Source organism: Lacibacter sp. H407, from assembly GCF_037892605.1.
Classification (GTDB): domain Bacteria; phylum Bacteroidota; class Bacteroidia; order Chitinophagales; family Chitinophagaceae; genus Lacibacter.
This window is the reverse complement of the sequence record NZ_JBBKTU010000002.1, coordinates 115344-173014: the sequence shown is the minus strand read 5'-3', so window position 1 is coordinate 173014 and position 57671 is coordinate 115344. Positions and strand designations below refer to the sequence as shown.

The 57671-nt window shown below is 40.3% G+C and carries 35 protein-coding genes (1 of these 35 only partly in view); 7 read left to right on the top strand and 28 right to left on the bottom strand.

All coding sequences use genetic code 11. From position 1 onward, the window contains the following. Window positions 1–192: 192 nt before the first annotated feature. Window positions 193–3117 carry an FAD-binding and (Fe-S)-binding domain-containing protein gene (locus tag WG989_RS20010; protein WP_340431875.1) on the top strand — a complete coding sequence of 975 codons (2925 nt, stop codon included), beginning with the start codon at window positions 193–195 and terminating at the stop codon, window positions 3115–3117. A gap of 9 nt (window positions 3118–3126) precedes the next feature. Here the strand turns inward: WG989_RS20010 and WG989_RS20005 are convergent, their stop codons facing one another. The 10 genes from WG989_RS20005 to WG989_RS19960 form a co-directional block, all read right to left on the bottom strand. Further along, complete coding sequence (locus WG989_RS20005; protein WP_340431874.1) at window positions 3127–4527, bottom strand: alpha-L-fucosidase; 1401 nt, start codon at window positions 4525–4527, stop codon at window positions 3127–3129. Further along, the gene (locus WG989_RS20000; protein WP_340431873.1) at window positions 4487–5368 is read right to left on the bottom strand and encodes a pirin family protein; all 882 of its coding nucleotides are present in this window, start codon (window positions 5366–5368) and stop codon (window positions 4487–4489) included. The genes WG989_RS20005 and WG989_RS20000 overlap by 41 nt, the downstream gene beginning before the upstream one ends. Window positions 5369–5466: 98 nt before the next feature. After that, window positions 5467–6123, bottom strand: coding sequence for an HAD family hydrolase (locus tag WG989_RS19995; RefSeq protein WP_340431871.1), 657 nt, complete (start codon window positions 6121–6123; stop codon window positions 5467–5469). Between the two features lie 104 nt (window positions 6124–6227). Then, window positions 6228–7922, bottom strand: a complete 1695-nt coding sequence (locus WG989_RS19990) for a sodium/sugar symporter (protein WP_340431870.1) — start codon at window positions 7920–7922, stop codon at window positions 6228–6230. A 60-nt stretch (window positions 7923–7982) separates the two neighbouring features. After that, window positions 7983–9473 (bottom strand): L-arabinose isomerase, encoded by a 1491-nt coding sequence (gene araA, locus WG989_RS19985; protein WP_340431868.1) that lies wholly within the window; start codon window positions 9471–9473, stop codon window positions 7983–7985. A 38-nt stretch (window positions 9474–9511) separates the two neighbouring features. Beyond that, window positions 9512–10213: an L-ribulose-5-phosphate 4-epimerase gene (locus WG989_RS19980; RefSeq protein WP_340431867.1), complete on the bottom strand. Its 702-nt coding sequence runs from the start codon at window positions 10211–10213 to the stop codon at window positions 9512–9514. Between the two features lie 116 nt (window positions 10214–10329). After that, complete coding sequence (locus tag WG989_RS19975; protein ID WP_340431866.1) at window positions 10330–12030, bottom strand: ribulokinase; 1701 nt, start codon at window positions 12028–12030, stop codon at window positions 10330–10332. An 18-nt stretch (window positions 12031–12048) separates the two neighbouring features. Beyond that, window positions 12049–13176: an aldose epimerase family protein gene (locus WG989_RS19970; RefSeq protein WP_340431865.1), complete on the bottom strand. Its 1128-nt coding sequence runs from the start codon at window positions 13174–13176 to the stop codon at window positions 12049–12051. 43 nt (window positions 13177–13219) lie between these two features. Next, window positions 13220–15199: an alpha-L-arabinofuranosidase family protein gene (locus tag WG989_RS19965; protein ID WP_340431864.1), complete on the bottom strand. Its 1980-nt coding sequence runs from the start codon at window positions 15197–15199 to the stop codon at window positions 13220–13222. 8 nt (window positions 15200–15207) lie between these two features. Further along, window positions 15208–16764, bottom strand: a complete 1557-nt coding sequence (locus WG989_RS19960) for an alpha-N-arabinofuranosidase (RefSeq protein ID WP_340431863.1) — start codon at window positions 16762–16764, stop codon at window positions 15208–15210. Between the two features lie 159 nt (window positions 16765–16923). Between WG989_RS19960 and WG989_RS19955 the strand changes: the two genes are divergently transcribed. After that, window positions 16924–17628 carry an NUDIX hydrolase gene (locus WG989_RS19955; protein WP_340431862.1) on the top strand — a complete coding sequence of 235 codons (705 nt, stop codon included), beginning with the start codon at window positions 16924–16926 and terminating at the stop codon, window positions 17626–17628. An 87-nt stretch (window positions 17629–17715) separates the two neighbouring features. Further along, window positions 17716–17886 carry a hypothetical protein gene (locus WG989_RS19950; protein ID WP_340431861.1) on the top strand — a complete coding sequence of 57 codons (171 nt, stop codon included), beginning with the start codon at window positions 17716–17718 and terminating at the stop codon, window positions 17884–17886. Between the two features lie 14 nt (window positions 17887–17900). Here the strand turns inward: WG989_RS19950 and WG989_RS19945 are convergent, their stop codons facing one another. The 11 genes from WG989_RS19945 to WG989_RS19895 all read right to left on the bottom strand — a co-directional run bounded on the left by WG989_RS19945 (window position 17901) and on the right by WG989_RS19895 (window position 36641). After that, window positions 17901–19304, bottom strand: coding sequence for a TolC family protein (locus WG989_RS19945; protein WP_340431860.1), 1404 nt, complete (start codon window positions 19302–19304; stop codon window positions 17901–17903). A gap of 10 nt (window positions 19305–19314) precedes the next feature. Continuing rightward, window positions 19315–19992 carry an ABC transporter ATP-binding protein gene (locus WG989_RS19940; protein WP_340431858.1) on the bottom strand — a complete coding sequence of 226 codons (678 nt, stop codon included), beginning with the start codon at window positions 19990–19992 and terminating at the stop codon, window positions 19315–19317. 14 nt (window positions 19993–20006) lie between these two features. After that, the gene (locus WG989_RS19935) at window positions 20007–22361 is read right to left on the bottom strand and encodes an ABC transporter permease (RefSeq protein WP_340431857.1); all 2355 of its coding nucleotides are present in this window, start codon (window positions 22359–22361) and stop codon (window positions 20007–20009) included. Between the two features lie 9 nt (window positions 22362–22370). Then, complete coding sequence (locus WG989_RS19930; RefSeq protein WP_340431856.1) at window positions 22371–24749, bottom strand: ABC transporter permease; 2379 nt, start codon at window positions 24747–24749, stop codon at window positions 22371–22373. Between the two features lie 11 nt (window positions 24750–24760). After that, window positions 24761–27187 (bottom strand): ABC transporter permease, encoded by a 2427-nt coding sequence (locus tag WG989_RS19925; protein ID WP_340431855.1) that lies wholly within the window; start codon window positions 27185–27187, stop codon window positions 24761–24763. A gap of 11 nt (window positions 27188–27198) precedes the next feature. After that, window positions 27199–29574, bottom strand: a complete 2376-nt coding sequence (locus WG989_RS19920; RefSeq protein ID WP_340431854.1) for an ABC transporter permease — start codon at window positions 29572–29574, stop codon at window positions 27199–27201. Between the two features lie 11 nt (window positions 29575–29585). Next, window positions 29586–32012, bottom strand: coding sequence for an ABC transporter permease (locus tag WG989_RS19915; protein ID WP_340431852.1), 2427 nt, complete (start codon window positions 32010–32012; stop codon window positions 29586–29588). A 9-nt stretch (window positions 32013–32021) separates the two neighbouring features. Further along, complete coding sequence (locus WG989_RS19910; protein ID WP_340431850.1) at window positions 32022–34451, bottom strand: ABC transporter permease; 2430 nt, start codon at window positions 34449–34451, stop codon at window positions 32022–32024. A gap of 73 nt (window positions 34452–34524) precedes the next feature. Then, window positions 34525–35202: an ABC transporter ATP-binding protein gene (locus WG989_RS19905; RefSeq protein ID WP_340431849.1), complete on the bottom strand. Its 678-nt coding sequence runs from the start codon at window positions 35200–35202 to the stop codon at window positions 34525–34527. 12 nt (window positions 35203–35214) lie between these two features. Further along, window positions 35215–35385, bottom strand: coding sequence for a hypothetical protein (locus WG989_RS19900; protein ID WP_340431848.1), 171 nt, complete (start codon window positions 35383–35385; stop codon window positions 35215–35217). 2 nt (window positions 35386–35387) lie between these two features. Then, window positions 35388–36641, bottom strand: coding sequence for an efflux RND transporter periplasmic adaptor subunit (locus tag WG989_RS19895; protein ID WP_340431846.1), 1254 nt, complete (start codon window positions 36639–36641; stop codon window positions 35388–35390). Between the two features lie 334 nt (window positions 36642–36975). Here WG989_RS19895 and WG989_RS19890 point away from each other — a divergent pair, with 334 nt between their 5' ends. Beyond that, window positions 36976–38334, top strand: coding sequence for a sigma-54-dependent transcriptional regulator (locus WG989_RS19890; protein WP_445298484.1), 1359 nt, complete (start codon window positions 36976–36978; stop codon window positions 38332–38334). Window positions 38335–38380: 46 nt separating this feature from the next. Continuing rightward, window positions 38381–39721: a sensor histidine kinase gene (locus tag WG989_RS19885; RefSeq protein ID WP_340431843.1), complete on the top strand. Its 1341-nt coding sequence runs from the start codon at window positions 38381–38383 to the stop codon at window positions 39719–39721. Between the two features lie 105 nt (window positions 39722–39826). Here the strand turns inward: WG989_RS19885 and galA are convergent, their stop codons facing one another. The 5 genes from galA to WG989_RS19860 form a co-directional block, all read right to left on the bottom strand. After that, the gene (galA, locus tag WG989_RS19880) at window positions 39827–43228 is read right to left on the bottom strand and encodes a beta-galactosidase GalA (RefSeq protein WP_340431842.1); all 3402 of its coding nucleotides are present in this window, start codon (window positions 43226–43228) and stop codon (window positions 39827–39829) included. Between the two features lie 232 nt (window positions 43229–43460). Further along, window positions 43461–44516 (bottom strand): glycoside hydrolase family 53 protein, encoded by a 1056-nt coding sequence (locus tag WG989_RS19875; protein WP_340431841.1) that lies wholly within the window; start codon window positions 44514–44516, stop codon window positions 43461–43463. Between the two features lie 5 nt (window positions 44517–44521). Next, the gene (locus tag WG989_RS19870; protein ID WP_340431840.1) at window positions 44522–45586 is read right to left on the bottom strand and encodes a SusE domain-containing protein; all 1065 of its coding nucleotides are present in this window, start codon (window positions 45584–45586) and stop codon (window positions 44522–44524) included. 26 nt (window positions 45587–45612) lie between these two features. Further along, complete coding sequence (locus WG989_RS19865; RefSeq protein WP_340431839.1) at window positions 45613–47223, bottom strand: RagB/SusD family nutrient uptake outer membrane protein; 1611 nt, start codon at window positions 47221–47223, stop codon at window positions 45613–45615. Between the two features lie 34 nt (window positions 47224–47257). Beyond that, a complete protein-coding gene (locus WG989_RS19860) occupies window positions 47258–50251 on the bottom strand; it encodes a SusC/RagA family TonB-linked outer membrane protein (protein ID WP_340431838.1) in 2994 nt (997 codons plus the stop codon). 193 nt (window positions 50252–50444) lie between these two features. Here WG989_RS19860 and WG989_RS19855 point away from each other — a divergent pair, with 193 nt between their 5' ends. Further along, the gene (locus tag WG989_RS19855) at window positions 50445–54599 is read left to right on the top strand and encodes a two-component regulator propeller domain-containing protein (protein ID WP_340431836.1); all 4155 of its coding nucleotides are present in this window, start codon (window positions 50445–50447) and stop codon (window positions 54597–54599) included. Window positions 54600–54798: 199 nt separating this feature from the next. Beyond that, window positions 54799–55587: a GDSL-type esterase/lipase family protein gene (locus WG989_RS19850; RefSeq protein ID WP_340431835.1), complete on the top strand. Its 789-nt coding sequence runs from the start codon at window positions 54799–54801 to the stop codon at window positions 55585–55587. A gap of 768 nt (window positions 55588–56355) precedes the next feature. On the opposite strand, the gene WG989_RS19845 is transcribed toward WG989_RS19850, so the two are convergent. Further along, entirely contained in the window at window positions 56356–56979 is a 624-nt protein-coding gene (locus WG989_RS19845; protein ID WP_340431834.1) for a response regulator, read from the bottom strand. A gap of 5 nt (window positions 56980–56984) precedes the next feature. Next, a protein-coding gene (locus WG989_RS19840) for a tetratricopeptide repeat-containing sensor histidine kinase (protein WP_340431833.1) crosses the window boundary here: on the bottom strand, window positions 56985–57671 show its 3' portion. The gene runs 1242 nt beyond the window's last position; only the last 687 of its 1929 coding nucleotides appear in the window; the start codon falls outside the window, past its right edge — the gene reads right to left on this strand; the stop codon is at window positions 56985–56987.

Genomic DNA, 57671 nt, shown 5'->3' with positions numbered 1-57671 from the left:
CTTATTCTAAGGCGAATCTCCGGCAAGGGGTATGCCGTTATTAAAGAACGAAATTTGTTCTGATTTAAAATCACGGTGAATATTAATATTCAGTCCGTTAATTCCGCAATCATTCCCACACTCCCCTTCCACAACTAACACCCGCAAGTTTCAAACCACGTAAATTTGGGCCGCCCAACTGCAGCAGCAAACATGAACGAACGATTACAACAACTGGCCCAGCAACTCGAAGGAGAATTTTATTTCGATACCACCATGCGTACCCTCTATGCCACCGATGCGTCGGCATACCGTGAACTACCATTGGCTGTTGCCATTCCCAAAACAAAAGACGATCTTAAAAAGCTCATCACTTTTGCGCATACCAACAAGACATCGCTTATTCCACGTACAGCAGGTACATCACTTGCCGGACAAGTTGTGGGCAACGGTATTATCGTGGATGTATCGAAATACTTCACCAAGATTCTTGAACTGAACAAAGAGGAGCATTGGGTGCGAGTGCAACCCGGTGTTATCCGTGATGAATTGAACATGTTTCTGAAACCGCATGGTTTATTCTTTGGCCCTGAAACATCAACTGCCAACCGTGCAATGATCGGTGGTATGGTAGGTAATAATTCCTGTGGTAGTAATTCTGTGTTATATCGAAGCACGAGAGAGCATTTGCTGGAAGTTGATTGTTTGCTGAGCGATGGAAGCGAAACAACATTTAAAGCATTAAACATCGACGAGTTTCATGCCAAGTGTGAAGGCGAAGGATTGGAAGCAAACATCTATCGTTCTTTGCGCAGCATGTTGAGCAACTACGACAACCAGGTAGAGATACGAAAAGAATTTCCGAAGAAAACGGTGGAACGCAGAAACACCGGTTATGCCATTGATCTGTTGTTAGAAACAGCTCCATTTACTGCAGGTGAAGAAGATTTTAATTTCTGTAAACTGATTGCAGGTTCAGAAGGCACATTGGCATTGATAACCGAGATAAAATTAAATGTTGTACCGATGCCGCCGAAAGAGATCGGTTTGTTATGTGTACATTTTAATTCTGTTGATGAAGCATTACGTGCAAACCTGATCGGTTTAAAATATAATCCCGGCGCAAGTGAATTAATTGATCATTATATTCTCGAATGCACGAAAGAGAACAAGGAGCAAATGAAGAACCGCTTCTTTGTACAGGGCGATCCCGGTGCAATATTAGTGATTGAATTTGCACGTGAAACAAGAGAAGAAATTATTACAACAGCAATACAGGTAGAAGCAGAAATGCGTGCCGCAGATCTTGGTTATCATTTTCCGTTATTGTTTGGCGAAGACAGTAAAAAGATTTGGACACTGCGTAAAGCAGGTCTTGGTTTGCTGAGTAATTTACCCGGCGATGAAAAAGCAGTGCCGGTTATTGAAGACACTGCTGTTGATGTAAATGATCTGCCTGATTTTATTCGTGACTTTAATGTGATCCTGAAACAACATAATCTGTATTCGGTGCATTATGCACATGCAGGTTCAGGTGAAATTCATTTACGACCCATCATTAATTTAAAAACAGAAGAAGGCAACCGTCTCTTCCGTGTAATTGCAGAAGAGATCGCTACACTGGTGAAAAAATACAAAGGTTCTTTGAGTGGTGAACATGGCGATGGACGTTTACGTGGTGAGTTCATCAAGCAAATGGTGGGTGAAAAAAATTACCAGTTGTTGAAAGACGTGAAGAAAACATGGGACCCTGAAAACATTTTCAACCCCAATAAAATTGTTGATACACCGCCGATGGATACTATGCTGCGGTATGTACCCGGTCAGCAAACACCTGCATTTAAAACAGTGTTCCGTTTTCATAACCAGGATATTCTGCAACACGCAGAACAATGTAATGGCAGTGGTGATTGCCGTAAGACACATTTATCAGGCGGAACGATGTGCCCTTCGTTCATGGCAACACGTAACGAAAAAGAAACCACAAGAGCAAGAGCCAATATACTCCGTGAGTTTTTAACCAACTCAACCAAAGCAAACCGTTTCGATCATAAAGAAATTTATGAAGTGATGGATCTCTGTTTGAGTTGCAAGGGCTGTAAGTCTGAATGTCCAAGTAATGTTGATGTTGCAAAACTGAAAGCAGAGTTCATGCAGCATTACTATGATGCGAATGGTGTGCCGTTCCGTTCAAAGTTGATTGCCAACTTTAGCAATTCATCAAAGCTTGGCGCCATTGCACCATCGCTGTACAATTTTGTCATGACCAACAGTGCGATCAGTTCATTGGTTAAAAAAGTATCGGGCTTTGCAACAAAGCGTTCAATGCCGACGATGTATAGCACGACACTGGAAAAGTGGTGGAAGAAACAAGGCACAAGGAACAAGGCACAAGGCACAAGTGGCAAGAAGCGAGTGTATTTATTTTGCGATGAGTTTACGAATTACAACGATACACAGATCGGTATTAAAGCTGTTGAGTTATTAAATAAGCTTGGTTACGAAGTAGTGATACCTGAACATATTGAAAGCGGCCGTTCCTGGTTATCGAAGGGATTAATTCGTAAAGGAAAAGAAATTGCGAATAAGAATATTGAATTGCTACATCCGATCATTTCAGCAGATACGCCATTGATCGGTATTGAACCATCTGCCATTCTTACATTCAGAGATGAATACATTGACTTAGCAACAGATGAGAATTTTGAGAAAGCCAAACAGCTTGCAGCGAATGTTTTGATGATCGATGAATTTATTGCAAGCGAAATTGATAAAGGCAACATCAGCAAAGAGCAATTCACTTCTGCTGAAAAGAAAATTAAACTACATGGTCATTGTCAGCAAAAAGCATTGGCGGGCACAGCAGCAACCGTGAAAATATTATCGTTCCCCGAAAATTATAAAGTAGAAACCATTCCTTCCGGTTGTTGCGGCATGGCGGGTTCATTTGGTTACGAAGAAGAACATTATGAACTCTCGATGAAGATCGGTGAACTGGTACTCTTCCCTGCTGTGCGTAATGCAGCTGATGATACCATCATTGCAGCACCGGGTACGAGTTGTCGCCACCAGGTGAAAGACGGTACCGGTAAAAAAGCATTACACCCGGTGGAAGTATTGTTTGATGCGTTGAACTAATTACGTTTGTTATAACTGTGCTTCCAGTATTGTATCGATCTCATCTAACTTAATTCCATCGAGATAAATAAAGGTTCCTTCCTGCTGTTGCTTAAACCGTATGCTTTTGTTAGAACCAAACAACGTAACTGCTTTCAGCTTTGTCGAAAAATCAGGAATAAAAATATAATTTGGATTTTCTGTTTTGAAGATATGCAAATACAATCGTTTTTCTTTTGCTGTAACTACACCCCATTTTTGTGTGGCAATCGTATTTCCTCTTGTACCGTAAATAGTTTGGCCGTTTTTCTGCAACCAGTCACCCACCGATTTTAATGTATCAACAAATTCAGTTTGAATTTTTCCGTTTGGCATGGGGCCAACATTCAATAACAGGTTTGCGTTCAATGAAGCAGCATTTACCAAATAGTGGATGATCTCTTTGGTTGTTTTATAACGGTCGTCGGTAATATTGTAACCCCAGGAGTTATTAATGGTTTCACAGGTTTCTAATGGCAACTGGTCTGATGGTGCATGGTAGCTGAAGCCTGACTTATTCTGCCCCGGCAAATCTTTTTCAAACATCTGAAAATCTTCTCCGCTAAGCGGATCAAGGTGATGATTGTTACCGATCATACATTGCGGCTGCAGTTTGTGAATGAGCGAATAAATTTCATCGTACTTCCAATCGATTCTTGAACTCCTGTCTTTGCTGCCCTCCACATTGGTTTGATCCCAATGTCCGTCAAACCATATCGACATCACTTCACCGTAATTCGTCAGTAACTCAGTGAGTTGATTTTTCATGAACTGCAGATAAGAAGCATAATTACTTTTTTCAGTGCGACCTGTACCTTTTCCTGTTCTTCCTGTTTCATAAGGATAATCGTTGCGGTACCAATCCAATGTTGAATAATACAACCCGAGTTTCATGCCTTGCTTTTTACATTCATCTGCCAATTGACGTAACGCATCTTTACCATAAGGCGTATTGGTGATCTTCCAATCAGAATATTTCGTATCCCAGTTTGAAAATCCATCATGATGTCTTGTGATAAAAACGATATAATGCATACCTGCATCTTTTGCGGTCTTCACCCACTCGGCTGCGTTGAACTGTTGCGGATTAAAGATGTGCAACAATTGCCGGTAATCTTTGATCTTGATATTCCGGTTGTTCATTACCCACTCGCCTGCACCAAGTACGCTTGATGCGCCCCAATGAATAAACATGCCGAACTTATCGTCCTGAAATTGTTTACGTGCTGCAATGTTTTGCGGCGTCGGTTGATAGGTTTGCGCCTGTAAAGAAACTACAACACATAAAAGGGCAAACAGGAATACATTTTTTTTCTGCATGGCAATTATTTTATCGTTCAATGAAATTGATTTATCGTTTGGGTGAAGGGTACGGAACAAAATCGACTTCATCTCCTTTTATTTTTTCAAACTTTTGTTCGATCCATTTCTGCTTTGCTTCTGCGATCAACTCTTTGCTGGACGAAACAAAATTCCAATCAATAAAGCGTTCCTCCGGAAATGGTTCACCACCAAAAATATAAATAGTGCTGTTTGCTGCTATCGTGAACTCACACAGGCTGGCATCGTTTGCAACCAATAACTGCTTTGGTTCATACACATTCCCGTCGCTTTCAATACTTCCTTCCAGAATATACAAGCCGGATTCACCATACAACTCACTGCCGATCTTAACTGTTTGCTTCGTTGTACTTTTTATTTCCAATAAATAAAGTTTACTATACACTGGTACCGGTGATTTTCGTCCGCAAGCCTCACCTGCTACTAATTTGTATTCCAATCCATCATCGCTCCATGCAGGGATCTGTTCTTTTTCAACATGAAAAAAAGCAGGTTCCATTTGCTCCAGTTCTTTGGGTAAGGCAACCCATATTTGTAACCCATGCATCGCTTTATCAGAATGTCGCAAATATTCAGGTGTGCGTTCCGAATGAACAATTCCTTTTCCCGCCGTCATCCAATTGACTGCACCGGGACTGATCTCCATTTCTGTTCCCAATGTATCACGATGCATGATGTTGCCTTCAAATAAAAAAGTGAGCGTAGAAAGACCGATATGCGGATGCGGCATCACATCAAAATTTTCCCGTTCATTCAATTTCACCGGTCCCATGTGATCAATATAAATAAATGGACCCACCATTCGCTTTTGACGGAACGGTAATAACCGGCCCACCATAAACTTACCGATGTTGACAGCTCTTTCTTCAATGATCAAATTGATGTTTGACATGTTGCTAATTTTTTATGATCAACGATTGAGATTCAAAATTGTGGCACAACTGACAAGAACTTTAAAAGTAAGAAACCTTTGTAATATTTAGCAGCATCTTATTGCAACAGTTCCTTCAGTTTAACATCGGTGAAATCCTGTACACACATCAATACATGATCCATCCCATCGAACTCATGAGCTTCATGTAAGGTGGTAAGCACAACTGCTTTCATACCGGCTCGTTTTGCACTTTCTACCCCTTTTGGTGAATCTTCAAACACAATACAATGTTCCGGTACAACAGCAAGCTGCTCCGCACATTTAAGAAATGTTTCAGGATCAGGTTTACTTACGGCCACATCATCGGCGCTTACGATTGCACTGATATAATGACGCAGATCAAGATTGTCCAACACAAAATCAATATTGAACATGATGGCTGCTGAACCAATGGCCATTTTGATTTCTTGTTGATGTGCTTCTTCTAAAAATGCACCCAACCCAGGAAGTAATTTCAAATGCGGTTTGAATGCCAGTTGATAATGCCGTTCCTTCTCATAACTCATTTCCCGTTTTTCATCGTCACTGAAACGGCCCGGAAACATTCGTTCCAGCAGCTCATCATTTTTACCATAACATTCCTCCTTCATCCGCTCCAACGAAATATTTGCTCCCAAACTATTTAATATTCCATGCCATGCTTTGATATGATACTGCATGTCGTCGATCATGGTTCCGTTGAGGTCAAATAAAAATGCTTTCTTTTCAATCATTCAGTTTGCTTTATTGCTTACATATTAAAAACAAGATCGCCCATGCAAATAAACAAACGTTTTTTACATGGGCGATCAATTCTACCAACAGTTCAACTATTATTTTACCAGAACTTCACATACAGAGCTGCAATGATTACCAGCGTAAGTACGATCAAGACTGTAGTTTGCGGTTTCAATTTAAACATTGACTTATCGAGTTCAAATGCTTTTGGATTCACCTTCGGACCGGCAAGACTGATCAGCACCATCACGATCATCGTAAACATAAATGCTAATCCCATACAGATATGGAACGGAATCACAAATACATCTTTACCATCCCGTATGGTATGATAAGCTGTATATAAAAATGTTTCATTACCAAATAACTGAGGTGCAAATTCATTAAACAACACAGACAAAACGAAGCCGGTTATCAATCCTACAATTGCAGCTGTACCCGTAGTTCGCTTCCAAAACATACCGAGAATAAACATGGCAAAAACACCCGGACTGATATAACCGGTGTATTGCTGAATAAATGTAAATCCACCTTTGCCACCGATACCCAATAAATCGTTCCAGGTAAACAATACTGCCAATACCATCGCTATAACCACGGCTATTCTACCGGTATAAACCTGTGATTTTTCAGTTGATTCTTTCTGAATATACTTTTTATGAATGTCCAATGTATAGATGGTTGAAATACTGTTTACTTTACCAGCTAACGAAGCAACAATAGCTGCTGTTAATGCAGCAACTGATAAGCCTTTCAAACCTGTTGGCAGGAACGTAAGCACAGCAGAGTAAGCACCATCCTTACCACCAACAAGTTGTGGCAAATGACCATCTTTATACAATACAAATGCAGCGATCCCCGGCAGCATCACAATGATCGGCATCAGCAATTTTAAAAATCCGGCAAACAAAATACCTGTACGGGCAGTTTCCAAATCGGCGCCCAATGCACGTTGTGTGATGTATTGGTTACAACCCCAATAGTTCAGGTTAATGATCCAGATACCGGCAAGGTATGAAAGCACCCCCGGGAACGTAATGTACTTATCAATATCATTTTGAGTAGACTCAGCAGTTGGTTTTGGAATAATCATTTTAAAATGTTCAGGCGCTTCATTCATCAATACTTTAAAGCCCGCAATTGCATCCTGACCAACACCAAAATATTCTCCCACCGTTGTAAGAGCGATATAAGTTGTTACCAATCCTCCAATGATCAATACGGCCACCTGAATTACATCGGTATACGCTACAACCTTCATACCACCCAAAGAAATCAACAAGGCAAATACTGCTAACCCTGTCATGATTATGTGGAGATAACCACCGCCTGCAATACCATTAATAGCTACTGCACCGAGATAAAGAATAGAGGTGAGATTTACAAACACATACAGAAATAACCAAAACACCGCCATGATCAACGCTGTTGATTCATTATACCTCGTTTTCAAAAACTGAGGCATGGTGTAGATCTTGTTCTTTAAATAAACAGGAATAAACCAAACAGCGATAATGATCAATGCAACAGCAGCGATCCACTCATACGCTGCAACAGCAATACCTAAAAAGAATCCCTCACCACTCATGCCAATAAATTGCTCGGCTGAGATATTTGAAGCGATCAGGGATGCACCGATGGCCCACCATGTAAGTGTACCCTCTGCAAGGAAATAGGCTTTGGCATCATGCTCATTCTTTTTACGTTTTCGGTAGATACTGTAACCGTAGCCGGCAACTATAACAAAATAAATAATAAAAACCAGGTAATCGGCAAAAGCAAGGTTTTGATTCATGCAGAATTTTTTGTTGGCTGATTATAAAATTTAAATCTATGAATAAAAACAATTCAACAACTACTTATAGAAAACTTGATTCCATCGTAGCTCATTTTTGAATTGATAGAGGTCGGTCTGCTTACCAATGCGGACGTATTCGATACCTGCCATCTCAGCAAAATCTTCCATATGTTCTGAAGTAAGATTCTGACTGTAGCCTGTATGATGCGCTCCACCTGCCAATATCCACGCTGCACAACCATCATTCATGTTTGGATATGGTTTCCACAACACTCTTGCTACAGGTAGTTTTGGAAGATCAGCAACAGGTGCTACTGCTTCCACTTCATTAACTAACATTCGGAAGCGGTTGCCCATATCAACAATTGATGCATTCAATGCAGGTCCTGCTGCAACATTAAACACCAAACGAACAGGATCTTCTTTACCTCCGATTCCTAACGGATGAATTTCACAATTTGCTTTTCCATCAGCAATGCTCTCGCAGATCTCCAACATGTGTGATCCAAGAACCAATGGATTCTTTGGATCGAAGTGATAGGTATAATCTTCCATGAAACTGTTACCGCCTTTCAAACCGGTGCCCATTACTTTCATGGTGCGTACAAGTGCTGCCGTTTTCCAATCGCCTTCACCTGCAAAGCCATAACCTTTACCCATTAAACGTTGTGAAGCAATGCCCGGTAATTGTTTCATGCCATGCAGATCTTCAAACGTATCACTGTATGCTTTGTAGTTTCCATGTTCAAGGAAGTATTGCATGCCCAGCTCAATTCTTGCAGCATCACGCAATGACTGGTATTGTTTACCATCTTTCTTCAACGATGCAACAACATTGTAGGTATCAAAATATTCCTGTGTGAGTTTATCAACATCAGCATCACTAACCTCATTGATCACTTTTACTAAATCTCCAATACCATGTGTGTTCACACTGTAACCGAATTTCATTTCTGCTTCCACTTTGTCCCCATCGGTAACAGCTACATAACGCATGTTATCACCAAAGCGAACAATGCGTGCACCTTGAGAATCGTTCCAGCCGGCTGCGGCTCTTGCCCATGTATTGATACGATCCAACATATTCGGGTCCTGCCAATGACCAACAACTACTTTACGCTTCAACTTCATGCGGCTCATGATGAAACCAAACTCCCTATCGCCATGTGCACTCTGGTTGAGGTTCATGAAATCCATATCAATTTCACTCCATGGAATGTCACGGTTGAATTGTGTGTGCAGGTGCAATAATGGCTTATGTAAAATATTTAAACCTCTGATCCACATTTTTGCAGGTGAAAATGTATGCATCCACGTAATGATGCCGATACAATTCTTTGCTGCATTTGCTTCTGCACAGATAGCATATATTTCTTCTGTTGATTTTACCGTTGGTTTAAACACTACGTTTACCGGTATTACAGAAGCATCGTTAAGTGATCCTGCGATTTCCTGTGAGTGTGCTGCTACTTGTTTCAATGTTTCTTCACCGTACAGGTCCTGGCTGCCTGTAACAAACCATACTTCTGAATTTTTAAACGCTTTCATTGTTGTAATTGAATCTGTGATCGATTGAATATTTGCTTTTATGCTTGTCCGTAATAACTATCGGGCCCGTGTTTACGTTCGTAATGTTTTTGACGGATAGAATCTTTTAATCTTGGTGCATTTGGATTGATCTGTTCTGTAAGCAACGAAGTTTGTGCAATAAACTCCAACACTGCGCTGTTGTGTACTGCTTTCGCTGCATTCTTACCCCATGTGAATGGTGCATGATTACCCACCAAGATCATTTCCACTTCTTCATAACTCAATCCACGATCTTTAAAGCAATTAAGGATTTGAAAACCTGTTTCGTATTCATAATTGCCTTTGATCATGTCATCGCTCATGGGAGCAGCACATGGAATATCAACAGTATTATAATCTGCATGTGTTGTGCCGAAGATGGGAATATCACGTTGCGATTGTGCCCATGCTGTTGCATAGGTTGAATGCGTGTGAACAATGCCGCCGATCTTTTCCCAATGCTTGTATAACACTGCATGTGTTTTTGTATCGGACGAAGGGCGGAATGAACCTTCAACTGTGTTGGCATCAAAATCAACGATCACCATTTTATCGGGACTCAGATCTTCGTATGGAACGCCACTTGGTTTAATGGCGAATACACCCAAACTTCTGTCAACCGCACTTACGTTACCGAATGTAAACAGCACCAACCCTAATTTGGGTAACTGCATGTTTGCTTCGTATGCTTCTTCCTGTATGTGACTATACTTACTCATAACTTATTGTTTGGCCACAAAGCGGCAAAGGTTGTTAGAAACGCAAAGAAGATATCTTCAATTCAGTTCTTTCTTTTGCGCTTTCGTGTCTTTGTGGCGTTCATTTTACTTATTGATCAGTCGAGCACTTCAATTGCCTGTTCTTTTGTTTGTGCTTCCATGAATGCTCCAACCTCTTTATACTTTTCATAACGGAACTGGTACATTGCTACACGATCTGGATTGGGATGATACTCTGCATCAAAGCCCTGTCCCATTGCCTGCATGGCATCTTCCACTTTACTGTACACGCCGCCAACAGTTGCAGCAAACATGGCTGCACCCAATGCACAGGTTTGTTCACTCTTATGAATTTTAATGGGCATGTTCATCACATCGGCCATCATCTGCATAATGAATGGAGATTTTTTTGCCACACCACCAAGACCGATCAAACCTTTCACCGGAATACCTTGCTCAACAAAACGCTCAACAATAGCTTTTGCACCAAAACAGGTTGACTCAACAACTGCTCTGAATATTCTCACTGCATCGCTTCCCAGGTCAAGTCCGGTTATAGAAGCAGTTAGTAATTGATTGGCATCCGGCGTTCTTCTTCCGTTAAACCAATCTACCGCCAATTCACTGTGTTCATCTATTTCTAATTGCTCCGCCAGTTTGCTCAGTTGAGGAATAATTGCATCTTCTGTTTCGCTGATGAGTTTTGCTTTTGTTGCATTATCAACTAAAGAAGATTTTGAAAGTATCTGTTGCAATGGCCATGTGAGTAAACGTTTGTACCATGCATATGCATCACCAAATGCAGATTGACCAGCTTCCAACCCGATCATACCGGGAATGATAGAACCGGGGACTTGTCCGCAAATTCCTTTGATGAGTTTTCCTTCAACATCTTTTACCGGCGCTACCATCATATCGCAGGTAGATGTGCCCATTACTTTACTTAAGTAATAGGGTTCGATCTGTCCGCCAACAGCACCCATGTGTGCATCATAAGCACCAACACCAATCGCTGTTGTTTCAGGTAAACCTAAACGTGCAGCCCATTCTTTGGTAATAGTGCCTACTGACTGATCAGCAGGATATGTGTCTTTGAACAAACGATCTGTAAATCCGTCAAGCAATGGATCTAATGTCGCAAAGAATTCATTGGGAGGAAGTCCGCCCCACTCTTTTGCCCATAATATTTTATGACCTGCAGAACATACACCACGTTTCATTGCATGTACATCTGTTCCGCCAACTAATAAGAACGGGATCCAATCGCAATGTTCCACAAATGAATAAATGCTGTTTCTTACTTTTTCATCGGCACGTAATACACGCAGGAGTTTAGCCCAGAACCATTCGCTTGAATAAATGCCACCAACAAATTGTAAATAGTTGGTATCAAATTTCTCGGCATGTGCATTGATCTCTGCTGCTTCACCAACACCTGTATGATCTTTCCACAACACAAACATGGCGTTGGGATTTTCTTCAAAGCCGGGTGTTAATGCAAGCGGTGTTCCTGTTTTATCAACTGCAACAGGTGTTGAGCCTGTTGTGTCAACAGAAAGTGCCTTTACTTTTGAAGCAACTTCAGCACCAACCTTTGCCACACATTCTTTAATGGTTGCTTCCAGTCCTTCCACATAATCCAACGGATGCTGACGGAACTGGTTTTCGTTCATGTTGCAGTACAACTGCTTTTTCCAACGGGGATAATAAAACACCGATGAAGCAAGTTCTTCACCGTTTGCTGTGTTCACAATAATGGTTCGTACGGAATCTGATCCGTAGTCGACACCGATTACATAAGACGCTTCACTACTCATAAGATCACTTTATAAAAATCAATTAACGGAAATTTTGTACTTGGTTACGGTATGATACTTTTCACCTGGTTTTAATAAGGTAGATGGAAATTCAGGTTTGTTTGGTGAATCAGGAAAGTGCTGTGTTTCCAAACAAAGACCGGTGTGCAGTTTGATCGACTTTCCATCGCTTGTTGTAATTGTACCATCTAAAAAATTACCTGAATAAAATTGCAAGCCGGGTTCTGTTGTAAACACTTCTAGTTTTCTGCCGCTTACTGAATCAGACAGCGTAGCTACTAATTCAAGATCGCTTCCTGTACGGGTTAAAACAAAGTTGTGATCGTAACCACCTTCCACAGCAGCAATACGTTCACCAATTTTATGCGGTTGTAAAAAGTCGAACGGCGTTCCTTTTACATCTTTCAATTCGCCTGTTGGAATTAACCCTGCATCAACGGGTGTATACTTGCCTGCATTCACTTGTAATTGATGATCAAGAATGGTATTGTCTACATCGCCTGTTAAGTTGAAATAACTATGGTTGGTCAAATTCACAACAGTTGCTTTGTCTGTTTCTGCTGTATAGTCGATCAACAATTCATTATCATCTGTGAGTGTATATACAACGGTGATGTTGAGATTACCGGGATAGCCTTCTTCACCATCTTTACTTAAATAAGTAAGCGTTAAAGAAGCAGTGCTGTCAGCAGGTTTTGCATCCCACACTACTTTATCGTATCCTTTATTACCACCATGCAAATGATTTGCACCATTGTTGGTTGCAAGTTGATACGTTGCTGTATCGATCTTAAATGTTCCTTTACCAATACGGTTACCATAACGGCCAATGATTGCACCGAAGTAAGGAGGTTTCGCTAAGTAGCCGCTTAAACTGTCAAAACCCAACACAACATTACTTTTGTTACCAGCCTTATCAGGTGTTATCCATGATGTAACAGTGCCACCATAGTTTGTAATTTTTACCTGCACACCATTTGCATTGGTCAATGTGTACAAATCAACGGGCTTGCCATCGGCTTCACCCCAGCTTTCCTTTGTAATTTTTTGGTTCATTGGTTGGTCGTTTTGTTTACTGCCGGTTTCGCAGGCAGCAAGCACTGCTACGGCTGTTGTACACATTAAAACTACATGTTTAAAACGCATGATGTTGTTGATTTTAGTTTTTTTATAATAGACAAACCGTTCATTATTTCAACATTTTTATCCGGAATACCGTGAAGGAATAAGGAGCTGCTGTATAATCGAACTTTTTAGCTTTAATTGTAATGATCGACTCTTTAGGTGCTACCTGCATGGGTTGATCGAATGAATTCACCGCTGTTAAATTACTGCCCTGCAACACTGTTAAGTTCCCCTGAGCTGCCAACTTCTTCACACCTTCAACAGATAATACAGTTACCTGTTCTTTATTTGATGCATTCACGATCTTGATCACGAGTTCATTTGTTGCGGCATCAATCACTGATGATGCATACAAACTATCCTGTCCGGCAACAACATCATTGTTCAACGTAAGCGGAACAACTTTTGAACCTTTATTTAAGGAGAACAGTTTTTGTACATAGTAAGTAGGTGATCCGTATGAACGGAGATTATCAACCCAGATCATATCAGGTGCCCACTGCCATCCATCAATGTGTGAAAAGAGTGGCGCATACGATGCCATTGTTACTACATCGGCATTTCGTTCCAAACCGGTCATGAATGCCGCTTCACTGATAGCTGCCAACCAGGTGTTGCGTTGTGCACCGTTTGTTTTATCAACATGCGATGCATATTCACCTGCAAATACTTTTGAACCTGTTCTTGGATAATTATCATAACGTCTTACACTGCTGAAGAACCATTCAGGACTGCGGTAATAATGCTCATCGATGAGATCGGTATTCATCTTACGCAATTCAGTATTCAATAATTCAAAACGATCACCATCAGGTCCTGTACCGGAGCTTGCTACTATTTTGATGTTTGGATATTTTTCTTTGATCGCTTTTTGGAAAATCTTTAACCGCTCAATGTATTGCGGACCCCAGTTCTCATTACCAACGCCAAGAAACTTTAAATTAAATGGAGCTGCATGTCCCATCTCTGCACGTTTCTTACCCCAAGTTGTAGTTACATCGCCATTGGCAAATTCAATAAGATCCAATGCATCCTGTACATAAGGATCGAGTTGATCTAAAGGAACAAGCTCAGCAGAATTAAACTGACAAGCCATGCCACAGTTGAGAATAGGTAATGCTTCTGCACCAACATCTTCTGACAATTGAAAATATTCGAAGAAACCTAAACCAAATGTTTGGAAATAATCGGGAGCAGAACGATGCGGGAATTCAATATTCCAACGGTTCATAATAAGCTGACGTTCTTCAATTGGCCCGATCGTTTTTTTCCATTGATAACGATTCGACAAATCAAAGCCTTCCACAATACAACCGCCGGGAAAACGGATAAAGCCGGGCTTCATATCAGCCAGCAACTGTATCATATCTGCACGCATACCACCGGGACGTTTCTTCCACGTGTCTTCAGGAAACAACGAGATCATATCAAGATCAATGGTGCCTGTTCCTTCAAACCAGATTCTGAACTGCCCTTTTTGTGCTGTATCAGTCGATTGAAAACTCTTTGCTAATTTCTTCCATGCATCTCCTGTTGCTGTTGCATCAACAACGCTGTTGCCGATCACCTGGTTCTTTGCATTCAGTAATTCAACATGGAGTTTAATGTTCCCTGATGTACGATATATAACAGAGAAATCGTAACGCAGATCTTTTTTAATACCCATGCCACGGAAACCTTCATTCGTCATGCTGAGATTTCCTTTTGCTGCATTGTTTAGCTGCACACGCAGAAAACGTGGATTGGGAAGATTCGCTCCCTGCCTGTTCTGCACAGTAAGAGCACCTTCAACAAAAGGCTTCTGATCTACTTTCCAACCCATGAGTGGTTTGAAGAACTCGAAGGAACGGTTCTTGATGAGTTCAGCATAAATACCACCATCTGCACCGAAGTTGATATCTTCAAAAAACACACCCCACATGGTAGGCTGTATCTCTGCTGTTGCTTGATTTGCTTTAATGACGAATGTCTTTTTTTGCTGAGCATGCACACTTAAAGAAAACAACAGCACAAGGCTAAGCAAAAAACTTTTCTGATAATTCATGAACAGCTTTATTTTAATGTTAGCACCACTACTGAATAAGGTGGTAATTCAACAGTGAGCGTATTGTTGGAAAGTTTTGCCCCATTAAATACAACAGGTTGAATTTTTGTCGGCTGGTCAAATGAATTATAATCCTGTAATTTTTTTGAAGTAAGAATTCTGCCTGCAACTGTTTTAACAGCTAATCCACGCACATCGATCGATATGGTTTGCGATTTTGATGCATCAATATTAACAAGTGATACATGCGTTGTTCCACTACTGTTTTTTGAAGCGGATACAGAAACTGCAGGCAGCTTCTCATTTCCGAAAACATAATCATTTGTTTTTAATTGCACAGGAAGCATGGTGGCATCTTGATGCACATTATACATTTCCATTACATGGTAAGTGGGTGTAAGCAACATTTTCTCCTGGTTAGTAAGAATTACCGCCTGCAACACATTTACCGTTTGTGCAAGGTTTGCCATACGCACCCTGTCAGCATGATTGTTAAAGATGTTCAATGTAACACCAGCTATCATTGCATCCCGTATTGTATTCTGCTGGAATAAAAATCCCGGATTTGTACCCGGCTCCACATCATACCATCCGCCCCACTCATCAACAACCAACGCCACACGTTTATTCGGATCGTATTTATCCATGATCGTACTGTGGCGGGTAACATATTCCTCCATGCGCAAAGCCGATTTCATAGAAGCAAAATACAGTTCTTCGTTATATTCGGTTGACGGACCTTTTTTGTTCCAATTGATCACTGCATAATGATGCAGTGCAACACCTTCCATCATATTGTGTGGAATGTCACGCATCAATACTTCTGTCCAGTTATAATCATTTCCGTTTGCACCAGAAGCTACCCTGAATTTTTTAGCGTCGTTTTCAAAATCAGCCATGTAAGTAGCGTACTGACGGTAGATATTTGCATAGTACTCCGCCTTCATATTTCCACCACAACCCCAGGCCTCATTTCCAACGCCCCAGATATTTACATTCCATGCTTTCTCACGGCCATTCTTTACACGCCATGTGGTCATGGGGCTTGTATTTGCTTTACCATTTACATATTGTACCCAATCTGAAAGTTCCTGCACGGTTCCGCTTCCCACATTGCCTGCGAGATAAGGCTCTGCACCGATCAACTCGCACATATTCAAAAAGTCGTGTGTGCCAAAACTGTTATCTTCTGTAACACCACCCCACCAACGGTTTACAATTGCCGGACGATTTGCTTTGGGGCCTACACCATCTTTCCAATGATAGGTGTCGGCAAAACAACCACCGGGCCAACGAAGATTGGGCACTTTCAATTTCTTCAACGCATTAATAATGTCGTTTCGCACACCATTTGTATTGGGAATGATCTTATTTGTATCGCCCACATAAAAGCCGCCATAGATACAGGCTCCCAGGTGCTCGGCAAAATGGCCGTAAATATGTTTGTCGATCTTTACTTTACCTTGATCTGCATTCACCACAACACTGTTTTGAGCAACGATGGCAAGTTGGAAAAAGAGAAATGAAAGGAGAAAAAAGACAGGCTTGATGGCAGCGATTCGCATAATAATAAATTTTTAGATGAAGCAATTCAGTACCGAATATAAAGGTTTTTTTAAATAATTGTCAATTTTACATTTAATTTTACAAAAAGAAAGTATTTCAGCTTTTTTTTGGCCGCCCGTCAACTGTTTCTATATCTTTAATTCTTCTTGCCTGTATATATGACAAAGTATCAACGACAAACACGATTCATCAATGCAGTTGACTGCATCATTTTCGGTTTTGATGGTCAACACCTGAAGATCCTATTAGTAAAAAGATGGTTAGAGCCTAAAAAAGACCACTGGAGTTTGATGGGGGGATTTGTACAACCTGCCGAAAGCACCGATGAGGCGGCTACCCGTGTATTGAAACAATTGACAGGGCTGGATGGCGTTTACCTGGAACAGCTTCATGTATTTTCTGCACCCGACCGGGATCCGCTTGAACGGACGATCTCAACTGCCTATTTTGCCTTGATAGATATTCACAAATACGAACGGCAGATCAGCGAAGAATATCATGCTGAGTGGTTTTTTCTGAATGAAATTCCGGAACTGATCTTTGATCACCCCGCAATGGTTGCAATGGCCAAAGAACGTTTGAAATACAAAGCTGCCGCCCACCCGATTTTATTTGAATTATTGCCTGAAAAATTTACACTTCCGTTATTACAGAATATGTTTGAAGAAGTGTATGAGCACAAATTTGATAAGGGGAATTTTAGCCGCAAGGTAATGTCGACCGGTTTGTTGGTAAAACAAAAAGACAAAGACAAACTAAATTCAAAAAAAGGTGCCTTTTATTACAAGCTGGATAAAAAACATTATAAGAAAAACTTTCACAAGGTGCTGAACATTATTCCCAACCTGAACGATTTGCTGTAACAATTCCCAACATACAATTAACGATTTGTTCATACAGCCCGTTTGAAAAATTTCAAATTTGTGGTATCTTCTGTAAAAATTCAGGATATGAACTGGCCCGTTCTCATTGTAACCGGAATTGCTCTCGTAGCCTTAGTTGTATTTCTCATCCGCAGAAATATGAAAGACGAAGAAGAGTTTGAACAGCAACTAAAGAATGATTACCACAAACCCAAAGACGAGGAAGGTGATGTTGATGCCGACAACGTGTTAAAGTAATCCTTTCAACTTCGCTACTGCTTCCCTTGGTAAAAATCTAATAATCTTGTTCTGAAGCTATACTCGTATTGCGTTTGCACAAGGTTTATCTTTGTGCGGTCGAGATTATTTTTGGCGATGAGAAATTCAGCAGCATTGATCACACCACTTTCAAAACGCACTTCTGCTGCACGGAACGACTCTTCAAAATTTGTCAACTGTTCTTTTAACATTGAATAACGATTATAAGAAGCCTGCATATTGAGCCAAGCCTGCTCAATGTTTTGTTTTAGCTGGTAGTTCGTATTCTCTGCATTGAGTTGTGTATTCTTGAGTTGTAGCTTTGCCTGTTTCACTCTGTTCTTCGTTTGCAGATTATTAAAAATGGGGATCTGCATATTAACACCCGCAAAAAATCCAAGGTTGTTTTCCATCTGTTTGAAATAGCCTACGCTATTTGTTGAGAAATTCTGTATCTCTTTATAAACCGGTGTTCGGGTTGAACCGCTTTTAATGTAATCGCCTGTTGTGATCTCCGAAATTGTTGTTGGCACCAACCGGGTAAATAAATTGGAATAGCTGCTACCGGCACTTGCACCGAGGCTGATGGTGGGATAATAACCACTCTTAGCGATCTGTATATTTTTCTCGGCACTCTTTACTCTAAACTCATTTGCTTTTACCAGCGACATATATTCCATTGCCGCAGCAATTACTTCAGGTGAACTTTGTGCATAGAACGTTTCATTCAACTGAATGTCTCTTTCTAATTGCAGTGAAGCCGAATAAGGAATGTTCATTAACTGGCACAGCGTAAGCTTCGCCTGCTGCAAACTGTTTTCCAGGTTCACAATACTTATTTGTTCATTTGCCATTTGCCCTTTCATATCCGTCAACTGAAAATTTCCTGCAGAACCTTCTTTCACCATGATCTCCATTCGTTCGATCTGTTTTTGAGTAACCAGTAATTGTGCACGTGATACGCTCAACACATCTTCACTCACCAGCACCTGCATGTAAGAAAGTATCACATTCAGTATAAGATTATCCTTGACCTGTTTATAATCAAGCTCTGCTGCCTTGTGGGAAAAATTGGTTTGCTGAATTAAATTCTGTAAACGCATACCGTTGAATAAGATCACACCAGCATCTAAACCTGCATTGGAAGACGATAATTGATTATTGGTATAAGTATTGGTAATAGGATCAACATTGCGTCCAAAGTTGTTACCGTAGTTCCAACGACTGTTTACATTCGGCAACAGGTTCATCTTCGCCTGGTTCTTATCAACTTCAGCCGATTGCATCAGCAATCCTGTTTGCTGCACAAGAATATTCCTGTTCAACGCTGTATCAATACATTGCTTTAAACTATATTGCTGTGCTGTTACACTAATTCCATAAATAAAAAAGCACAGAACAAAACTAAGTATCCGCATAACTGTTGTATTAATTTTTAACCTGTTGTTCAATACGTCCATCAAGTAAATGAATGGTACGGCCGGCATAAGCTGCATTTTTTTCGCTGTGAGTTACCTGTATGATTGTTACCCCTTCCTGGTTCAACTGCTTAAATAAATCCATGATCTCCTCCCCTTGTTTGGAGTTGAGGTTACCGGTTGGTTCATCGGCAAGAATCAATTTGGGCTTTGCAATTAATGCACGTGCAACACCCACGAGTTGTTGCTGGCCCCCTGATAATTGTGTTGGATAAAGATCCTTCTTACCAACAATATTGAACCGATCGAGCATATCTGCTACCATTGCTTTCCGCTCACTGCCTTTTACATCCTGGTACAACAAGGGTGTTTCAATGTTTTCATACACCGTCAGTTCATCAATTAAATGATATTGCTGAAAAACAAAACCAATGTATTGTTTGTATAATTGTGACCTTTGTTTCTCTTTTAACTTATGTACACTTTCGTGCAGGAAGTTATACTCGCCTTCATCAAAACCATCGAGCATACCAATTACATTCAGCAAGGTTGATTTCCCTGAACCCGATGGCCCCATAATTGAAATAAATTCTCCTTCCTCCACTTCAAGGTTAATATCCTTTAGCAGAAACGTACGGTTACCGCCAACCGTAACCCATTTAAACAAATTTTTGAGTTGTACTAACATACCTTCTTCTTGGTTTATTCTGTTCTTAAATTTTTAACCGGGTTAGCTGCTGCTGCCTGCATTGATTTATACATGATCGTAAATAAGGCGATGGTGAAAATGGTGCAAAACAGTAGGCACAACAACAACAGATTGATTCCGTCATTGTATGCAAATAAAGTGATGAACACATAACCTGCCATATAACTAACGGGTAATGCAATACTGGCAGAAATAACGATGAGCTTTACAAAACTCCTTGATAATTCTCTGATGATCGCAGGTACGGATGCACCCATTACCTTACGTATGCCGATCTCCTTCACACGCCGTTCTGTATGATAGGTGACAATACCTAACAAACCCATGACAGCGATCACTAACACTACCACGCAAAACATCCCCATGAACCGCATATCTCTTCCGGGGAAATAACGATCATACAGATCTTTTTGATAGTTCGAGAACGCCAACTCTTCATGCGGATGATATTTTTTCCAGATGTTGTTGATCTCACTTTTAAACATTCCATCTTCAACAGCAGTTTTTGTTTTAATACTCAACACATGAAACTGCGATGGGTTGTATTGCAATACCAAGGGCTTTGTTTGAAACTGGTACACATAATAACAGAAATCTTTTACTACACCATGTATTGTAACCTGGCGGCTGTTATTCAAGTGAATCACTTTGCCGATTGCTTCCTGCGGCTTGCCCAAACCAAGCCACGCCAATGCCTGCTCATTTACCAATATAAAATCGGAAATGGAATCGCCGACTGATGAGGGAAGATTTTCACCGGCAATGATCTGCAGATTCATGTTTGCTACAAAATCAGCATCTGCCGCATAATAGCTTGCTTCAATATTTTGTTCCTGGTTATTTTTTTTGATCGCACATTGTGCCGAGCTTCCCCCAAATGGTGTTGAAACCATCCCTACCCGCTCAACTGATCTGTTTGCGGCAATATCATTTTGCAACAAGCGGTGATCTCCACTAAACGAAATATTATAAATATTCTCTCGATTAAAGTTTTCGTTATCTGTCGCCATGTATTTAAACTGGCTGTACAACGTAGCCGTAAGAAAAATAAAAAGAGAAGTTGCTACAAATTGAATAACAACGAGGCTATTTCGTAACCCCATCTTACCAAACGAAGATGGGCTGATTGTTCCCTTCAATACTTTTGCCGGTTGAAAGCTGGAAAGTATTCGTGCCGGAATAAACCCTGCAAGCATGCCGATAAAAACGGCAAATACAATAAACACTCCCCAGATAACTATTTTATTATCTACCTCCCACGTAAACCAGTTTACATAACTGAACTGTTCCATAAGTTTGAGCATAACAAAACCAACCACTAATGCAAGCAATGCAACCAGAATTGCTTCACAAATGAACTGCCACACCAATTGATAACGCAATGCACCTGCTACTTTTCGCACACCTACTTCTTTTGAGCGACTAAGCGAACGGGCCAATGTAAGATTCACATAATTAAACCCTGCCAACAAGAGCAATGCTAATGCAAAACCAAAGTTCACAGACAAGTCAAGCAACGATTCTACATAAGAATTACCACGAAGATCATCAAAGTCGGGAGCAAGTTTGGTGATGTATTGCTTTCGGAATTGAAACTTTTCTTTCTTTGGAAGAGATGCAGCCTGCTTATTTAATTTAGAACCAATGGATGTTAATGCAGCATCAAGATTTTTCTCCTTTACACCAGGTTTCAGTAACACGTAAGTAAAGCCGCTCAATGATGTAAGTGCGGTGTCTTTTGATACTCGTTTATACGTAGCCATTGAAACCATCACATCACTACGTAAATGCGTATTACGTTTATAAGGCTTCAATACTCCTGTTACTGTAAACTCGCCATAGTGGGGATGACTGAGTGCTTTACCAACAGGATCAACAGTTCCAAAAATCGCTTCCGCTTTTTCTTTGGTTAGCACCAATGTGTTTGGCTCAACTGGCCTTGTGCCTTTCTCCAACTGAAATCCAAATATGTCGAAGAAAGCAGGTTCCACATAAATGCTGTTCACATCGATTGTATTTAAACGGTTACTTAACTGCCAGCCAAAATCACGTACCACAAATGTTGATTGCTCAATATAAGGATAGCCTTGTTTTAATTGCTCTGCTGCAGCAACGGGCGATAATGCATATTTTGTTTTTGTACCAACATTGTCTGTTACATCGGTAATGATCCTGAATGTACGATCGGGATAGGGATGAAAATTATCAAACTCATATGCACTCTGTACCTGCATTAAACTGAGTAATGCAAACGGAATGGCAAGCCCAAGCCCTACGATATTGATGAATGAGAATAATTTGTTCTTCCACAAATTGCGCCATGCTACTTTTAGAAAATTCCTGATCATCTGTTTAATTTATTCTGTTCGCAAACTTTTAACGGGATTACTTACTGCTGCTTTTACTACCTGTATGCTTATGGTTAACATTGCAAACATCACGATCAAACTACCTGCAACTGCAAACACCCACCAATCCAATTTAATACGGTAAGCAAAATTTTGTAACCATTGGCTACTTGCATACCATGCAACGGGTATTGCAATTACAACTGCAGCTAATACCAGATTTAAAAAATCTTTTGATAAGAGTCGGGCTACAGAAAGCACGCCGGCACCCAAAACTTTACGGATACCAATTTCTTTTATGCGTTGCTCTGCTGCAAATACTGTGAGGCCAAATAAACCCAAACAACCAACAAAAATTGTTAAACAGGCAAAGAGTAAAATAACAGATGCAGTTCGTTTATCATTGCTATATAACTGATTTATTGATTCATTGAGGAATGCAAACTCAAGCGGGGCTTCCGGTTCATATTTTTTATAAAGTTTTTGAATTTGATTAATAGCTTCTGCAGTTTTGCCGGGAACTGTTTTTACAAACAAATTAAAATAGGGCGCATAAGGTTGATAACGGAAAACAAATGGTTCAATACCTGCACTCAAAGGCTTGAAATGAAAATCTTTTACTACACCAATAATAGTACCCTTGGCACCAAAAAATGTGATACGCTTGCCAATTACATTGCCAACTGTTAAACCCATAAGCTTAACAGCCGTTTCATTTATGATAAAATTGTTTATGGTATCGTTTTCATTTTGAGGTTTAAAATTTTCACCTTTTAATAGCTCCATACCTAATGCAAGGATGAAATCCGGGTCTACATTCGCTTGTGTAATTAAAAACTCTTGTCCCTGTTGCATTCCTTCCCATTCAAAATTTGTTGAGTTGTCAACATTAGCCAAACTCATAGTTGCAGGCGCTGTTGCAGCAATGGTACTTTCGTTATCTAAATCACGTTTCAGCAACGCAACTTTTCCTTTTAACTCATTACCCAACCTTACACGGATAATTTGTTCTGAATTAAAGCCAAGGTCTTTGCTCTGTACAAACTTCAACTGATGATACATAAAGAAAGTACAAATCATCATCGTAACAGAAATACCAAATTGTGCAATCACCAAAACCTGACGAAATCCAACACCTGATGTTACTTCGGGCTTTCCTTTCAATACCTTAATTGGTTTGAATGATGATAAAACGAATGCAGGATAAATACCTGCAATTAATCCAATAAGAATGATGAATAATAAAAAAAAGCTGAAGAGTAAACCGCTGGCGAGATTCATCTCTATACTTCTTCCCGTTAACTCCAGTAGAAAAGGTTGAGCCAATTTTAAAATAGCCACTGCAATAAGTCCTGCAATGGTGGCGATCAAAACAGATTCACTTAAGAATTGAAAAATTAACTGCTTACGGGATGCCCCTGTAACTTTACGCACACCTACTTCCATAGATCGTTTTAATGAACGTGCCGTAGAAAGGTTTACAAAGTTTACACAGGCAATCAGCAACAGCAATAATCCCACACCCAGAAAAATGTTTACATACTTTATGTCACCACGCTTTCCCCAATCAGTGAAGAAATCAAATTTTGAATAGAGGTATTGTTTACTTAAAGGCTGCAATTGTAAAATATCATCGGTATCAGGTTTATAAACCTTTAATTGTTTTGCAAGCTTATTTTCAAAAGCTGTTACGTTTGTACCCGGCTTTAACTGAACATAGGTATGATAATTATTACTCCCCCATTTGTTCGACCATTTATCTATCTTAAATAAAAAAGCAATTGGCAATAAAACATCAAACTGAATACTTGAATTTTCAGGCGGATTTGCCGCAACACCTGCCAGCTTAAAATTCAGATCGCCATTTAATGTAAATATCTGTCCCAGTAGCGAAGGATTGTTTCGCCAGTCTTTACCGAAGTATTTTACGGCTATTTTTTCCGTAATCACAATTTCATCTGTAGCAAGCAAAGCTGTTTTGATATTTCCTTTCAGCAACGGAAAATTGAATACACTAAAAATTGAATTCTCTGTGAGCTGTACATTTTTCTCCTCATATACTTTGTTACCATTTTTTAACAAGCCGCTCCAGTTTCCAAATCGAACAGTATTTTCTAACTCAGGCAAATCCTTTTGCAGTGCCGGTGCCAATGGTCCGGGTGTGGTAGCTGTTAGATATAATTTTCCTGCCTGGTTTTGTTTGTTAGTTATGCGATATGTATTTTTTTCATTGCTGTGAAATAGATCATAGTGTGTTTGTTCCCAGATATACATACTGATGGCGAGACAGCAGGCTATACTCAATGCCAACCCAATAATGTTGATGGAAGAGAAAACTTTATTCTTATAAATATTGCGCCATGCGATCTTGAAGTTAAATTTCAGCATATTGTTCCGGTTTATTCTGTTCGCAAACTTTTTACAGGGTTAGCCACAGCAGCTTTCACGGTGTTATAACAAATAGTGATGAACGCAAACAATAGCGCTATTACTGCCACGAGTATAAACATCCAGATATTTATTTCGATGCGGTAAGCAAATGATTGCAACCACTTATTCATGGCCAGCCATGAAATAGGTGTAGCGATCAATACTGCTATCAGCACCAATACTAAAAACTCTTTTGAAATGAGATAAGAGATGTTCGACACGCCAGCACCCAACACCTTCCTCACACCGATTTCTTTAACCCGCTGTTGAATGATGAGTAATACCATTGCCAGCAAACCCATACAGGATAATACAATTGCAATACACGCAGCAATACTCAACATGATCGACATCATTTTTTCCTGCTTGTACCAGTTGTTGATATTATCGTCCATGAACGACCCCTTGAAATCACGCCCGGGTTCCAGAATGGCCATTTCTTTTTTCACCGCTTCCATCATCGCTACTTTGTTTTGCGCATTGGTTTTAATGAAACAGTAACGTACTCGTTCATTCTTATTCATTACGAGAGCAATCGGCTCTTTTGTTTCACGCATCGAGTACATATGGAAATCCGGAATCACTCCCACAATATTCCAGGCGGGGGAACTACTGTCAACAACTATTTTTTGTCCTGCAATTTGCTTTTCGTTGAATTGTTTCGCTACACTTTCAGTAAGCAATACATGCGGCAAACTATCCGCCGCATAAGAAAGATCAATATCCTTTCCTTCAATTGCTTTAATGTCAAACGTTTTCAGGTAATCATAATCAATGTAGGCCAGATTAGTATTGATCTCTCTGTCTTTATACCCAAAACGGTTGGTTATTTTTGTGGTGATGCCGTCTTTACCTAATCCAATATTCACACTGCTGCCTGTTAAAGAAACAATAGCCGGATTTGATGACAGGCGTGAACGTAGTTTCTCAATATTACTTATCCCTTTTTCCGGTTTATGAAATGGAATTACGATCACATATTCCTTGTTAACACCCAGATCGGCGTTTTGCAAAAACTTAAATTGACTGTAAATAATAAGTGTACTGCTGATCATAATACAGGCTATCACAAACTGCATTACTATCAACGAACTGCGTGCAATACTTTTCCGCTTCAGTGATATTTTTCCTTTGAGTGTTTCCACCACTTTCAACTTCGCCATTAACCAAGAAGGATATCCACCGGCAATGAAGGACACCAGTAATAAAAGACCAAACGTCATTAACAGATAGCCAGGATTCCATAGCAATTCATCCAACGGCATATTCGATGGCGATTGACGTTGAATGATGCCGATAATAATATTTGTGAGAACCAATGAAAATACAAATGCAATACTGCACACAATAAAACTTTCGCTCCACAGCTGTAAAAACAAGCTATCTTTTGCGGCACCCAGGCATTTACGTACACCAATTTCTTTACTTCTTGTAAATGCATTCGCCAGATTGATATTTACAAAATTAAAACACGCTATCAAAATGATCAATAAACTGATTGCCAGCATAGCAACGAGTTCAGCCTTGTTCACTGAGTTTCCAATGTTATTGATCCGTGGTGAAAAATGCACATCTTTCAACGACAGCAAATGTGTGGTGAATACATCTCCCTTTTTATCAGGAACCGCTCCTTCACGTTTTAAACTTGCCGACCACTCTGTCAAATATTTTTGATTGATTGTCCGCAATTGCTGCTCAGCTTGCTGCACGGTGCCTGTTTCCTTCAGCTGAACAAATACAGGATGATGCTGGTTATTCCAGTTTGCTTTGTCTACGGTATAGTCGGGCCGAACTTCAGTGCGAGCCAACGCACCAAATCGAAACGATGAGTTTTTTGGAATATCTTTTACCACTGCCGACACAACCATTTCTTTTAACTCATCACCGAAAGGAGATTTGATCGTTTTTCCAATCGGATCTTCACTGCCAAAAATGATCTCGGCCGTTTTTTCTGTAATGATGATATTGGAAAGATTAGAAAGAGGATTCGCCGCATTCCCTTTTACAACAGGAAATGTAAACATGTGCAAAAAATCTTCATCCACAAGCATTGTGGTGATGTCTACTTCTTTTTCTTTATATAAGACAGCATTACTTCCATGCAAAAAACGGGTAGATCTATCAACGGCAGGCACCTCCGCCTTAAATCGTTCTGCAGCAGGAAAACCAAATGTGTTACCTATTTCATCCCCCTTTGCTTTATGAAATACCTGATAGACCTGGTAGATCTTATCACGGTTCACATGATTTTTATCAAATGTAAATTGACCATAGACCGCCAGTAATACAACAAGACCAATTGTAAACCCAATCACCAAACCAATCAGATTAATGGATGTGTGGAACTTATTCCTGAACAGGCGACGAAATGATAAACTCAAATAATTTTTGAACATGATGTAAGGTTTTATTCTGTCCGTAAACTTTTTACAGGGTTAGCAACGGCGGCTTTAATTGCCTGGAAACTTATACTTAGTAACGCAATAGCAAACGCAGCTAAACCTGCAGCCATAAAAACCCAACCATCCATTGTAATACGGTAAGCAAAATTTTGCAGCCACTTACTCATTGCCCACCAGGCCAAAGGAAAAGCAATAACCCATGCTATAATGATCAACACAATAAACTCCTTCCCTAACAATTGAATAATACCCGAAACAGATGCACCCAGTACCTTACGCACTCCAATTTCCTTTTTTCGAACATTGGATACATGTGCCACCAATCCCAATAAACCCATGCAGGAAATTAAAATAGCAAGACCTGCAAAAAGGCTAAACAAACGGGCTGTTTTATTTTCAGATTTATAGGTTTGATCAAACACAGTATCAAGGAAATTATATTCAAAAGGTTTATCAGGAAAAAATTTCTGCCACAATGCTTTTATCTTTTCAATTCCCAATGAAATATTTCCTGCCTTTAGCTTTATCGCCATTTGTCCTTCCCATCCATCATTTAAAGAAAAGATCATGGGAGCTACTTCAGTTTTTAGATCGGCATGATTATAATCGGCAATAACACCTACCACTTCACCGGTAACGGGAATTTCTTTATACGATCCGTCCGTTTTGTATTGGAATGTATAGTAACCGGTAGCTTTTCCATTAATATTTTTCCACTTGAAATATTTCTTTGCTGATTCATTGATCAGGAAGGATTGCTTATCGGCAGGTAACGCAGAATTCAGCATTCTCCCCTCCGTAAGTTTTATATTGAAGGTGCTGAGATAATCTTCATCAATCGTCAGCCGCATAATACTTGCATCCTTTGCATCTGCAGGTACATAATCACTTACCAGTTTCTGACCTTGTGCAAGACCGCTGCCAGGCAATCCGTAAGCTCTTGTGGCCATTTCAACAGAAGCGATTTTTTTAACTTCCTGTTTGAATATCTCTTTTGTGTTTGCCGGTGCATCTCTTAAATCGAGCGTAAGAATCTGCGAACGTTGATAACCAAGATTTTTATTTTTTACATAATTCAGTTGCTGATATGTAATAAGTGTAGCAGCAATCATGATCATTGATACTGAAAACTGAATGACCACCAACGATTTCCTTAACCAGTATTTTCCTTTGCCGGTTACAAGTTCGCCTTTTAAAACGGTTACAGGCTTGTAAGAAGAAAGTATAAATGCCGGATAAGCACCTGCAATAAGGCTCACTAAAATAAATCCTGCACACAGGTATAAAACATTTTCCGTGTTGAGTATTGATAACAGTGAATACTTTTTATCAAGCAAAGAATTAAAAGCAGGCATACAAAACTGAAGAACAGTTAACGCCACAAGCAATGCCAAAAAGACAAACATAGCTGCTTCCAGAATAAATTGAAGCCGCAGTTGTGTTAAAGATGAACCCAACACTTTCCGCACGCCTACTTCTCTTGATCTCAACCCAGCCCTGGCTGTGGCAAGGTTGATAAAATTAAAACAAGCCAGCGCAAGGATAAATAAACCAATTACCGAAAACACATACACATAGGTTATGGGGCTTGAAGCGATCAATGAAGTTTTCAGATAAATGTCTGCAAGCGGTATCAACTTCATTTTCCACACAAAAGAAGCATTCGGATCGTTTAGCTTTTTAACATAGCCGGGGAATTGAGATTCTATTGCTTTTGTATTGCTGCCGGGGGTCAATAACAAATAAGTCCATACCCCACCGCCCCAATAATTATTAGTAACATCCCACCCCACCAATTCGTTGGCAATGGAATAACCCGCAAGAAAATCAATTTTAAGATGTGCATTGTTGGGCAAGTCTTTCATTACACCTGTTACATGCAGTGAATATTTGTTATCGTACCTTAACTCTTTGCCTATTGGATCAATTCCGGGAAAATATTTTTGAGCGATGGTTTCTGAAATCACAACACCGTATTTCTCTTTCAATGCTGTAGCAGCATTTCCCTTTAACAGCGGAAAGGTGAATACATCGAATACCGTACTATCAGAAAAATAAAAATCGGGTTCATAATAGGCGTTATCAGCAAACTTAATTAACGGATTCACATTCTTCAACCTTACAGCCTTTTCTACCTGTGAAAAATTAGCTTTCATATCAGTAGCTAATTTTCCACCACTGGCCCAATTATTTTCAAATTGCTGTAACAGTACAATACGATCCGCTTTTTGATTAAACCTGTCATAGGTAAGTTCATCCTTCACGTAAATACTGATCAGCAAACACGAAATAATACCAATGGTTAACCCAACCAGGTTGATCAAACTGTAAAGCCTGTTTTTAAAAAGATTACGATACGCAATTTTTAAATAGGTAACCATGATGAAATATTTTATTCAGTTCGTAAACTTTTTACCGGATTAGCAACGGCCGCTTTGATAGCCTGGAAGCTGATGGTAATGACGGCTATACCAATTGCAGCAATACCGGCTAATGCAAATACCCACCATGATAAATTAATGCGATAAGCAAAATCCTCTAACCACTTGTGCATTGTAAACCATGCAACAGGTGTGGCAATTACAAATGCAAGAAGTACCAACCGCAAAAAATCTTTGGACAATAATTGTGTAATGGTGAGTACGCTTGCTCCTAAAACTTTGCGTACTCCAATCTCTTTTGTTCTTGATTCAACCGTGTAAGTAGCTAATCCAAATAATCCAAGACACGCAATAATGATGGCCCACACCGATGCTGTGGTAAACAAGCGGCTGTACTGTTGCTCAGTGATATACTGTTTATTAAAGTTATCATCGGCAAAGAAGTACTCAAATGGATTGTTGATGAAGTAAGACTTAAACAGCTTTTCCAGCCTGGCTACATTTTGCTGTATGTTATCTGAACTTAATCGCACAGTAAAATAAGCACTGTTACTCTGCGGATAGAAAATGATCGGTTCAATTGCCCTTTGCAAACCGGTGTGATGATAATTCTTAACCACACCAACTATCTGCAGCTTACGTTCATCCCACAGTACTTTTGTATTCAATGCATTTTCCACCGATTTAAAGCCAAGCTCTTCGATCGCTTTCTCATTCATCAACACTTTATCGTTATCATTCCATTCAACCATAGTTTCTGCCTGTGTAAACGAGCGCCCGCCGGCCAATCCAATTTGATAGGTATTGAGATAACGATCATCGATCAATGTAAATGAAAACGATTTAAACTCATCTCCTTTTCGTGAGCCCGGCTGAGTGAAACCGGATGTTGCAAAATTGAATCCATTACCCGGCACACTTCCACTCAACGCATAGTCTTTTACAAAACTCTGTTGAGCAATCATATTAACAAAAGCATTTCGTCTGTCCTTATACGTACTGTCACGGCCCACCTGCGGGCCACGGATAACCAACAACTGCTCTGTATTAACATCAAGGTTCTCATTCTGCATATAATTCAACTGCTGGTAAATAAATGCAGTAACGAGCAATAAGCCAATTGAAATAGTAAACTGAAAAACTACCAGCGACTTTCGTAACATGACTCCTTTTGTTGTTTTGATCAGTTTCCCTTTCAATGTTTCAATAGGATTGAAACCGGACAGGCTGAAAGCAGTATAAGCACCGGAAAGCAATGAGCCTGTTATCAGCAGCAGCAATCCGATCATCCAAGTTTTTGTATATAACAACGACGACAACGAAAGTTCTTTTCCAACAATATCATTAAAAAATGGTTGAATAAGTTGCACGATCAATAAACCCAATCCAAATCCAATCAGGTTTACCAATAGCGATTCGCCCAGAAACTGCATCACCAGCGATTGACGGGATGCACCTACTACTTTTCGTACTCCAACTTCACCTGCACGTTTCAATGAATTGGCGGTTGAGAGATTGATATAATTAAACCATGCAATTGCAAGAATCAACAATGCAATGATGCCGAGGATGTACACATATTTCAAGTTGCCGCTTGTTTGATAATAATCGCTGAACGATGCGGGCAAATGCACATTGGCAAATGGCTGCAACCGAAACTGCAATCCATCTTTATCCTTTTTAAGCTGAGTCCTAAGTGTGGTTAATTTTTGCTCCAGTCGTTTATGATCAGCCCCATCACTTAACCGGAAATAGGTATTGATGTATTGTGAATTAAGATTATCCAGCTCAGCCCAATCATTTCCGTTGAGGTTAGCAGGGTTTTTCAAAGTTGCCAACGAAAAAACCATATCAAACCGGATGTCTGAATTCTCTGGAATTTCATAAATGCCTTCCACAACATAGGTTGCCTTACCAAACTGATTGTACAAAGTCAACGATTGACCTATTGGATCATCTTTCGCAAAATATTTTTTTACAGCTGCTTGCGAAAGAAACACAACATTTGATTTTTTAAATGCTGCGGCCTGGCCTTCGATTACTTTAAAACTGAAGAACTCAAAGAAATTACCTTCTGCATAACCAATCTCGGTTTCTCGGAATGGCTCTGCCTTTTCCACATCACGTCGAACAATTCCTTGCCCCGCACCTTCTTCAAATCTGCAATAGTCTTTTATTTCGGGAAAATTTTCTTTTGCCCGTTGTGCCCAACCCGGTTCTACCTGTGGCCATGTTTGCCCTTTTTGATCTTCATTCAACAACCGATAGATCGATGGCAGATCTTTATGAAAACCATTTACGCTCTTCTCAAAACTTACATACTGCAATATCAACAGGAATGCTGCAATACCCATTGCCAAACCGGAAATATTGATGAAACTATACAGCTTGTTGCGCCATAAATTTCTGAAAGCAATTTTAAAATAATTTTTGAGCATACAGATAGTTTATTCAGTGCGTAAACTTTTTACCGGGTTTGTCAATGCTGCTTTCACAGCTTGCGAACTCACGGTAAGGATGGTAATGATCAAGGCAATACCAGCGGCGGCAGCAAATACCCACCAACCAATATTTACCCGATATGCAAAGTTTTGCAACCATTGACTCATGGCCCACCATGCCAGCGGTATGGCAAATACACATGCAAGCAATACCAGCTTTACAAAATCTTTGCTGAGCATTTGCACGATGCTTGAAACAGATGCACCTAATACTTTTCGTACGCCGATCTCTTTGGTACGTTGTTCAGCCATATAGGTTGCGAGACCAAACAATCCAAGACATGCGATCAAAATTGCCAGGAATGAAAAAGAGAATGCCACTTTGCCGATACGCTGCTCATCACGATACATTCTGTCGAACGATTCATCCAGAAAGTTGTATGTAAACGGCATACCGGGTGCCATTTTTTTAAATGTAGTTTCAACCTGCGCCAGTAAATTTTTCATATCTTTTGTTTCCACACGAAAAGCTGTTGCCCATCTGTTATTACCAAGCCTGAAACAAAGTGGACCAACATTTTTTCGCAGCGATTCGTAGTTGAAATTTTTTACTACACCTATTACCGTGTACACTGTTGAATTTTGTCCATCAGATGTGTACAGCTTTTTACCGATCGGATCGCCGGGACCAATTAATGCAGCGGTCGTTTCATTAATGATCAAGGCAGTTGAATCGCCGCCATATTGCTGCGAAAAGTTGCGGCCTTTGATCACTTCCATTCCAAGTGTTGGAATATAATCGTAATCGATTCGCCAGTTCTGCATATTAAAACCATTCTTCTCCGTCATCACTGCTTCCGTTGACCAGGTATTGTCGTTGCGTGATGAATTACTTACTGGCAGAAAGCCGGCAAAAGAAGCAGACTTTACACTACTCAGTTTCGCTACTTCTGCTTTGAATGATTCAGCAGTTGAGCGCCCCATCGATGGATTGTCGATGATCAATACCTGATCTTTATTGAAACCGATCTTTGTTGTTTGGATATAACGAAGTTGTTTGTAAATAACAATCGTACCGGTTATCAACAGAATGGTTGTGAAGAATTGAAATACCACCAATGAACTGCGCAGATTACTTTTTGAAAATCCTGTATTGAGTTTCCCTTTTAATACACTGATGGGTTTGAATGATGAAAGAAAAAACGCCGGATAGCTGCCCGCTACAAGACCTACTGCCACAGGCAACGCCAGTAAGAATAACAGGAAACCGGGTTGTAACAGATCGGTGATATGAAATTCTTTACCGGCCAGGTTATTAAACCAGTTCAATGCAAGCCATGCGCCAAGTATCGCCAGGAGCAAAGCAATAAAACTTGTAAGTGTTGATTCGGCCAAAAACTGACGGATCAAATATTTTTTTTCCGTGCCCAGTACTTTACGGATGCCTACTTCCTTTGCTCTTGATGCTGAACGGGCCGTTGACAAATTCATGAAGTTGATACAGGCGATGAGCAAAATAAATAATGCAACAGCACCAAAAATATAAACGTATTGGATGCTGCCGTTTACGCCCAATTCAACAATACGGTCTGAATGCAGATGAATATCCGTGATGGGCATGATCGAATACGCCAGCTTGTTGCCGGTTTTTTCAAAATCGCTCATGCTTTCGATCTTCATAAACTGCCTTGCCTGCGGCAGTAGGTATTTCTCGATCAACTGCACAAAGTTTTTGTCAAACGCTTTGTAGTCGGCTCCCGGCTGCAAAACAATATAGGTATGGAAATTATGACTCATGAAATTTCCAAAGCCATATTCTACATTATCCATTGATAAGAACAGATCGTAATTGAAATGCGAATTCTTTGGAATATCCTTAATAACCGCCGTTACTTTGTATAATCTGTTCCGCTCATCATTACACTCCATTGTTTTACCCATCGCCGCTTCAACCGATCCAAAATATTTTTTTGCTGTTGATTCGTTAATAACAACAGTATTAGGTTCGTGCAAAGCGGTTTTTGTGTTCCCTGCAATAGCAGGCAATGTAAACACATCAAACAAAGTGGAATCGGCAAATACTACCCGGTCTTCTGTAATGTATACATTCTCTTTCTTGAACAGCTTGGACCCTTCGCTTGCATAGATGCGTGTAAACTGTTCTACTTGCGGATAATCTTTTTTCAACGTGGCGCCCATGGGATCGGAAGTAACTGCCAGGCTCATATCCGTACCACCAAACCGGATATCGGAATGCACACGATAAATGCGGTCAGCTTTTTCATGAAACCGGTCGTAGCTTAACTCGTCAATAATATATAATGTGATCAGAATAAAACAGGCAAGCCCTGATGCCAGTCCGGCAATATTGATGAGTGAAAATGTTTTATTCTTCAGCAGATTTCGCCACGCAATCTTCAGATAATTTTTGAACATAGAAATAAGGTTTAATGATTGGCAGGTAACTGAATAAATGATGGTTAATGGCTAATGAATGAGATCAATACATTTATACCAATATATTTTCGGTAACAGTATGGCCGTCGAGCATTCTGATAATACGGTGACTATACCTTGCATCGTGCTCACTGTGCGTTACCATGATGATGGTTGTTCCCTGTTCATTGAGATCAGTAAGTAATTGCATTACTTCATTTCCGTTTGATGAATCAAGGTTACCGGTCGGTTCATCAGCCAGAATCAACTTGGGGTTATTTACCACTGCACGGGCAACAGCCACACGCTGCTGCTGACCACCGCTCAACTGTTGCGGATAGTGATTACGACGATGCATGATCTGCATTTTATCAAGTACCTCTTCTACTTTTTTCTTACGTTCATCGGCTTTTACATTGCAATAGATCAACGGCAGTTCCACATTTTCATAAACTGTTAATTCATCAATGAGGTTAAAGCTCTGGAACACAAAACCGATGTTCCGTTTGCGGAGATCGGCACGTTTCCGTTCGTTAAACCCGGCCACTTCAATACCGTTGAATAAAAAACTACCACCATCCGGATCATCCAACAAACCCAAAATATTCAACAAGGTAGATTTGCCGCAACCACTCGGGCCCATTACGGCAACAAACTCGCCTTCTTTTACTTCTATTGACAACTTGTTCAACGCAACAGTTTCTACTTCTTCTGTCCGATAAAACTTTTCAAGATTGCTGATCTTTATCATTGATGTGAATTTTTATAATTGAAAATAGTTGAATGGGCCATGTAACAACAAATCGTTGGCAGGCAATTGCTTCATCTCCTTTTTATCAAGATCGCATATACGGGTGTTGTTCAGCATTACCGATGTTGCCGTAAGCAAACAAATGAGTACAGATGCCACTAATAAAATGAATTGCTTCTTCATTATCATTTCTTTAAAATTAATTCCTGCATATTGCCATAGCTTTCATAGCTGCTGGTAACAACTTTATCACCGGGTTTCAAACCGCTCAGCACTTCGTAATAATCAGGATTCTGGCGACCGAGTTGTATATCCACTTTATATGCTGTAGTTCCATTTTCATTTACCTTAAATATCCAGTTACCACCTGTTTGCTGGTAGAAACCGCCCTTGGGTAAAAGAATGGCCTGTGTTTCTTCACTCAGCGCCAACCGCATCTGAAGTGTTTGTCCACGACGGATGCCTTCCGGCACTTTCTCCATAAATTCCATATCAACCTGGAAACGGCCGTTGGTAACCTGTGTGTACACTTTTTTAATTTTCAACTGATACGTTTTACCGGCTACATCACAATTTCCAATTAAACCAACAAAAATGCGGTTGATATAATGTTCATCAATATCAATTCGCACTTTGTATCCACTCATCACATCAATTTGTCCTAATCGTTGTCCTTTATTTTTATTCTCCCCAATTTCTGCATCCAGCGATGTTAACTGTCCATCAACCGGTGCACGAACAATAAGATCGCCTACTTTTTTCCGCATCAACGCCAGTGTACGTTTCATTTGCTGATAACTTTCGCCCATCTGGTCAACCTGCTGCTTCATGCTTGTTACATCTGTTTTCATGATCTGCTCAGTAAGCTTTTTTCGGCGCAACTGGTAATCATACAAATTCTTACTGCTTTGAAATTCCTGCAGGCCAATTACTTTTTGTTCGTATAATTTCTTGTTCAGGTTGTATACACGCTCAGCTTCTTTCAACGCATTGTCAACTTCTGCATCCTGATTTTGCCGGTTGATCGAATTTTGCTCTGCATTATTCTTGCTGATCTGCATTTGCGTCAATACATTAAACACTTGTGTTTCCTGGTTGGCAAGTTGCAATTCAAGATCGGTGTTGGACAAACGAAGAATCGGTTGCCCTTTCGTCATCAAAGTACCATCTTCAACAAATTTTTCTTCTACCCGTCCGCCTTCCATTGCATCAAGATAAATGGTGCTTTCAGGTAACACAACCCCGTTCAACGTAATAAATTCATGAAACGCAGCCGTTTTAATTACGCCGATGGTTATACGCTCTGTATCTACATTCAACTTCGATTTACCCGATGTAAAATATACGCTGGCAGCGATCAACCCCACAATTGCTGTAATGCCCGCAATGGTAAGTATGCGTTTCGTATTCCATTTTTTCTTTTCAATAACTCTGTCCATGTGAAAAAATTCCTTTTTAGTAAACTGTTCTCTTGACGTTCAAAGTTACCCTGATGTTACAACAGGGTAACGTTTGATACCAAAGAAATCAATTGAGAACAGTGACTAACTGACAACACCGTGCCAATAGGCTAATGCATTGGTTTTCATGTAAATTCTCCTGCACATGAATTAAAAGTGTACGGTTTCGATACAACAGGTGTACGATTTTGATACAGTTTTCATTGATCGGCATTTTTGTTGAGAATTAGTTGTCAATACTTTGCGAATATGGTAAACTTGTGGTGGTGAACGTACGGCTATGGATACAAACAGTACGATCGAAACCAAACAAATGAGTTTAAAAAACGCCAGCATATTAATTATCGACGACGACACGGATGTTCTCACTGCTGTACGCCTGTTACTGAAAACAGAAACAAAAGAAGTAGTAACAGAAAAGAATCCGGAGAACATTCGTCACCTGCTTGCCAAGCAATCGTTTGACGCCATATTGCTTGATATGAATTTCAACAGCACCATTCACACGGGCAACGAAGGAATCTATTGGTTGAAAAAGATTAAAGAACTTGATCAATCACCTGCCGTGATCATGATCACAGCGTATGGCGATATTGATCTTGCAGTGCGTTCGTTAAAAGAAGGTGCTTCTGATTTTGTAATCAAGCCCTGGCATAATGAAAAATTGATCACTACCATTAAAGAAGCGATCCGTAAAAGAGACAGCAATAAACAAACTCCTTCAGGAAAATTGCAACCCGTCAACAACAGTAAATTCATGATCGGCGAAAGCGAAGCCATGAAAGATATTTTACTGAAAGTTGAAAAAATTGCACCCACCGATGCCAACGTATTGCTCATGGGCGAAAACGGTACGGGTAAAGACCTGATCGCACAGGCAATTCATCAACAATCGTTACGGGCCAACAAACCATTCATCAAAGTAGATGCGGGTGCATTGACCGAAAGTTTATTTGAAAGCGAATTATTCGGACATAAAAAAGGAGCATTTACCGACGCACGGGAAGACCGCATCGGACGATTTGAAGCAGCACATGGGGGAACGCTGTTTTTAGATGAGATCGGGAATATCAGTTTACAACAACAGGCCAAGTTATTGTCTGCGCTACAAAACCGACAGATCATTCGACTTGGAACGAATGAACCGATCGCTGTTGATATACGATTGATCTGTGCTACCAATCTTCCATTAACAGAACTGGCAAATGAAAGCCGTTTCCGGAAAGACCTGGTGTATCGCATCAACACAGTTGAAATCATGTTACCTCCTTTGCGCAAACGAAAAGACGATATTCCGTTGCTTGCAAAACATTATGCTACGCTTTATGCAGAGAAATATATTAAGCCGCATATTGAGTTCGATAAAAAAGCCATTGAGAAATTGATGGATCATCCGTTTCCGGGTAATGTGCGTGAACTGCAATACAGTATTGAACGTGCGGTGATCATGGCCGAAGGCGAAACACTTTCTGCCGACGATTTAATTTTTTCACCCATTGAAACAGCACGTATTGAAGCAGCAGACGAAACCGAAACAAAACTGAGCAATGTTGAGAAAAGCACGATTCTTCGTGTAATTGAAAAACATCATGGCAATATTACAAAAGCTGCCAAAGAATTGGGTTTAACAAGAACGGCATTGTACAGGAGGCTTACAAAGTATGATATTTAAAACCCCTTCTGCTCCTATTTAGACAAATAAAGAGTAAGGATCAATTATGTTTAGAAGATACGAATGGCGATTAGTGATACGACTGCTGTTACTGTTTCTAGTAATGTTTGCAGCTACATGGTTGTTACTGAAAGAATATTATCTCTATGCTGCATTTCTTACACCTTTACTAGCTTATCAGTTTTACGATCTGTTTCTGCTGCTGAAAAAAGCACAGGATGAAGTAAAAGATTTCGCAGAGTCGGTTCACTACCGTGATTTTTCCCGCTTTTTTAATGTAAAAAAAGCGCCGGCCGAATTGCAGGTGTTGCGGGAAGGATTCAATGAGATCAACAGTACATTTAAAGTGATCAGCCGGGAAAAAGAAACGCAATATGTGTACCTGCAAAAAATTCTAGAGTTAGTTGAAACAGGTATTCTCTCTTATAACATCAAGACCGGTGAAATTACATGGATGAATGAATCGTTTAAAAAAATGATGAGCATTCCTTACCTCAAAACCATTCATTCATTAGCAAAACGGGATGAACAACTTTACCAGGAAGTAATTGCCATTAAAACAGGCGACAGCAAACTCACAAAAGCGTCCAGCGATAAAGCACAGTTTAAAGTATTGCTTTCGGCAACTGCTTTTCAAACCGGTGATGAAGTTTTTAAACTCATCGCTTTTCAAAATGTTGATGAAGCCTTGGATGAAACCGAAGCTGAAGCATGGCGTAAACTATTGAGTGTAATGACGCATGAGATCATGAACTCTGTTGCTCCTATTTCATCGTTGGCTGATACATTGAAGAACCGATTGCATCAAGGTATGAGTCAACTCAAAGAAAGCGATAGTTCATTGGATGATCTGGCGATCGGAATTGAAACTATCAAACGCAGAAGCGAAGGTTTGCTGAAGTTTGCAGAAACGTATCGTAACCTCAACAAGATCACAACACTCAACAGTAAAAAAATATTGGTGCGGGATTTGTTCGAAAATCTCAACCAACTAATGTTGCCCACCTTGGAACAAAAAAATATTGAGCTGGATATTATTCTAAAAGATCCGGCCATTACGTTGGATGCAGATATTAATCTACTGGAACAAGTGCTCATTAATTTGCTGGTAAATGCGATTGAAGCCGTGAAAGAAAAACCATCAGCACAAATTCTCTTATCGGCATACCATACTCCAGCCGGCAAAACGGTTATTAAAGTTGCTGACAATGGCAGCGGCATGAGTGAAGAGATCATTGATAAAATATTTATACCCTTCTTCAGTACACGTAAAACAGGAAGCGGTATTGGCCTCAGTCTTTGTAAACAAATTATGCTGCTCCACAAAGGAAATATACATGTACAAAGTAAAGAAGGAGAAGGCAGTTCGTTTTTGCTGACGTTCTAAAGATGCATTGCAATTCGCAAATGAATTTTCAACAGATACGCAAGAAGCCTGTCGCATGTGACAGGCTTCTTGTATTATATTCCTTTGAGCCAACAAATACGATTCTTATTTTTTCAGAAACTGCCTGCTCAACTCATCATACACCAATAAGTACTTGTTTGATTTTCCGTCGTTGTCAAAAAACTTTTCCCAGGTACTGAGTGGTTCCCAAATACATGTGCCTTTACCTCTTCCATTCGGCAAACCGAAGGCAATTTTATTCACTTCTTCTTTTAAGGCTGAATATTCAACTACAATTACATCTTTGTTATAACGTCGTACCAGGTCGTTAAGATTATATTCAAGATCAGCCAATGTACCATGCCATTTCGGATAATACGATTCGCCAATTACATCAAACTGCACTCCACGTGCAACCATGTTGTCAATAAAGAAAACAGATTCATCATTCTGTCCGCCCAATGCAACATGCAACATCATCTGCACGGTTGGATCAACTGCTTTTACTGCAGCCGTGCCGGCGTTGATGAGTTGTGCTGTTTGATCGATGTTCGCCACATTCCCATCGGGCCATACAATACCATGATTGATCTCATTTCCCACCTGCACCATATCAGGTGTTGTACCCTGTGCTTTTAATTCTTCCATCACCTTTTTTGTATAATCGTACAATGCTTTCTTTAATTCTTCAAATGAAAGATCTTTCCATGCAGCAGGCTTGTACTGTTTACCGGGATCGGCCCAATAATCACTGTAATGAAAATCGAGCAGGAGTTTTAAACCGGCTGCTTTTACACGCTTGGCCATTTGCTTCGTGTATTCCAGATTACAAAAACCTTTCTTTGGCGAGTAACCATTCTCTTGTGCGGGATCATGAAAAATTCGCAGACGTACATAATTCAATCCATGATCTTTTAAAATTTCAATCGCATCTTTTGTCACACCTTTATCGGAAAACTTCATACCTCGTGCTTCCAACTCGGGTAAGAAAGAAATATCAGCTCCCAACATTTGATCTACCACTCTTGGTTTTGCTGCTTCACCTTTCAATTTATATTTTTCATCGATCGTGATTTTATCTACGTTCTCCGGTGCAACCATGATTACATCTGTCGAACCGGTAAATAAATTATTCGAACTTGCTTCAACTTTAAAAATACCCGGCTTTGTTCCCGATTGAATGATCACCTGGCATTTACCATTGAACAAACTGCGTTGCCACAAACCATCTGCACATTTATCTGCTTCATGACTGCTGGGATCGCCATTGCCAACACCAATAATTTTTGCATCGCCATCCACTTTAAAATAAATCATGTTATTTGCATCGGGCACTTCTCTCCCTTCTCTGTCGACGACAGACACATTCATCACCGTTGCATCTTTACCATCAACCAGCATCGTTGTTTTATAAGGCGTCAACACTACTTCAACAGGCACACCCGTCGTTTCCACTTTCGATGTAAGTTTTCTTCCCTTCTTATATGCAACTGCTTCAAGCTTGCCCGGTTCAAATTCTACTTTCCATTGCAGGTGACCGTTGCGTGGCATATCTTTCTTTCCTAAACTTTTTCCATTTAAAAACAACTCTACATCATCAGCATTACTGTTCACCCATACATCAATTTGCTTTTTGGGTTGCCCCCACTCGTTACGATGGTTCCAATGCGGCGAGATGTGTAACACATCATTATCTGTCCACCAGCTTTGATAGTAGTAATAAATATTTTTCGGGAAGCCGCACACATCCATGATACCAAAATGTGAGTTGATGTTCGGCCATTTGAACGGCGTTGGTTCACCACGATAATCAAAACCTGTCCAGATAAAACCACCGAGCCAGTAATCATTCTTAGCAGCTAACTTCCACCACTCTTCTGCACGACTTGCCCACCATGGCGCTGTAATATCCTGATCAGGTAAATAACCACGTACTGAATCTTTTACCCATTCTCCACGGGTAGTAACGGTACTGCCCATTTCCGTTCCAATGATGGGTTGATTCGGATGATCTTTATGATAATCGGCTACTGCAAATTGACGATAGTTGAAACTGCGAACAGGAATTACTTCGTTCACACCTTTATATACATTCGCCAAGTCAGCAGCATAAGTGCTGGTACGTGTAGGATCGAGTTGTTTTAATTTACTGATGAAAGTTTCTGCAATCCGTTTGCCATGTGATGTTGTATGGATCCATCCTTCTTCGTTTCCGATGCTCCACATAAAAACCGATGTGCGACTACGGTCACGTTTTACCAAACGTTCAAATTGATCCATGTATTCAGCACCACTATTCAACAAACGCTGCTCATCCATCACCAGCATACCCAAACTATCGCATGCATCCAGCAATTCAGGTGTTGGTGCATTGTGGCTGGTACGGTATGCATTGCTGCCGAATTTTTTCAACAACCCAATGCGGTAGTATTGCAGATAATCAGGCAACGCACTACCCACACCTGCATGATCTTGGTGATTATTCGTTCCTAAGATTTTGATATATTTTCCATTGAGGAAAAGGCCATTGGGTTTTATTTCGATTGTACGAAAACCGAAGCGTAGCTTTTTGCTATCGACTACTTTTCCATTTTGTTTCAACTCCACAACTACCCGATAGAGATATGGACTCTCTAATGACCATAATGTTGGATTAACCACATTGATGATCTCTTTTATTGTCTTCTCTTCGTTTGTACTGAGTGCAAGTGATGTTTCTTTTGCAGCACCGATCTTTACGCCACTTCTATCAGTTAAATACGTATTGACGGAGAAATTTCCGGCAGCAGTATATTCATTGGCCACTGTTGTTTCAACATTCAATGTTGCTTTGTTCCCGTTGATATTTGCGTATGCAAACACTCCATCAGTTGCAATATGTGTGTTGGGATAACTGTTCAGCCATACATGGCGATAGATACCTGCTCCTTCGTAAAACCAACCTTCGTAGTGTGTTGCATCAACACGAACAGTAATTACATTATTACGATCGAAGTTTAAGAAATCGGTTACATCATAGTTCACACCCACATAACCGCTCTTGTTATTGCCGAGATAAAATCCGTTGATCCACACATTGGCATCACGAAAAATACCATCGAACTGTAATTGAAATCTTCTACCGGAATCTGCTTTCTCCAGTTTGAATTGTTTTCGATACCAACCAATACTTGTGGCAGGAAATAATCCACCCACCGGTTTGTAACCATGACTTTCAACATCAAAATTATCTACATAAGCAAAAGGTAATTCAACAGCCCAATCATGTGGCAGGTTAAGTGTGCGCCAGCTACTGTCGTTAAACCGTGCATCGATAGCTGTGCCTGCAGCACCGCCCGATTTCGAAAAGATGGTTTTAATGCTATAGTTGAAATCTTTTTCCGGATTGGCCGCATGACCAAATGCGAATTTCCAGTTGTGATCGATATTGATCTGTTTGCGTTGTGCAAAAGAGCAAATGCATAAAAGCATCGCTGCTGCTAAAAATGTAAGTTGTTGTTGTCTCATTCTGTATTCTTTCCTGCCTATTTAAAAATGATCAGAAATTGATCTTCGGTAAATAAGCTGCTTTCATAATACTATCTTTCCTAAACATTGTAAAAGTATTGCTGTTAATTGGATATAGCTAAAAATTTCCTCCGTAGAAACGAAGGAAATTTTTTAAAAACTACTGACATGATTGAACACCATCAGTCTTCTGATACCGGTAACGGCACATATTATTTTCTTTTAAGGAATCTTAATTTTTAAATGCATCCATAGCAACAGTTGGTTTACCGCTGTTATCAAAAGCCCCGAGTGTATACCCTTTCCATCCGCCATACGATTGCGGCTCCCAGTACAACACACCCAAACCTTTCTTATTGGTTACTGATTTTACTTTAGCAATGAGATCCGTGATAAATAATTTACAATCGGGCGCACTATCCCATGGCATGCCCACTTCCACCACCATCACTTCTTTATTGTAAAGTGCAACCATATCATTCATATTATTCAGACATTGCTGATTGGCACTTGCCCAGCCTGCCGCAACGTAAGAAGGATATAACGACATACCGATCACATCAAACTTTGCACCGTTGCTGATGAGTCCGCCAATGTTCCAGCGAAACAAACTATTATCCCAACCATTTGATACATGCACGATCACTTTTGCAGAAGCAAAAACTGCTTTCACTGCATCGTAACCTGCATTTACCAATTGGGCATAATTGCTCATGCTGGTTGATGCTCTTCCTTCGGGCCATAACATACCGTTGTTGGTTTCATTCCCAACCTGCACCCACTCCGGCGTAACACCTGCAGTTTTTAATTGCGTCAACACATCCGTAGTATGCAATGCCAATGCACTTTTCATCTCTGCAAAACTCATAGCAGTCCATGCAGCCGGTTTTGTTTGTTTACCGGGATCAGCCCAAGAATCGCTGTAATGAAAATCGATCATCACACGCATGCCAAGATTTTTTGCACGCACCGCTTTTGCCACAACATCCGCTGCATTGTTCCATGCCGGACTTGGATTTACCCATACACGCAAACGGATCGTATTCATACCAAGTGATTTCATCAATGCAATACCTTCTGTTTCCACACCTGCGGCAGTATAGAATTTTTTACCGGCTGCTTCCATTTCAGTAAGCCAACCAACATCCGCCCCTTTTGCAAAATCTGATTGTACAACCGGAGGAGGATCGGGTGTTGGAGTTGGTTCTACCGTTTTCTTTTTCTGACAACCACCTGTTGCAACAATGGCAAAGATGTACAGTACACTGATGAAAGTTATTTTACGCATACGTGTTATTGAATTTTAAAGGTATAACTTCCGTTACCGCCACTCATATCCAGTATAACGGTATACGTACCTGCTCCCGGTACTGGTATATTATTTCCTGCCCATGTTGGTGGACCGGCATAAATGAGTTTACCGTCGTTATTTACTTTATAACTGATGTTGTAATTACCATTGCTGGTAAAAACAAAAACATCGCCTGCACTAAAAGTCACATTCGTTGCTACCCATTGGTGAGTGCTGGCATTATACGTCATCGGTGTTGCGGATGTACTCCAGCCGTTATGATTTCCTGAAAGAAAGAATTGTACAGGTTCAAAGTTTACTGTTCCGGTGTTGATATCCGCATTTACTTTCATATAATTTGGAGAAGGCGTAAACCAAAGATTACCGGCAGAACCTGCTGTCATTGTAGTTTGACTTCCACCCCAACCATATTGTACACCTGTACTCTGCACCTGAAGCTTCAAGCCATCTCCTCCCCAACCATCGGCATTCGGAAAGTACACATAGCCTTCGTACTTGCTATCATAGTTCGGCGATGTAAGTACATATCCTTTTGTTCTGGTTGAAGGTGTAACCCAACTATTACCGCCCCGCACCAGCAATGCAGGAAACTCTACCTGATAAGTGGTCACGTTAAGTTTGGAAACAAGCGAATAGATAAACACCGAATCGCTCAGGAACGTTTTGATACGGATATTAATTGCACCTGCGCTTCCTTGTGCAAGACCAAGGCCTATAGCCAGCTCATTCAATTGACTACCGAGAAAACTTAACCGGTTGTTTGCTCCTGTACTTATTGATACTGCGCTGCTGAATGTATTTTCTGCATTGACCAACTCAACAGTATAGTTAATTGCAGCTTTAAAATCAAAGTCAGCTTTTGTCCAGCTAATGCTCAGTACCGTATCTATTGCTGTGGCAGCGGAAAGAACCAGCGCAGATTTTGACAACGTAACCACCGGTGCAATTCCGTCTCCCTTCACTGTTTGGTTGATATCTTTTTTACATGCAAGCAATACAATGCTCAGGATGAACATTGCCGACACACTATTTATAATTTGTTTCATCTTTTTCGTTTTAGTTTGACGTAATCTTAATAACCGGTATTCTGTTTCAAATTTGGATTTGATGAAAGGTCAGTTGCAGGTATTGGGAAGATATTGTATTTAGGATCGGCTGCACGACCAGCTGCCACTCCACCTTTCCATGCCCACAGATAAGAAGCAGTTGTGAATTTATCAAAGCGGATCAGATCCGTTCTTCTGTGTGCTTCATAATACAATTCACGGCCACGTTCATTCAAAATAAAATCAAGTGTAAGATTTCCTGCAGTGATGTTACCTGCATTGCTTCCACCGTATGCACGTGTACGCAGTTGATTGATATACGTTAATGCCTGTGCACTGCTGCCCCCTGTACCACCTCTTAACACAGCTTCTGCATAGATCAAATAAATTTCACCCAAACGGAATAATGGAAAATCAATATCTGTCCAGTTACCATTTGGATCTGCATTCGGTGCAGGTGCTCCTGTTCTTGTTTTATTGCGATACTTGAAAGATGAATAACCATCCGTACCAACATAGAGATCGGCCATGGTTTTATTCTGCCCTGTTGTATAAAACTGTGCACGTGTATCGGTATTACCGGATGGATCAATAAACAGATCAACAAACTGTTGTGTATGTCGTAAGCCACCCCAGTTGCCGCTTGTGCCCGAAATACTTCCCGGTACTGCAGCAGGACCATGTGCTAAGTAAGTTGTACCGCCCCAGTTTTGTGTATAGCGGGCATCGTAGTTGATGGTGAAAATATTTTCATCGGTATTGAGATGATTGTCAGCAATAGTTAAGTTGCGATAAGTTGGATGCAATGTATAACCAGCCTGGATAATCTTCTGGCAATTTGCTATGGCTTCTGTATTTTTTTCTGTTCCTGTATACACTTTTGCATTCAAATACAAGCGTGCAAGCAATGCCCATGCCGCAGCTTTGTCTGCACGGCCATATTCATTTGTTTTTGCAGCGGCCAGTTCCGGTTCAATTGCTTTTAATTCTGATTCGATGTAGGTGAATAATTCTGCACGACTGATTTGTTTTGGCAAACCTGTTGCAATCGGTGCATTCTCATCAACAAACGGAGGACTTGCAAACAAATCCATCAACACCCAGTATTGATAAGCACGGAGAAACCGGGCTTCTGCTCTGTACTTTTTTATTTCAGCTGCATCATTTCCTGTAAACCCACGTTCACTTATTTTACTGTCGTTTGATTGACGGATAAAATCGTTACAAACTGTGATTTGAAAAAACGAACGGTAATACAATCCTGCAATAATGGGATTACTCGATGCCCAGCTCATTTCTTTCAAACCTCGTACACCGGCATCGTTCTGCCATGTCCATGCAGCTTCGTCGGTTGTTAACTCCTGCAGGTTCCAGTAAAGACGAAGAAAATCAGAGTTACCTTCATCGGCAATGATTTGCGGCGATACATCGGGTGTCCCTCCGCCACCCGAATTACCGGTGAGCGCAAATGAACCATAAGCTTTCGCCAAGGCCTGTTTGTAACCGAGTGCAGTGGCATACACTGCATCAGCAGTAATATCATTTACCGGAACAAGATCAAGTTTTTTAACACAGCCCGTGAACACACTCACTGTTGTAATGAGCAGCACTGCTGTTTTAAGAAGATGTTGTTGCATACTATTTATTTTCAGTTGTTACTTTTCAATGAGATTAAAAATTAAGATTAAGACCCAATGTAAAAATGCGTGGGCGTGGATAGAGGTTATTATCAACACCGGAGCTTACTTCAGGATCAAGACCTTTGTACTTTGTTAATACAAATACATTCTGTACCGATGCATTTAAACGAAGTGTAGCTTTCTTACGCAGAATTGCTCCTACATCGTAACCAAACGTAAGATTATCCATACGCAGGAAAGAAGCATTCTGGATATAATAATCGCTCAACAGGTTATTACTGTTACCATTAAACTTTGTTTCGAGATAGTTGGCCGATGCATTATACAACACATAGTTGCCGAGTATCTGCAACTGGTTGCCTGCATTACTGTACACGTTATTGTAAACATAGTTACCAATGCTGCTTCTTAATACAAAGCCTGCAGAGAAACGTTTGTAACTAACATTGGTGCTAAAGCCCATGAACAGATCGGGTACTGCACTTTTTGTTTTGCTAAGATCATCCTGGTTAATGATGCCATCTTCATTTACATCAACAAACACATTTTCCAGCGGTTTACCATCCTTGTCATATACCTGCTGATAAAGATTAAAGGTGTTTCGACTGTAACCAACCTGTTGTATTTGTGAAAACCCACCACCAATACCACCTGCAATACCGCCAGCTTGTATGCCACGGTAAGTAGCATCTTTCGGCACAACAGTTAAATTGGTGATGTTGTTTTTATTATAGGTGATGTTGAATCCTGCATCCCAATTCCATGTATTTGATTTTACAGGTTCTGTATTAATGTTAAACTCCACACCTTTGTTTTCCATACTACCTACATTGGCAATAAAGAACGCAGAGAAGTTTGTTCCGGCCGGTTGTGGAATACTGTTCAACAGATCAGTTGTTTTTTTATGGTAGACATCAATACTACCGGTAATACGGTTGTTGTAGAAACCATAATCCAAACCAATGTTGGCAGTTGTTGTTTCTTCCCATTTAATGTTCGGGTTATATGCACCGGGGCGATACATCTGGTAATAATCATTACCAAACTGGTAGGTTGCATTGGGTGAACTGAGACCATAAAAGGAAAGGAAATCGTAGTTATTGATTCCATCCTGTTGACCTGTAACACCATAACCGATTCGAAGCTTTAAATCAGAAAACACTTTGCTTGATGCAAGAAATTTCTCATCCATCACTTTCCATGCAAAAGCAACTGAAGGGAACATGCCCCATTTGTTATCGCCTGCAAAACGGCTTGAACCATCACGACGTAACGTTGCAGTTAAAAGATATTTATCGTTATAAGTATAATTTAATCGGCCAAAGAAAGAAACCAATGTATTCTCCGGTTTATCAAATGCAAAAACCGGATCTGAATTAGGATATTTTACACCCCTTGCATTATAGCTGGCGTAGAAATAATTGGTCGCAAGAAAATTATTGTAGGAATAACCTGCAGTTACATCTACTCTGCTTTTGATCTTACTGAAAAGTTTATTGTAGTTGAGATAAAAATCAAAAACAGTATTTGTGCGTTGTTGTCTGTACTTATTATTTTCTCCACCAACACCACCGGGTGCATAAGCAGAAGCAGCACTGTCCGACACGAACGTTGTACCTCTTCCTTCCGACACATCATAACCCACATTCAGGTTTGCCCTTAACTCAGGTAAGAAATGAAACTTATAATCGAGTTGCAGGTTACCGATACTTCTGTATGGGTTACTTCTGTTCTCTGTTTGATTGAGTAAACCAAGAGGGTTACGCCCAACAAGATTTACCAAGCCGGTAACAGTGGAAGCAGTGCGCCATTCATAATAACCGCCAAAGCGGTTATCAAACTCTTCTGAATAAACAGGCTGTGTTGGATCGAAGCTGATAGCACCACCTATAGCACCTGTGTTTGCAAAACGTGTTTGCTGTGCACTTCCCTTTATATTGAGATCAACTTTTAGATGGTTGTTGAAGAAAGAAGGATTCAATGCAAGTGCAATGGATGTACGTTGTAAATTATCTGTACGCAACACACCGTTCTGATTGGTGTAACCAAATGAAACCCGGTACGGTAATTTTTTAAGTCCGCCGCTGATGGTAAGATTATTATCTGTTGCCAATGCTGTTTGATAGATCTCATCCTGCCAATCAGTATTAGCGTTGCCCAGCATAGCCCTTTGTGCAAGTGTTCCTTTTGCATTCACGATCTCACGAAACTCATCGGCACTTAACACATCCACTTTATTTGCAATGGTTGATGCAGAAACGGATGTACTGAAATTCATACGCAATTTTCCACCTGTTCCTTTTTTTGTTGTAATTAAGATAACACCATTCGATGCTCTTGTTCCATAAATGGCGGCAGCCGATGCATCTTTCAACACTGTGAAGGATTCAATATCATTTGGATTGATAAAACTCAGCGGATTACCTGCACCTGAAATACCACCTGCCGCAAGCGGCACACCATCAATCACGATCAACGGATCGTTACTGGCACGGATAGACGAACCACCTCTGATGCGAATGGTACTACCCGAACCAGGTTGACCACCATTCGATATAACGGAGACACCTGGTAACTTACCTGCAATCATTTGCTCGGGTGTGGAGATCTGTCCTTTCTGAAAATCCTTTGAAGAAACAGTAGCAACCGATCCGGTAAGATCTCTTTTCCGTGTGCTTCCGTAACCAACCACCACTACTTCGTTAAGGTTACCCGCAGCAGTAACAAGTGCGATCGATAAGCTGGAGCCGGCGCCAACTTTTTGTTCGATCGTATTATAACCAACCGAACTGAAAACAACCACATCGCCGGTATTGATATTACTGAGGCTGAAACCACCATCAGTTGCAGTGGTTGTAGCATTTTGCTTGCCTTTTACCGCAACGGTAACGCCGGCTAACGGATTCCCTGTTCCATCTGTTACTCTACCCGTAACGGTGCGTGCCTGCGCAAAAATGAGTTGATTTACTAAAAGCAGGAGAATTACAAGGCCAAACCGGCCCAATCGTTTTTTCAATTTCATCATACAGCAGTTTTGTTTTAAAAATCTATGGCTTGCTTAAGAGACCAAATCTATCCTCTCTGCTGCGCAACCATTTATCTCAGCCATCACAAGTTTGTTTCAATTCGTCATTCTTTAACGGCATGTACTTTTGATACAATCTTTTGCTATATCTTGGACGTGAACGATTACTTTTCAGCAGCATCCCTTTATTGCCATGTGCCTGTCTTCTTATTTTTTACGGATCAGTTGCCTTATTTCTACCTGCTTTCTATCTATTTATAGTGTTGCACAAACACCTACCATTAACTTTCGCCATATTAAAAGTGAAAACGGACTATCAAACAGTACGATTGAAACAATTCTGCAGGACAATCGTGGCTTTCTTTGGTTTGGAACAAGAGATGGATTGAACCGGTACGACGGTTCGCAGATGATCGTTTACCGAAACAGCAGCACCGATAGCAGCAGCATCAGTGATAATTATATTACCAGCCTTTACGAAGACAAGCAACATAGCCTGTGGGTGGGTTCGATCAATGGCCTCAACATATTTGATCCGAAGCTGAACCGTTTTATGCGATTAAAGCAAAAGCGGAACGATGCAAAGAGCATCAGCCACAATCACATTTCGGTAATTTATGGAGACACCAAGGGCGGCATCTGGGTTGGCACAACAGGCGGCGGAGTAAACAAGTATCAACCCGAAACAAAAACCTTCAAGCGGATTGCCTGCCAGAAAACTGCAAACGGTCCGGTAACGGAATTAAACATTTATACTTTTTTTGAAGATAGCCGGGGCAACCTTTGGGCTGGTACGGAAAGTGGTCTTTATATATATAATAAAGGAAACGAAGTGTTTTTAGCAATCAACCCGCAACCGGTTCAAACAGGTAAACAAGGCATACGTTCAATAGCCGAAGATTTGCAGGGAAGGTTGCTGTTAGGCACAGAGTACAATGGATTAATCATTATGCACCCAACGCAGGGAATTGTTCAACATTATCTTCATAAGGCTGCCGATCCAACATCCATCAGAAGCAATATGCTGCGATCTGTTTCTGTAAGTAAAAATGGAGAAACATGGATTGGTTGTGTAAATGGCGGACTTGATAAGTTTGATGCCGCAACAGGAACTTTTTATAATTATCAATATGAACCCGATAACCCTAACAGCTTAAGCCAACGAACTGTTTCTGCATTTTATCAAGATAAACAAGACAATTTGTGGATTGGTACACACAGGGGTGGTGTTAATTTATATACGCCGGGTTCGGAAAAATTTAATCTATACCGGCAAAAGCCTTACAAAAACAGTTTAAGTTATAACGACGTAAAAGCGTTTTGCGAAGACAGGCTTGGAAATATCTGGATAGGCACCGATGGAGGTGGTTTGAATTTATTCAATCGTAAGCAAAACAGTTTTACCCATTTCAAACATGATCCATTTAATCCATCCACGCTTGGTTCAAACGAAGTGCTGGACATAACGGAAGATAGAGATGGTAATTTATGGATCGCTACATGGGGTGGCGGATTGGGATTGTATAACAGAACTGCAAATAATTTCACCCGGTTTAATAGTGCTGATAAAAGATCAGGCATTCTTACTTCCGACTTTATCCAATGCATATTTGAAGATAAAAACGGTAACCTGTTTATTGGTACATATTTTGGCGGGCTGCATCTGTTCGACAAAAAAAGCCAAAAATTCTCCCCTGTTCAAAAAAGTATAACCGGCGCCACATCTATAATTGGCAACAATATCATTTCAATTATTCAAGATGCAGAAGGCAATATATGGATTGGTACAGATGATGGTGGATTGAATAAACTGAATGCAGCAACCGGAGAGTTTGAACATTATTTTGACCAGGATGATAAGAAACCTGATCTACGTGTACTGTTTATCGATAGTAAAGGCAATTTATGGGCAGGACATGCAGGGTTGTATTTGTATAACAAAAATGAAAACCGTTTTTCTGTATTTACCGAAGCAGATGGGTTAGCTTCTGTATTCATCAAAGGAATTGTGGAAGATGAAAACGGGCGCTTGTGGATATCTACGTCCAATGGATTAAAACAACTTGATCCGAAAACAAAAAAAGTACGAACGTACAATACAGGTGACGGCTTGCAGGATATGGAATTTGAAGCCAATGCCTACATGAAAACAAGAGATGGGCAAATTTATTTTGGTGGCGTAAATGGCTTCAACAGTTTTTATCCAGGTGATATTTCTGTAAATACATTTGTGCCACCGGTGTTTGTTACCGATTTACAAGTACACAACAAACCTGTGATTGGTGGTAATAACGAATTGCTTGATCAGGATATCAGCTTTACCGATAAACTGGAACTCAGTTACAAGCAAGCTACTTTCTCTTTAGGCTTTGCTGCCTTAAATTATGTGGCTTCTGAAAACAATCGCTTTCTGTATAAACTGGAGAATTGGGATAACGATTGGATAACTGCAGGTATTGAACAGCGGGCATCGTATACCAATGTAAGTCCGGGTACTTATACATTTACAGTAAAGGCATCCAACAACGATGGCGTGTGGAATGAAAAAGGCTATAGCATTCAGGTGATCATTACCCCACCCTTTTGGGCAACCTGGTGGTTTCGGTTACTGGTAATAGCAGCCTTAGTTGCTGCTGGCATTTACATCTATCGTATTCGCAGAAAAATTCAGTTACAACGGTACGAAGAAGAAAAGAAAGAAGAGATCCACCAGATGCAGTTGCAGTTCTTCACCAACATTTCCCATGAATTCCGGACACCGTTATCGCTGATTACCGGCCCCGTTGAAAAATTATTAAAGGAAGATGCAAGCTCAACGAACAACCACTTGTACCGGGTGATCCAACGCAATGCCAATCGTTTACTGCAACTGATCAACGAACTGATGGATTTCAGAAAAGCAGAATCAGGTGTATTGAAATTACAGGTAATGCCCGGAAATATTCCACTGTTCATCGATGAAATTGCAGAAGAGTTCAGCGAATTAGCCCTACAGAAAAATATATCCTTTACAGTTTCCGGCACAACAGATTTCAATGAAGTGTGGTTCGACAGGCAAGTATTGGAAAAGATCATCATCAACCTGCTGAGTAATTCGTTCAAGTATACGCAGGACTATGGAAAGATCGAATTGCAGGTGCTGGATTCGTTAGAGAAGTTTCAACCGAAGTTTGAAAATGAGTTACTGATCAAACATAACTATTCAACTGAACCATTTATTTATTTCCGCATAGCAGATAACGGCACCGGTATTTCAAAAGAATCGATACCGCATTTGTTCGAACGCTACTATCGTGTATCCGATACACATCTCGGTTCAGGTATTGGATTAGCCTTTATTAAAACGCTTACCCAACTGCACAAAGGAAATATTTCGGTGTATAGTGAATACAATAAGGGAACTGAAATCATCATTGCTATTCCTGTAAATAAAAAAGCCTATGGAAAGAAAGAACAGTGGATGAAGAATACGGAATCGCCTGTACGCCTGGAAAGTTTGGCTACACAACCAATCTTACCATCTGCAGTTGAAGCAAGCACAGTATCTACAACCGATAAAGAAAGTAATACATCGAAAGAATATCTCGTGCTTGTTGCAGATGATCATGCAGAGTTACGTTCATTCCTGAAAGAATCACTGGAACAACAATACAAGATCATTGAAGCAGCTGATGGAAAAGAGGCGATGGAAAAAACACTGGAGCATTTTCCTGATCTTATCATCAGCGATATTATGATGCCGGTGATGGATGGCATCGACTATTGCCGGCTCGCCAAAACCACTGTTGAAACGGCGCATATCCCGTTCATTCTATTAACCGCAAAAGATGGACTGGAATCACGCATCGAAGGAACGGAGACCGGTGCTGATTATTATTTTTCAAAACCACTCAGTATTGATCTGCTGCAATTAACCATGCGGAACATTTTTGCACAAAAAGAGAAACTAAAGGAACATTACCGCAAAGATCAATATGCTGAAGTAAAGGAACTGGCACATTCTTCGAAGGACAAACAATTTCTGGAGGAGTTACTTACGATTATAGAAAAGAATCTGCCGAATCCTGAAATGGATATTGATTTTGTATGTACCGAAATCGGTATGAGCCGAACAAAACTGTATAATAAAATCAAAAGTATAACGGGCCAACCTATTGGCGATTTCATCAGAACAATCCGTTTGCGCAAAGCAGCTCTATTAATGACACAGGGCGAGCATTCAATTACAGATATCATGTACAGCGTGGGTATTCAAACGCAATCTTATTTCTCAAAAGCCTTTAAGCAGGAATTTGGCAAATCACCAACGCAATATTTGAAAGAAATAGAGGCTAACGGTAAATCTTAGAAATTTAACATTCAAAAATATATACTGGCTGCTGCAAAGAAAGCGGTCTGAAATTCACGTTTTTACTGTTTCAAGCTACTTCTTTTCTAAAAATGATGAATAAGAACAAAACTATGAATGCAGAGATAAGTGGTTCGAGAGCCGTCGCTTTACATTTAAGCTCACAAACGGTTACTTAACTTATAAAATTTCTTACATCATGTTCAGGCATTTTACATCCGAAGTCGTTTTGCATTTGAAGTATGCACGCAAACAGCTATCATTAAATCATTTCAATTTATGGCTATTGTTGGCCTTCTTAACTTACGGTTGCCAAAAAACCAGCAGCGGACCTACAAGAGAAGGATTGGATACACTATATCCGTCGGCATCTACAGTGATACAGCACCACAATAATGAATGGTCGAGGAATAATTATATTGTCAGAATTAATTCCTTCAGGAATAACCCATTGAAGTTTGGCGAAATAGTGTTTATAGGCAATAGCTTAACTGAGCAAGGCGGAGACTGGAGTGTGAAATTCGGCCTGAACGGTATCCGTAACAGAGGTATCGCCGGCGATGTAACAGATGGCGTATTGATGCGGCTCCAGGAAATTATTTATTACAAACCAAAGGCGGTGTTTCTTCTCATTGGCGTTAATGATATTTATAATTTACAAGGAGGAGGAGGAATAACATCGGCAGACTATATAGCAAATAATATTCTGAAGATTACGAAAAAAATAAAAGCCGGATCACCTTCAACACGAATTTTTGTGCAAACAATTCTACCCGCTACTGCCGAAATACAAATGAATACTCAACTCATCAATACTATGATCAAACGCAATGGAGAAGCTGGCATTTATACTACTATTGATCTTCATGCAGCGTTTACAAACAGCCAGGGGCTTATGCGGCAGGATCTAACAACCGATGGTCTCCATCTCAATGATCGTGGCTACAAAGTGTGGGTAGACGTGCTTGATCCATTTGTGAGGCAGTAAAAAAAGTTACGAGAGTTATTGGAGTGGATCATGTGGGGATACGATCGTTCCCTAAAGAATCGCATAAAGAGCAATACCAGATCATTGAAGCAGACAATGGAAAATAGATCGGGAAAAACACTGGGGTATTTTCCCGATCTGCAAGATCTAGAGTATAACAGGTCATCCCATTTGTGATTTTATCCGCTGTATCCGTTTAAGTAAAGCCGTAGTATTAATTAGACAAGGTATACTATCGCTCACCGAGAGTATGATAAATGCAAGTATCCAAACGCAATGCTGTTTGTCCAAAGTAATTAAAGCAGGAGTTTGGTAGAATACATCTACAGTAGTTAAAAAATTGGAATGGAAAGAAATAAAAAGGGTAACGCATATAATGCGTTACCCTTTTTGTGGAGAAAAGAGAACGAAAATTGAACCGACTAAAGGAAGACCTGGCCTTATTAATCGACTTGAAATCCTGCTTAAACAACCAAGCTTATAAATAAATACAAGTATTTTCGACAAACATTAACTTAATTATTTGCAGTGTCCGCAACAGCTAAACACTATGGGGTACACTGCGTCAGTCTCCCAGCTGACGAATGTAAATCGAGGCTTATCAAGCGGTGTGAAACATAAGAGAGCCACTCTGTTTTGAGTGGCTCTTGTGGAAAAAGAGAAATTAATATGAATCTTTTGTTGGAGGACTTGGTTCTATTAGCCCATCTGGAACCCCGCTTGAACAACGATTCTAATCGGTAAACACGATCTCTAATAATCTAGACCTCAAATCAAATTCAACTTTGCCGCAATCTTTACCATTGCTGCCACATTTTTCGCTTCCAGTTTTAACAGCAAATTCTTTCGATGCGTTTCAACTGTAGCAGCGCTAACGAACAATTTGTCGGCTATTTCCTGTGTGGTTAACCCATCGGCTATTAATTCAAGTACTTCTTTTTCACGACGGGTAAGAACGGGCAAATCATCGCCTTCTTTTTTTTCGGTGAGTATTGCTGCTTCATGACTCAAAAATGTATGGCCACGCACCACTGTTTGAATGGCAAACAAAAGTTCTTCTTTTGTTGCATTTTTCAGCACATACCCCGATGCTCCATTCTCCATCATTCTGGTTATAAAACTGTGCTGATTGAAAGTACTGAGGCCTATGATTGAAATGGCTGGATATGCCTGGTTCACTTCTTTGCAAAGATCAATGCCGCTTTTATCGGGAAGATTAATGTCCATAAAAATCACATCGGGCCGACGGTTGTTCAAAAATGCCAAACAACTTTCAGCATTCATAGCGTGGCCCATCCATTCAATACCTTTCTCATGTTCCAAAAGTGAACGGATGCCTTCGATCACCATGTAATGATCATCTACAATAAAAACTTTTGTAACCAGGCTCATATTTTTTATGCTGTCATTTCGATTATCACAGATGTTCCCTTCCCGGGTTGTGAATCCACATCCCATTTCCCTTTTAAAAACTGAATCCGGTTTTGGATATTACTCCACCCGATTCCTTTCGATTGATTCAGTATCGATGGATCAAATCCTTTTCCATCATCTTCCACAGTGATTGTTAAAACATCATCATTGTAGCTTAACTGCACTACCGCATTTTTCGCCGACGCATGTTTCATTGTATTGTTCAACAACTCCTGTACAATGCGATAAATGGTTACGCTTTTTGTTTGATCAATGTCTGCTTCTTTTAAACCGATCGATTGGTATTGAACCTGCAAAGCTCCGCTTTTATTAATGTCATAACAAAAGTCCTGCATTGCCGTATCAAGTCCAAATTTTACCAGCGCTTCGGGCATCATATTATGAGCCACTCTTCGCATTTCACGAATGCTGCTGTCGAGCATATCAATGCTGCGCCCAAATGCCTGTGCATTTTCAGGTGTCATAATTAAATTGCCTTTCATATTGTTGAGTGTATATTTTATCCCGGACAACATGCCCCCTAACCCATCATGCAGATCTTTTGCCAATCGTGTTCGCTCCTGTTCTTCCCCCTGCAACACAGCTTCGGTAGCTGCCAATTGTTTTTCTGTTTCCAGTTCACTGATGCGCTGCTGCTGCAGCGTTTGTTT

Bases quoted from the DNA above. Each gene is read 5' to 3' on its own strand.
- WG989_RS20010 (WP_340431875.1), top strand. From the start codon at position 193: ATGAACGAACGATTACAACAACTGGCCCAGCAACTCGAAGGAGAATTT.
- WG989_RS20005 (WP_340431874.1), bottom strand. From the start codon at position 4,527: ATGAAGTCGATTTTGTTCCGTACCCTTCACCCAAACGATAAATCAATT.
- WG989_RS20000 (WP_340431873.1), bottom strand. From the start codon at position 5,368: ATGTCAAACATCAATTTGATCATTGAAGAAAGAGCTGTCAACATCGGT.
- WG989_RS19995 (WP_340431871.1), bottom strand. From the start codon at position 6,123: ATGATTGAAAAGAAAGCATTTTTATTTGACCTCAACGGAACCATGATC.
- WG989_RS19990 (WP_340431870.1), bottom strand. From the start codon at position 7,922: ATGAATCAAAACCTTGCTTTTGCCGATTACCTGGTTTTTATTATTTAT.
- araA (WP_340431868.1), bottom strand. From the start codon at position 9,473: ATGAAAGCGTTTAAAAATTCAGAAGTATGGTTTGTTACAGGCAGCCAG.
- WG989_RS19980 (WP_340431867.1), bottom strand. From the start codon at position 10,213: ATGAGTAAGTATAGTCACATACAGGAAGAAGCATACGAAGCAAACATG.
- WG989_RS19975 (WP_340431866.1), bottom strand. From the start codon at position 12,030: ATGAGTAGTGAAGCGTCTTATGTAATCGGTGTCGACTACGGATCAGAT.
- WG989_RS19970 (WP_340431865.1), bottom strand. From the start codon at position 13,176: ATGCGTTTTAAACATGTAGTTTTAATGTGTACAACAGCCGTAGCAGTG.
- WG989_RS19965 (WP_340431864.1), bottom strand. From the start codon at position 15,199: ATGAATTATCAGAAAAGTTTTTTGCTTAGCCTTGTGCTGTTGTTTTCT.
- WG989_RS19960 (WP_340431863.1), bottom strand. From the start codon at position 16,764: ATGCGAATCGCTGCCATCAAGCCTGTCTTTTTTCTCCTTTCATTTCTC.
- WG989_RS19955 (WP_340431862.1), top strand. From the start codon at position 16,924: ATGACAAAGTATCAACGACAAACACGATTCATCAATGCAGTTGACTGC.
- WG989_RS19950 (WP_340431861.1), top strand. From the start codon at position 17,716: ATGAACTGGCCCGTTCTCATTGTAACCGGAATTGCTCTCGTAGCCTTA.
- WG989_RS19945 (WP_340431860.1), bottom strand. From the start codon at position 19,304: ATGCGGATACTTAGTTTTGTTCTGTGCTTTTTTATTTATGGAATTAGT.
- WG989_RS19940 (WP_340431858.1), bottom strand. From the start codon at position 19,992: ATGTTAGTACAACTCAAAAATTTGTTTAAATGGGTTACGGTTGGCGGT.
- WG989_RS19935 (WP_340431857.1), bottom strand. From the start codon at position 22,361: ATGATCAGGAATTTTCTAAAAGTAGCATGGCGCAATTTGTGGAAGAAC.
- WG989_RS19930 (WP_340431856.1), bottom strand. From the start codon at position 24,749: ATGCTGAAATTTAACTTCAAGATCGCATGGCGCAATATTTATAAGAAT.
- WG989_RS19925 (WP_340431855.1), bottom strand. From the start codon at position 27,187: ATGTTCAAAAATTATTTGAGTTTATCATTTCGTCGCCTGTTCAGGAAT.
- WG989_RS19920 (WP_340431854.1), bottom strand. From the start codon at position 29,574: ATGGTTACCTATTTAAAAATTGCGTATCGTAATCTTTTTAAAAACAGG.
- WG989_RS19915 (WP_340431852.1), bottom strand. From the start codon at position 32,012: ATGCTCAAAAATTATTTTAAAATTGCTTTCAGAAATTTATGGCGCAAC.
- WG989_RS19910 (WP_340431850.1), bottom strand. From the start codon at position 34,451: ATGTTCAAAAATTATCTGAAGATTGCGTGGCGAAATCTGCTGAAGAAT.
- WG989_RS19905 (WP_340431849.1), bottom strand. From the start codon at position 35,202: ATGATAAAGATCAGCAATCTTGAAAAGTTTTATCGGACAGAAGAAGTA.
- WG989_RS19900 (WP_340431848.1), bottom strand. From the start codon at position 35,385: ATGAAGAAGCAATTCATTTTATTAGTGGCATCTGTACTCATTTGTTTG.
- WG989_RS19895 (WP_340431846.1), bottom strand. From the start codon at position 36,641: ATGGACAGAGTTATTGAAAAGAAAAAATGGAATACGAAACGCATACTT.
- WG989_RS19890 (WP_445298484.1), top strand. From the start codon at position 36,976: ATGAGTTTAAAAAACGCCAGCATATTAATTATCGACGACGACACGGAT.
- WG989_RS19885 (WP_340431843.1), top strand. From the start codon at position 38,381: ATGTTTAGAAGATACGAATGGCGATTAGTGATACGACTGCTGTTACTG.
- galA (WP_340431842.1), bottom strand. From the start codon at position 43,228: ATGAGACAACAACAACTTACATTTTTAGCAGCAGCGATGCTTTTATGC.
- WG989_RS19875 (WP_340431841.1), bottom strand. From the start codon at position 44,516: ATGCGTAAAATAACTTTCATCAGTGTACTGTACATCTTTGCCATTGTT.
- WG989_RS19870 (WP_340431840.1), bottom strand. From the start codon at position 45,586: ATGAAACAAATTATAAATAGTGTGTCGGCAATGTTCATCCTGAGCATT.
- WG989_RS19865 (WP_340431839.1), bottom strand. From the start codon at position 47,223: ATGCAACAACATCTTCTTAAAACAGCAGTGCTGCTCATTACAACAGTG.
- WG989_RS19860 (WP_340431838.1), bottom strand. From the start codon at position 50,251: ATGATGAAATTGAAAAAACGATTGGGCCGGTTTGGCCTTGTAATTCTC.
- WG989_RS19855 (WP_340431836.1), top strand. From the start codon at position 50,445: ATGTGCCTGTCTTCTTATTTTTTACGGATCAGTTGCCTTATTTCTACC.
- WG989_RS19850 (WP_340431835.1), top strand. From the start codon at position 54,799: ATGTTCAGGCATTTTACATCCGAAGTCGTTTTGCATTTGAAGTATGCA.
- WG989_RS19845 (WP_340431834.1), bottom strand. From the start codon at position 56,979: ATGAGCCTGGTTACAAAAGTTTTTATTGTAGATGATCATTACATGGTG.